Annotated in this window: 57 protein-coding genes (2 of these 57 running past the window's edge); 21 read left to right on the forward strand and 36 right to left on the reverse strand. The window is 57.0% G+C overall.

Annotated features, from left to right (window positions below; translation table 11 throughout):
* The 4 genes from folC to aceE form a co-directional block, all read right to left on the reverse strand.
* Positions 1-52: the beginning of a bifunctional tetrahydrofolate synthase/dihydrofolate synthase gene (folC, locus tag WA928_RS04420; protein ID WP_424300082.1), read on the reverse strand. It extends 1355 nt beyond the left edge of the window; only the first 52 of its 1407 coding nucleotides appear in the window; the start codon lies at positions 50-52; its stop codon lies off the left edge, out of view.
* 97 nt (positions 53-149) lie between these two features.
* Positions 150-1973: a dihydrolipoyl dehydrogenase gene (gene lpdA / locus WA928_RS04425; protein WP_424300085.1), complete on the reverse strand. Its 1824-nt coding sequence runs from the start codon at positions 1971-1973 to the stop codon at positions 150-152.
* A gap of 11 nt (positions 1974-1984) precedes the next feature.
* Positions 1985-3349: a dihydrolipoyllysine-residue acetyltransferase gene (locus tag WA928_RS04430; RefSeq protein ID WP_424300088.1), complete on the reverse strand. Its 1365-nt coding sequence runs from the start codon at positions 3347-3349 to the stop codon at positions 1985-1987.
* A 14-nt stretch (positions 3350-3363) separates the two neighbouring features.
* Positions 3364-6072 (reverse strand): pyruvate dehydrogenase (acetyl-transferring), homodimeric type, encoded by a 2709-nt coding sequence (gene aceE, locus WA928_RS04435; RefSeq protein WP_424300091.1) that lies wholly within the window; start codon positions 6070-6072, stop codon positions 3364-3366.
* Positions 6073-6307: 235 nt separating this feature from the next.
* On the opposite strand from aceE, the gene WA928_RS04440 reads away from it, so the two are divergent.
* Genes WA928_RS04440 through WA928_RS04460 form a run of 5 tightly spaced genes read left to right on the forward strand, consistent with a single transcriptional unit; the run spans position 6308 to position 12254 of the window.
* A complete protein-coding gene (locus tag WA928_RS04440; protein WP_424300094.1) occupies positions 6308-8059 on the forward strand; it encodes a PAS domain-containing sensor histidine kinase in 1752 nt (583 codons plus the stop codon).
* On the forward strand, positions 8056-8685 hold the full coding sequence (locus WA928_RS04445; protein WP_424300097.1) for a response regulator transcription factor: 630 nt from the start codon (positions 8056-8058) through the stop codon (positions 8683-8685). The genes WA928_RS04440 and WA928_RS04445 overlap by 4 nt, the downstream gene beginning before the upstream one ends.
* Positions 8682-9536, forward strand: a complete 855-nt coding sequence (folD, locus tag WA928_RS04450; RefSeq protein ID WP_424300100.1) for a bifunctional methylenetetrahydrofolate dehydrogenase/methenyltetrahydrofolate cyclohydrolase FolD — start codon at positions 8682-8684, stop codon at positions 9534-9536. The genes WA928_RS04445 and folD overlap by 4 nt, the downstream gene beginning before the upstream one ends.
* Positions 9537-9566: 30 nt before the next feature.
* Positions 9567-11648 (forward strand): M3 family metallopeptidase, encoded by a 2082-nt coding sequence (locus WA928_RS04455; protein WP_424300103.1) that lies wholly within the window; start codon positions 9567-9569, stop codon positions 11646-11648.
* 9 nt (positions 11649-11657) lie between these two features.
* A complete protein-coding gene (locus WA928_RS04460) occupies positions 11658-12254 on the forward strand; it encodes an SCO family protein (protein ID WP_424300106.1) in 597 nt (198 codons plus the stop codon).
* Positions 12255-12291: 37 nt separating this feature from the next.
* On the opposite strand, the gene WA928_RS04465 is transcribed toward WA928_RS04460, so the two are convergent.
* Entirely contained in the window at positions 12292-13680 is a 1389-nt protein-coding gene (locus WA928_RS04465) for a dihydrolipoyl dehydrogenase (RefSeq protein WP_424300109.1), read from the reverse strand.
* A gap of 15 nt (positions 13681-13695) precedes the next feature.
* Positions 13696-13899, reverse strand: a complete 204-nt coding sequence (locus WA928_RS04470) for a heavy-metal-associated domain-containing protein (RefSeq protein ID WP_424300112.1) — start codon at positions 13897-13899, stop codon at positions 13696-13698.
* Positions 13900-14041: 142 nt separating this feature from the next.
* Between WA928_RS04470 and WA928_RS04475 the strand changes: the two genes are divergently transcribed.
* Positions 14042-16312 carry a heavy metal translocating P-type ATPase gene (locus WA928_RS04475; RefSeq protein ID WP_424300115.1) on the forward strand — a complete coding sequence of 757 codons (2271 nt, stop codon included), beginning with the start codon at positions 14042-14044 and terminating at the stop codon, positions 16310-16312.
* A gap of 58 nt (positions 16313-16370) precedes the next feature.
* Positions 16371-16778, forward strand: a complete 408-nt coding sequence (gene cueR / locus WA928_RS04480) for a Cu(I)-responsive transcriptional regulator (protein ID WP_424301119.1) — start codon at positions 16371-16373, stop codon at positions 16776-16778.
* Here the strand turns inward: cueR and WA928_RS04485 are convergent.
* The 20 genes from WA928_RS04485 to WA928_RS04580 all read right to left on the reverse strand — a co-directional run bounded on the left by WA928_RS04485 (position 16775) and on the right by WA928_RS04580 (position 39698).
* Entirely contained in the window at positions 16775-17380 is a 606-nt protein-coding gene (locus WA928_RS04485) for a nitroreductase family protein (protein ID WP_424300118.1), read from the reverse strand. The genes cueR and WA928_RS04485 overlap by 4 nt on opposite strands.
* A gap of 49 nt (positions 17381-17429) precedes the next feature.
* On the reverse strand, positions 17430-18167 hold the full coding sequence (gene pdxJ, locus WA928_RS04490; protein WP_424301122.1) for a pyridoxine 5'-phosphate synthase: 738 nt from the start codon (positions 18165-18167) through the stop codon (positions 17430-17432).
* Complete coding sequence (locus tag WA928_RS04495; protein ID WP_424300121.1) at positions 18164-19600, reverse strand: efflux transporter outer membrane subunit; 1437 nt, start codon at positions 19598-19600, stop codon at positions 18164-18166. Before WA928_RS04495 ends, pdxJ begins: the two co-directional genes overlap by 4 nt.
* Positions 19597-22761 (reverse strand): multidrug efflux RND transporter permease subunit, encoded by a 3165-nt coding sequence (locus WA928_RS04500; RefSeq protein WP_424300124.1) that lies wholly within the window; start codon positions 22759-22761, stop codon positions 19597-19599. The genes WA928_RS04495 and WA928_RS04500 overlap by 4 nt, the downstream gene beginning before the upstream one ends.
* Positions 22762-22805: 44 nt before the next feature.
* Positions 22806-24059, reverse strand: coding sequence for an efflux RND transporter periplasmic adaptor subunit (locus tag WA928_RS04505; RefSeq protein ID WP_424300127.1), 1254 nt, complete (start codon positions 24057-24059; stop codon positions 22806-22808).
* A 157-nt stretch (positions 24060-24216) separates the two neighbouring features.
* Entirely contained in the window at positions 24217-25011 is a 795-nt protein-coding gene (locus WA928_RS04510) for an ABC transporter ATP-binding protein (protein ID WP_417250958.1), read from the reverse strand.
* A gap of 3 nt (positions 25012-25014) precedes the next feature.
* A complete protein-coding gene (locus WA928_RS04515) occupies positions 25015-25902 on the reverse strand; it encodes an ABC transporter permease (RefSeq protein ID WP_424300130.1) in 888 nt (295 codons plus the stop codon).
* A 124-nt stretch (positions 25903-26026) separates the two neighbouring features.
* Positions 26027-26995, reverse strand: a complete 969-nt coding sequence (locus tag WA928_RS04520; protein ID WP_424300133.1) for an ABC transporter substrate-binding protein — start codon at positions 26993-26995, stop codon at positions 26027-26029.
* A gap of 54 nt (positions 26996-27049) precedes the next feature.
* Entirely contained in the window at positions 27050-27718 is a 669-nt protein-coding gene (locus WA928_RS04525) for a phosphoribosylanthranilate isomerase (protein ID WP_424300136.1), read from the reverse strand.
* Positions 27715-29379 carry a TRAP transporter large permease gene (locus WA928_RS04530; protein ID WP_424300139.1) on the reverse strand — a complete coding sequence of 555 codons (1665 nt, stop codon included), beginning with the start codon at positions 29377-29379 and terminating at the stop codon, positions 27715-27717. Before WA928_RS04530 ends, WA928_RS04525 begins: the two co-directional genes overlap by 4 nt.
* Before the next feature lie 2 nt (positions 29380-29381).
* Entirely contained in the window at positions 29382-29996 is a 615-nt protein-coding gene (locus WA928_RS04535) for a TRAP transporter small permease subunit (protein ID WP_424300142.1), read from the reverse strand.
* Positions 29997-30111: 115 nt separating this feature from the next.
* Positions 30112-30930, reverse strand: coding sequence for a tRNA pseudouridine(38-40) synthase TruA (gene truA / locus WA928_RS04540; protein ID WP_424300145.1), 819 nt, complete (start codon positions 30928-30930; stop codon positions 30112-30114).
* Positions 30931-30936: 6 nt separating this feature from the next.
* Positions 30937-32715 carry a FimV/HubP family polar landmark protein gene (locus WA928_RS04545; protein ID WP_424300148.1) on the reverse strand — a complete coding sequence of 593 codons (1779 nt, stop codon included), beginning with the start codon at positions 32713-32715 and terminating at the stop codon, positions 30937-30939.
* Positions 32715-33845, reverse strand: coding sequence for an aspartate-semialdehyde dehydrogenase (asd, locus tag WA928_RS04550; protein ID WP_424300151.1), 1131 nt, complete (start codon positions 33843-33845; stop codon positions 32715-32717). Before asd ends, WA928_RS04545 begins: the two co-directional genes overlap by 1 nt.
* Positions 33846-33885: 40 nt before the next feature.
* Positions 33886-34962, reverse strand: a complete 1077-nt coding sequence (gene leuB / locus WA928_RS04555) for a 3-isopropylmalate dehydrogenase (RefSeq protein ID WP_424300154.1) — start codon at positions 34960-34962, stop codon at positions 33886-33888.
* Between the two features lie 111 nt (positions 34963-35073).
* Positions 35074-35727 (reverse strand): 3-isopropylmalate dehydratase small subunit, encoded by a 654-nt coding sequence (gene leuD / locus WA928_RS04560; RefSeq protein WP_424300157.1) that lies wholly within the window; start codon positions 35725-35727, stop codon positions 35074-35076.
* A 9-nt stretch (positions 35728-35736) separates the two neighbouring features.
* Entirely contained in the window at positions 35737-37140 is a 1404-nt protein-coding gene (leuC, locus tag WA928_RS04565) for a 3-isopropylmalate dehydratase large subunit (RefSeq protein WP_424300160.1), read from the reverse strand.
* Between the two features lie 143 nt (positions 37141-37283).
* Entirely contained in the window at positions 37284-38117 is an 834-nt protein-coding gene (locus WA928_RS04570) for a M48 family metallopeptidase (RefSeq protein ID WP_424300163.1), read from the reverse strand.
* A gap of 33 nt (positions 38118-38150) precedes the next feature.
* Entirely contained in the window at positions 38151-39251 is a 1101-nt protein-coding gene (gene aroC, locus WA928_RS04575) for a chorismate synthase (RefSeq protein WP_424300166.1), read from the reverse strand.
* A 78-nt stretch (positions 39252-39329) separates the two neighbouring features.
* The gene (locus tag WA928_RS04580) at positions 39330-39698 is read right to left on the reverse strand and encodes a DUF2069 domain-containing protein (RefSeq protein WP_424300169.1); all 369 of its coding nucleotides are present in this window, start codon (positions 39696-39698) and stop codon (positions 39330-39332) included.
* Between the two features lie 35 nt (positions 39699-39733).
* Here WA928_RS04580 and WA928_RS04585 point away from each other — a divergent pair, with 35 nt between their 5' ends.
* Entirely contained in the window at positions 39734-40990 is a 1257-nt protein-coding gene (locus WA928_RS04585; protein WP_424300172.1) for a YihY family inner membrane protein, read from the forward strand.
* A gap of 28 nt (positions 40991-41018) precedes the next feature.
* The gene (locus WA928_RS04590; protein WP_417250972.1) at positions 41019-41483 is read left to right on the forward strand and encodes a CBS domain-containing protein; all 465 of its coding nucleotides are present in this window, start codon (positions 41019-41021) and stop codon (positions 41481-41483) included.
* Here the strand turns inward: WA928_RS04590 and dusA are convergent.
* Positions 41432-42472, reverse strand: a complete 1041-nt coding sequence (gene dusA / locus WA928_RS04595; protein ID WP_424300175.1) for a tRNA dihydrouridine(20/20a) synthase DusA — start codon at positions 42470-42472, stop codon at positions 41432-41434. The two genes, WA928_RS04590 and dusA, sit on opposite strands and share 52 nt — an antisense overlap.
* An 87-nt stretch (positions 42473-42559) precedes the next feature.
* On the opposite strand from dusA, the gene WA928_RS04600 reads away from it, so the two are divergent.
* On the forward strand, positions 42560-43540 hold the full coding sequence (locus tag WA928_RS04600) for a homoserine kinase (protein WP_424300178.1): 981 nt from the start codon (positions 42560-42562) through the stop codon (positions 43538-43540).
* A complete protein-coding gene (locus tag WA928_RS04605; protein WP_424300181.1) occupies positions 43537-44334 on the forward strand; it encodes a BPSS1780 family membrane protein in 798 nt (265 codons plus the stop codon). Before WA928_RS04600 ends, WA928_RS04605 begins: the two co-directional genes overlap by 4 nt.
* Here the strand turns inward: WA928_RS04605 and WA928_RS04610 are convergent.
* On the reverse strand, positions 44286-44651 hold the full coding sequence (locus WA928_RS04610; protein WP_424300184.1) for a hypothetical protein: 366 nt from the start codon (positions 44649-44651) through the stop codon (positions 44286-44288). The genes WA928_RS04605 and WA928_RS04610 overlap by 49 nt on opposite strands.
* A gap of 20 nt (positions 44652-44671) precedes the next feature.
* Positions 44672-45115 carry a type II secretion system F family protein gene (locus WA928_RS04615; protein ID WP_424300187.1) on the reverse strand — a complete coding sequence of 148 codons (444 nt, stop codon included), beginning with the start codon at positions 45113-45115 and terminating at the stop codon, positions 44672-44674.
* A gap of 551 nt (positions 45116-45666) precedes the next feature.
* Between WA928_RS04615 and WA928_RS04620 the strand changes: the two genes are divergently transcribed.
* From WA928_RS04620 to WA928_RS04630, 3 genes are read left to right on the forward strand one after another with little or no spacing between them, the layout of a single operon-like run.
* Complete coding sequence (locus WA928_RS04620; protein WP_424300190.1) at positions 45667-46587, forward strand: TIR domain-containing protein; 921 nt, start codon at positions 45667-45669, stop codon at positions 46585-46587.
* A 17-nt stretch (positions 46588-46604) separates the two neighbouring features.
* Complete coding sequence (locus WA928_RS04625) at positions 46605-48155, forward strand: transcriptional regulator (protein ID WP_424300193.1); 1551 nt, start codon at positions 46605-46607, stop codon at positions 48153-48155.
* Positions 48155-48931, forward strand: coding sequence for an E2 domain-associated cysteine-rich protein (locus tag WA928_RS04630; RefSeq protein ID WP_424300196.1), 777 nt, complete (start codon positions 48155-48157; stop codon positions 48929-48931). Before WA928_RS04625 ends, WA928_RS04630 begins: the two co-directional genes overlap by 1 nt.
* Positions 48932-49058: 127 nt before the next feature.
* On the opposite strand, the gene WA928_RS04635 is transcribed toward WA928_RS04630, so the two are convergent.
* The 5 genes from WA928_RS04635 to WA928_RS04655 form a co-directional block, all read right to left on the reverse strand.
* A complete protein-coding gene (locus WA928_RS04635) occupies positions 49059-49601 on the reverse strand; it encodes an adenylate/guanylate cyclase domain-containing protein (protein ID WP_424300199.1) in 543 nt (180 codons plus the stop codon).
* Between the two features lie 154 nt (positions 49602-49755).
* Positions 49756-50247 carry a Pycsar system effector family protein gene (locus WA928_RS04640; RefSeq protein WP_424300202.1) on the reverse strand — a complete coding sequence of 164 codons (492 nt, stop codon included), beginning with the start codon at positions 50245-50247 and terminating at the stop codon, positions 49756-49758.
* 981 nt (positions 50248-51228) lie between these two features.
* Positions 51229-51768, reverse strand: a complete 540-nt coding sequence (locus tag WA928_RS04645) for a pilus assembly protein N-terminal domain-containing protein (RefSeq protein WP_424300205.1) — start codon at positions 51766-51768, stop codon at positions 51229-51231.
* Positions 51769-51791: 23 nt separating this feature from the next.
* Positions 51792-51956 carry a hypothetical protein gene (locus WA928_RS04650; protein WP_424300208.1) on the reverse strand — a complete coding sequence of 55 codons (165 nt, stop codon included), beginning with the start codon at positions 51954-51956 and terminating at the stop codon, positions 51792-51794.
* Positions 51956-52330, reverse strand: coding sequence for a phage regulatory CII family protein (locus tag WA928_RS04655; RefSeq protein ID WP_424300211.1), 375 nt, complete (start codon positions 52328-52330; stop codon positions 51956-51958). Before WA928_RS04655 ends, WA928_RS04650 begins: the two co-directional genes overlap by 1 nt.
* Positions 52331-52401: 71 nt before the next feature.
* On the opposite strand from WA928_RS04655, the gene WA928_RS04660 reads away from it, so the two are divergent.
* Genes WA928_RS04660 through WA928_RS04670 form a run of 3 tightly spaced genes read left to right on the forward strand, consistent with a single transcriptional unit; the run spans position 52402 to position 53272 of the window.
* Positions 52402-52566 carry a hypothetical protein gene (locus WA928_RS04660; protein ID WP_424300214.1) on the forward strand — a complete coding sequence of 55 codons (165 nt, stop codon included), beginning with the start codon at positions 52402-52404 and terminating at the stop codon, positions 52564-52566.
* Positions 52567-52725, forward strand: a complete 159-nt coding sequence (locus WA928_RS04665) for a hypothetical protein (protein WP_424300217.1) — start codon at positions 52567-52569, stop codon at positions 52723-52725.
* Positions 52718-53272 (forward strand): hypothetical protein, encoded by a 555-nt coding sequence (locus WA928_RS04670; RefSeq protein WP_424300220.1) that lies wholly within the window; start codon positions 52718-52720, stop codon positions 53270-53272. Before WA928_RS04665 ends, WA928_RS04670 begins: the two co-directional genes overlap by 8 nt.
* A 27-nt stretch (positions 53273-53299) precedes the next feature.
* On the opposite strand, the gene WA928_RS04675 is transcribed toward WA928_RS04670, so the two are convergent.
* On the reverse strand, positions 53300-53551 hold the full coding sequence (locus tag WA928_RS04675; RefSeq protein ID WP_424300223.1) for a transcriptional regulator: 252 nt from the start codon (positions 53549-53551) through the stop codon (positions 53300-53302).
* A 51-nt stretch (positions 53552-53602) separates the two neighbouring features.
* Between WA928_RS04675 and WA928_RS04680 the strand changes: the two genes are divergently transcribed.
* The 4 genes from WA928_RS04680 to WA928_RS04695 all read left to right on the forward strand — a co-directional run bounded on the left by WA928_RS04680 (position 53603) and on the right by WA928_RS04695 (position 56714).
* Positions 53603-54235, forward strand: a complete 633-nt coding sequence (locus WA928_RS04680) for an XRE family transcriptional regulator (protein ID WP_424300226.1) — start codon at positions 53603-53605, stop codon at positions 54233-54235.
* Between the two features lie 339 nt (positions 54236-54574).
* Positions 54575-54964, forward strand: coding sequence for a hypothetical protein (locus WA928_RS04685; protein ID WP_424300229.1), 390 nt, complete (start codon positions 54575-54577; stop codon positions 54962-54964).
* A gap of 113 nt (positions 54965-55077) precedes the next feature.
* Positions 55078-55827, forward strand: a complete 750-nt coding sequence (locus WA928_RS04690; protein ID WP_424301125.1) for a HipA family kinase — start codon at positions 55078-55080, stop codon at positions 55825-55827.
* The gene (locus WA928_RS04695; protein WP_424300232.1) at positions 55824-56714 is read left to right on the forward strand and encodes a DUF3037 domain-containing protein; all 891 of its coding nucleotides are present in this window, start codon (positions 55824-55826) and stop codon (positions 56712-56714) included. Before WA928_RS04690 ends, WA928_RS04695 begins: the two co-directional genes overlap by 4 nt.
* Positions 56715-56958: 244 nt before the next feature.
* On the opposite strand, the gene WA928_RS04700 is transcribed toward WA928_RS04695, so the two are convergent.
* A protein-coding gene (locus tag WA928_RS04700; RefSeq protein WP_424300235.1) for a hypothetical protein crosses the window boundary here: on the reverse strand, positions 56959-57211 show its 3' portion. The gene runs 47 nt beyond the window's last position; the window shows 253 of its 300 coding nt (coding positions 48-300); its start codon lies off the right edge, out of view; its stop codon occupies positions 56959-56961.

Genomic DNA, 57211 nt, shown 5'->3' on the forward strand with positions numbered 1-57211 from the left:
AAGCCAACCAATCGGCTAGCGGGGCACCAGAAGCAGGAGCAATAGAAGACATGAGAATGAAAATCACATAGAAAACGGCAGGTGCCGATATTAGCACCTGCCGTGTACGGGCTGGCTGACATCCCTACTGCCAACCGGGCCCTTATCCCTTATCGGGCTGGCCGCGCGGGAGGTACGTCTGTGCAGTGACCATCGGCGATCTCTGCCGCCATGCCGACGGATTCTCCCAGGGTGGGATGCGGATGGATGGTTTTGCCGATATCCACCGAATCTGCACCCATCTCGATGGCGAGTACAACCTCGCTGATGAGATCGCCCGCGTGGGTACCCACGATGCCACCACCGAGGATCCGGCCGGTTTCGGCATCAAAAAGCAACTTGGAGAAGCCCTCGTCGCGGCCGTTGGCAATGGCACGCCCGGACGCTTGCCAGGGGAACAGACCTTTTTTAAGGGCAATCCCTTGTTTTTTGGCGTCTTCTTCAGTGAGCCCTACCCAGGCAACTTCGGGGTCTGTGTAGGCAACCGAGGGAATCACACGGGCATCGAAGAAGGATTTCTGACCGGCGATGGCTTCGGCGGCAACATGCGCCTCGTGTACTGCCTTGTGGGCCAACATGGGCTGCCCGACGATGTCGCCGATGGCATAGATATGCGGCACATTGGTGCGCATCTGCTTGTCGACACTGATGAAACCACGATCGCCAACAATGACACCCGCTTTGTCGGCACCGATTTTTTTACCATTGGGCGATCGCCCGACTGCTTGCAGGACAAGGTCGTAGCACTGGGGTTCTTTGGGGGCAGCCTCGCCCTCGAAAGTGACCCAGATCCCGTCTTCCTTGGCCTCAGCAGCAACGGTTTTGGTTTTGAGCATGACATGATCAAAGCGCGGCTCGTTGCGCTTTTGCCATACCTTGACCAAATCACGATCGGCGCCTGTCATAAGCGTTGGCAGCATCTCGACCACATCCAGACGGGCGCCCAGGGCGGAGTACACCGTCCCCATCTCGAGGCCAATAATGCCACCACCGATGATCAGCATACGCTTGGGAATGGCCGACAATGCCAACGCACCGGTTGAGTCGACGATGCGGGGATCTTCTGGCAAGAATGGTAGTTTTACCGACTGGCTGCCCGCCGCAATGATGCCTGAGGCAAACTTGATTGTCGTGGTGCCACCGTCGGCTTTCTCTACCGTCAAATGGTGGGGATCGGCAAAAGAACCGACGCCCTGGACAACTGTTACCTTGCGTGCCTTGGCCATCCCGGCAAGACCGCCTGTCAGCTTGCTGACCACGCCATCCTTGTAGCCCCTGACGCCGGCCAGATCGATTTTGGGTTCGCCAAAACTGATGCCATGCGCACCCAGGGACTTTGCTTCTTCGAGTACGCTGACGGTATGCAGCAATGCCTTTGACGGGATACACCCGACATTAAGGCACACGCCGCCCAGTGTGGCATAGCGCTCGACCAGCACCACTTTGAGGCCGAGATCCGCTGCACGGAAGGCAGCCGAGTATCCGCCGGGCCCCGCGCCGAGCACCAAGACATCGCACTCGGTGTCTGCCGTGCCACTGAACTGCCCTGCTGTCGGCGCAGGAGCCGGTGCACTGGCGGGTGCAACGGCAGCAGCCGCAGCAGGTGCCGCCGGCGCATTGCTGCTGGACGGGGCGGGTTTATCAGATTTTGCCGCCGTTTTTTTCTCGGCTGCAGGCGCAGACGATTGGCCGGATTCACTGGCTTCGACACGCAAAATAGTGGTGCCTTGCGTGACCTTGTCGCCGACCTTGACCAACACCTCTTTGACAACCCCGCCTTGATCAGAGGGGATCTCCATGGAGGCTTTGTCCGATTCGACGGTGATCAGGCTTTGCTCTGGGGTGATGGTGTCGCCCACAGCCACCAGCAATTCGATCACATCAACCTGATCAAAATCACCGATATCCGGAACATTGACGTCATTTAGACTCATGTGTGCCCCCTTTACAGGATGATGCGGCGGAAGTCCGCCAGCAAGCCCGCCAGATAGGCGTTGAATCGCGCCGCAGAGGCACCGTCGATCACCCGGTGATCATAAGACAGCGATAACGGCAGCATCAACCGGGGCTGAAATGCCGAGCCATCCCATACCGGCTGCATGGCAGAGCGCGACACGCCAAGAATGGCGACTTCAGGTGCATTGATGATAGGCGTGAAATCGGTGCCACCAATACCGCCCAAAGATGAAATCGAGAAGCATCCGCCTTGCATTTGCGATGGCGAGAGTTTGCCTTCCCGGGCTTGGGCAGCAAGCTCGGAGGTTTCTGCGGCAAGCTCGAGCACGCCCTTTTTATCGGCATCACGGATAACCGGAACGACCAGCCCATTGGGGGTGTCTGCCGCAAAGCCAATGTGGAAGTAATGCTTGAGAACGAGATTGTCGCCATCGAGCGAGGCGTTGAAGTCGGGGAATTTTTTAAGCGCCGCGACGACTGCCTTGATAAGGAACGCCAGCATAGTGACCTTGATGCCGGCTTTTTTGTTCTCGGCATTGAGCTGCTGACGCAATGCTTCAAGATCCGTGATATCTGCCACGTCGTTGTTGGTGACGTGCGGGATCATGACCCAGTTGCGATGCAGGTTTGCACCGGAAATCTTTTTGATGCGCGACAGCGCACGGGTTTCGATTTCGCCAAACTTGGCAAAATCGACTTTGGGCCAGCCTAGTACGCTGAAACCTTCGCCAGCCGCCAGGGTTGAACCCACCGGGCTGGTTCCGCCCGTGGCCAAGGCTTGCTTGACATAGCCGCGCACGTCATCGGCCGTGATGCGGTTTTTCGGGCCCGTTCCGCTGACTTGCGCCAGATTGACGCCGAGCTCACGGGCAAACTGACGCACAGACGGTGAGGCATGTGGCAGATTACGCAAAGGCACATCGGCTTCAGCAAACGCGGCTGTCGGGGAGGTGCGGCCAGAGGCGCTAGGAGCCGCAGCGGGTGCGGCTTCCTGGGGCGCTGATGCTGCCTTTGGAGCCTCGACCTCAGGCGCCTTGGCCTCAGGGGCATCCGCCTTGGCGACAGGCGCAGCAGGCGCCTCTGCGGGCTTGGCATCGCCTGCCTGTTTGCCAGCGGCCTCTGCCTCGACCTCGAGGATGACAGCCCCCTCGGCCACTTTGTCGCCTACCTTGACCTTGATAGACTTGACCACCCCACCCTCTGAGGCTGGGATTTCCATGGAGGCTTTATCGGATTCGACTGTAATCAGGCTTTGTTCGGCTGTGATGGTGTCGCCGACAGCCACCAGCAACTCGATGACGTCGACCTGGTCGAAATCACCGATATCCGGGACTTTGATTTCCACGATACTCATGTTCCTCGTCCTCCTCAGGCGTGATGCGGGTTGGCCTTGCCGGCATCAATCCCGTATTTGGCAATGGCTTCTGCACACTTGGCAATATCAATCGTGCCTTCATCCGCCAGGCTGCGCAGGGCGGCCAACACGATGAAATGACGATCGATCTCGAAGTGCTTGCGCAGCTCGGAACGGAAATCCGACCGGCCAAAGCCGTCGGTACCCAGCACCTTGAAGTGGCGGCCATCGGGGATGAACGGCCGGATCATGTCGCCATACGCCTTGATGTAGTCTGTGGAAACGATGATTGGGCCTTGCGTGTCTTTGAGTTGCCGGGTGACATAAGGCACCTGGGCCGGCTCGGTGGGATGCAGCAGGTTGTGACGCTCGACATCCAGGCCATCCCGGCGTAGTTCGGTGAAGCTGGTAGCGCTCCAAACATCGGAGCTGACACCCCAGTCTTGCTCTAGCAGCTCTTGGGCAGCCAGCACTTCACGCAAAATGGTGCCTGAGCCCATCAGCTGCACGTGTGTTTTGGCGGGCTTCTTGCTGCTGTTGAGTTTGTACATCCCACGCAAGATACCGTCTTCGTCGCCTGCTTTCAGACCCGGTTGTGCGTAGTTTTCGTTCATCACCGTAATGTAGAAAAAGACGTCTTCCTGGTTGTGCATCATGCGCTGCAGGCCACTGCGGATAATCACCGCAACTTCGTGAGCAAAGGCAGGATCGTAGGCGATGCAATTGGGGATGAGCGAAGCCTGGATATGGCTATGGCCGTCTTCGTGCTGCAGGCCTTCGCCATTAAGCGTTGTACGGCCTGCCGTACCGCCCAGGACAAAGCCCCGGGCCAGCATGTCGCCCGCCGCCCAGGCATGATCGCCAAAGCGCTGGAACCCGAACATGGAGTAATAGATAAAGAACGGGATCATGATGGTGTTGCTGACAGAGTACGACGTGGCCGCCGCAATCCAGGAGCTGAAACCACCGGCTTCATTGATGCCTTCTTGAAGCAATTGCCCGTTTTCGGCTTCACGGTAATACATCACCTGGCCTTTATCGACCGGCACGTATTTCTGGCCTTCGGGCGCATAGATACCGATCTGACGGAACAGGCCTTCCATACCAAAAGTGCGTGACTCGTCGACCAGGATGGGTACAACCCGTGGGGCCAGCTCTTTGTCGCGCAAAATTTGGTTGAGCACGCGCACAAACGCTTGCGTCGTGGAGATTTCGCGGCCTTCGGCGGTGGGTTCAAGCACAGCCTTGAAGGCTTCGAGCGGCGGCACCGGTAAAGATTGATCGGCCTTCTGGCGACGATGAGGCAGATACCCGCCCAAGGCCTTGCGATGTTCGTGCAGGTACTTCATTTCGGGCGAGTCTTCGGCCGGCTTGAAGTACGGAATCTGTTCGACTTGGTCATCGGGGATAGGAATATTGAAGCGGTCGCGGAACTCGCGCACGGAATCAATGTCGAGTTTCTTTTGTTGGTGCGTGGGGTTTTTGGCCTGACCCACATGCCCCATGCCATAACCCTTGATGGTTTTGGCCAAAATGACGGACGGTTGTCCTTTGTGGCCGGCAGCCGCTGCAAAAGCAGCATAAACCTTGTGGGGATCATGACCGCCGCGGTTCAGGCGCCAAACATCTTCGTCGCTCATGCGGCTGACCATCTCGAGCAGCTTAGGGTGCTTGCCAAAGAATCTTTCACGGACAAACTTGCCATCATTGGCTTTATAAGCCTGATACTCGCCATCAACGGTTTCTTCCATGATGCGACGCAAAATGCCTTCTTTATCACGCGCAAAAAGAGGATCCCAGTAACCACCCCAGATCAGCTTAAGGACATTCCAGCCATTGCCACGGAACGCGCCTTCGAGCTCTTGAATGATTTTGCCATTGCCGCGCACTGGGCCATCCAGGCGCTGCAGGTTGCAGTTGACCACGAAGATAAGGTTATCGAGTTTCTCGCGCGAAGCCAGGCCAATGGCTGCCAGGGTTTCGGGCTCATCGATCTCGCCATCGCCAACAAACACCCAGACTTTACGCTGGGCCGTGTCGGCGAGACCACGGGCATGCAAATATTTGAGGAACCGTGCCTGATAGATGGCCATCATGGGGCCAAGACCCATGGACACCGTGGAAAACTGCCAGAAGCCAGGCATGAGTTTGGGGTGCGGGTAGGACGAAAGCCCCTTGCCCTTGCCGCCCACTTCCTGACGGAACCAGTCGAGGTTCTCTTCTGTCAGGCGGCCTTCGAGGAAGGCACGCGAGTACATGCCGGGCGAGGAGTGGCCCTGAAAATAGATGAGGTCGCCACCGTGCTCGGGAGACTCTGCATGCCAGAAGTGGTTTTGGCCGCACTCAATCATGGTAGCCAGTGAAGCGAACGACGCAATGTGCCCGCCCAGGCTGCCGCCATCGGCCGGCTCGTGCTTGTTGGCCTTGACGACCATCGCCATCGCGTTCCAGCGGATATACGAGCGGATGCGTTCTTCAAGCACCATATTGCCCGGATGCGGAGGTTCGAGCCCCGGCGGAATCGTATTGACGTATGCCGTATTGGGCGAAAATGGGATGTGGGCTCCTGAGCGGCGCGCCAGATCGATCAAGCTTTCGATCAGGAAATGGGCGCGTTCGGCCCCCTCGCGATCGAGGACGGCTTCGAGTGAATCGAGCCATTCTTGAGTTTCTTGTTGATCAGGATCTGCCACCTGGGCGCTTGCTTGTTCAAGAGAGGACATTGTGCGTGTCTCCTGGGATGATAAGGACGCGACCATATATCGCGTCTGCCTGTTTTGAGCCGGACATGAGGGCCCGAGGATAAAAACATCGAGGTGCCGGCAGCTACACCCATTCTAGGAAAGACCTGGCTTGAGCACAAGTAAAATTTCACCTCGTGGTTTTAATTTTTATTATGTGAAATATTGAATAGTGTTTTCGCGTCTAAAATGGCGCAATCATCCGACCTCCAAGGCCATGGCTCACCCTCACCGCAAGTCACTCATTCCAACCAACTTTTACGAGCATGCGCGCAACAGCCGCCGTCTCTATTGGTTGACCCCAGCGATCGTACTGGTACTTTACCTGTGCGTCATGGGTGCTTTCCTGTGGCTGCAACGGCTCCAGAGCGACAGCGTCATGTTTGTCACCATCGACCAAGAGGCTCGCCAGCAGCGTCTGATGATGGTGGTGTTCGCCCTGTCGCTGGTGATTGTGTTCAGCTTACTGGCCTTGTGGCGCTACACACGCTTTCGCACCCAGGCCGAAGCCGCCTTGATAGCTGAAACCGGCTTTCGACGCGCCATGGAAAACTCCATGTCCACCGGAATGCGGGTCTTCGACATGCAGGGCCGTATTGCTTACGTCAATCCAGCGTTCTGCCGCATGATCGGCTGGAACGAAGCCGATCTCGTCGGCCGGACCGCCCCATTTCCTTATTGGCTACCAGGACGACACGATCACCATCGCGAGACGCTCGCGCAACTGCTTTCGGGGCGCACACCCAGCAGTGGGCTGGAGATCGAAGCCCAGCGACGCGACGGCTCCCGGTTTACCGCCCGCATGTACGTCTCGCCACTGCGCGATCCAAAAGGCGAACAAATCGGCTGGATGACCTCCATGACCGATATCACCGAACCCAAGCGGATTCGTGAGGCACTGACTGCCGCCCACGAGCGGTTCATGACCGTGCTTGAAGGCCTGGACGATGCCATCTCTGTGGTGGCCGACACCCCCGAAGGGCTGGAGCTTCTATTTGCCAACCGCACCTACCGGCGCCTCTTTGGTGCGCAAACTACCGGCCACGCCCAGTTGCTGGGCGGGCGGCTGGGCCGGTTTACCGACGACACCATGGAACTTTTCTCGCCCACGGCCGAGCGCTGGTTTGAAGTGCACCACCGGATGCTGGCCTGGACGGATTCGCGACGGGTGCGGCTGCAGGTGGCCCGGGACATTACCGAACGGCGTAAACACGAAGAAGCCTCTCGGGTGCAACAAGAGAAAGCACAACTCACCAGCCGTCTGACCACCATGGGCGAGATGGCTTCATCGCTGGCGCACGAACTCAATCAACCCCTGACCGCCATCAGCAACTACAACATGGCTGCCGTGGCGATGGTGAAATCCGGCAAGGCCCCCACCGAATCCTTGCTACAGGCTCTCGAAAAAGCCTCGCAGCAAGCCGAGCGCGCAGGCAAGATCATCAGCCGTATCCGCGAGTTTGTGAAGCGTAGCGAACCCCGCCGTCAAGCGGTGGGCTTGTCCAGGATTGTCGAAAATGCAGTCAGCTTCGCCGATATCGACGCTCGTAAACGGCAGATCGATATCATTCAAAGCCTCCCCGACCCCATGCCGGAAGTACTTGCCGATCCAATCCTGATCGAACAGGTACTGCTGAATCTGTTAAAAAATGGGGTTGAAGCTATGGAGCACAGTGAATATCACAGCTTGCATGTCAATATCACCGATCAGGATCCCCAGATCGAGATCGCTGTCATCGACCGCGGCCATGGTCTGCGCAATCCCGACCGCCTGTTCGAGCCCTTTTACAGCACGAAGTCTGAAGGCCTGGGCATGGGATTGAACATCTGCCGTACCATTATCGAGTCGCACCACGGACGTCTGTGGGCCACCCCCAACCCTGAGGGCGGCACCATCTTTCGCTTTACACTACCCAAGGCGCCATCAGGCTTTCAAGCCCGGGAATCCACGGAGGAAACGCAAGCATGACAGATCCCCAGCTCTCCAGCATCATTTACATCGTCGACGACGATGAGGCCGTCAGGGATTCTCTACGCTGGCTGCTCGAAGCCAACGGCTATTCGGTTCGCAGCTACGCTGGGGCAGAAGAATTCCTTGACGCCTACAACCCAGATCAAGTGGCTGTTCTGATTGCTGACGTGCGTATGCCCGGCATGAGCGGCCTTGAGCTGCAAGAAACGCTGATCGCGCGCAAGGCACCGCTGCCAATCGTGTTCATTACCGGCCACGGCGATGTTCCCATGGCTGTTTCCACGATGAAAAAGGGTGCCGTCGATTTCCTCGAAAAACCCTTTAACGAAGCCGACCTGCGCCGTATCGTGGCCGGGATGCTCGAGCAGGCCACCGAAAAAGTCCGCGAGGCTCAGATGCAACGCGATCAGCAGGCCGTGCTGGGTCGTCTTACCGCACGCGAACAGCAGGTACTTGAGCGCATCGTGGCAGGCCGCCTCAACAAACAGATTGCCGGCGACCTGAACATCAGCATAAAAACGGTCGAAGCGCACCGAGCCAACATCATGGAAAAACTTGAGGTCACCACCGTGGCTGATCTCATGAAAATCGCCCTCACCCGCACAGAGGAAACCCACTCATGACCGCTCGCATCATCGACGGCAAAGCACTGGCTGCACACGTTCGCGCAGATGTTGCCACGCGCGTTCAGGCCCTTAGACAGCACAACATAAAGCCCGGGCTGGCCGTTGTCCTGGTGGGCGAAAATCCCGCCTCTCAAGTGTATGTGCGTAATAAGGCCGCTGCTTGCGAAGCAGCCGGCATGCTGTCACGAGTAATCCCCCTGGGAGAAGACACCTCCGAGGGTGAACTTCTCGATGTGATCGACACGCTCAACCAGGATCCAGCCATTCACGGCATTCTGGTGCAGCTGCCTTTGCCCGGCCACATCGACACCGGGCTGGTGATCGAAGCCATCAGCGCTGCCAAGGACGTGGACGGTTTCCACATCAGCAACGCCGGTTTGCTGATGACGGGTCGTCCGCGGTTTCTCCCCTGCACACCTTATGGTGTGATGAAAATGCTCGAGGCCGAAAATGTCCCGCTCAGGGGTGCGGAAGCGGTCATCGTGGGAGCCAGCAATATCGTAGGCAAACCCATGGCCATGCTGCTGCTGGCGGCAGGCGCTACAGTTACCCTATGCAATTCCAAAACCCGGGATCTCAGCGCACAAACCCGCCGGGCGGATATTCTGGTGGTTGCCACAGGCAAGCCCGGTATTGTCCAGGGCGATATGGTCAAACCCGGCGCCATCGTGATCGATGTAGGCATCAATCGCCTGCCTTCCGGCAAGTTGACAGGCGATGTCGATTTCCCGTCTGCCTCTCAAGTGGCCGGCGCCATTACACCGGTTCCCGGCGGAGTCGGCCCCATGACCATCGCAATGTTGCTGGTCAATACAATTGAAGCAGCCGAACGCACTGCACAGTCTTGAAATCGGGGCAACAGCCCCCATGTGCCGCTCATGACAACGCAAACGTTTGCCGAGAATCCCCTCCTCGTTCCGGCCGAGGCTTACGTCGACTATGCTGCAGTCAAGCCTGAGCATATCGAGCCTGCAATCCGCGAGTTGATCTCTACCACTCGCGCGGCAGTTGACACTGCGGCCAGTTGTCCCCAGCCACCCAACTGGGAAAATCTCGTCGAGGCAATCGAAACCCCGTCAGAACGGCTGCACCGTGCCTGGTCGATTGCCGGCCATCTGAACAGCGTGGTCAATACGCCCGAGCTGCGTGCGGCTTACAACAGCTGCCTGCCGCTGGTCAGCGAGTTTTCAACCTGGGTCGGCCTGCATCAGGGGCTTTACCACAGATACCAGACCTTGGCCAACAGCCCCGCTTATGCGCAACTGGGTGCCACGCGACAACGCATCGTAGACCTTGCCTTGCGAGACTTTCGTCTCAGCGGAGTCGAACTCCAGGACGCTGCCCGGGACACCTATGCCCGCAATGCCGACCTCCAGGCTCAGGTATCCCAGAAGTTCTCCGAAAACGTCATGGATGCCACTGACGGCTGGACGCTCCTGATTACGGATGAGTCCCGCCTCAAGGGCCTGCCCGAGCAAGTGATTGCACAGGCACACCAGCAGGCGCAGGCCGCCAACGAAAGCGGCTGGAAACTGACGCTGCACATGCCCTGCTACCTGCCAGTCATGCAATACGCCCAGGATCGCGAGCTGCGCCAGACGATCTATCGGGCATATGGCACCCGCGCATCCGACCAAGGCGACACGGCATTCGATAATTCCGAATCCATCGAATCCCTGTTGGCGCTGCGCGCAGAAGAAGCCAGCTTGTTGGGCTACTCCAACTTCGCAGCCCTGCGTCTTGAAACCCGGATGGCAGACAGTGCGGCGCAGGTGCTCGATTTTCTACACCAGTTGGCTGCCCGGGCACGTCCGAGCGCCCAACATGATCTGCAAGAACTCCGTGAGTTTGCCGCCAATGAGCTCGGGCTGGGCACGCTGGAGCCCTGGGACATCGCTTTCGCATCCGAACGCCTGCGCGAGCAACGATATGCGTACTCTGATGAAGCACTACGCCCATATTTCACTGAATCCCAGGTACTGAAAGGCCTGTTTGAAGTCATCCACACGCTGTTTGGTGTGCACCTGCAAGCCTGCGATGCCCCCACCTGGCATTCTGATGCCCAGATCTTCCGCGTGCTGGATGATCAAGACCAGGAGCTTGGACGCCTGGGCATGGATTTGTACGCCCGGGCAGGCAAACAGGGCGGCGCCTGGGTGGACAGCGAACGCAATCGCAGGCGCCACGGCCAAACCCTGCATCGCCCCCTGGCGTGGCTGACATGCAATTTTTCCGCCCCCCAGGAAGGCCGCGAAGCCTTGCTGACGCATGATGAAGTCATCACGCTGTTCCACGAAAGTGGTCATGCCATGCACACCCTGCTCTCGCGCGTCGATGACCCGGGCGCCTCTGCATTTGTGGCAGTTGAATGGGATGCCATCGAACTCCCCTCGCAGTTCATGGAAAATTTCTGCTGGGAATGGGGAGTCCTCCAATCCCTCACACGACACGTCGACACCGGCGAGTCTCTGCCGCGCGAGCTGTTTGATAAAATGACAGCCGCCCGCAACTTCCAAAGTGGCCTGCAAACGCTGCGTCAAGTCGAATTCGCACTCTTCGACCTCCTAATCCATACGCATGACCACGGCCTTTCCATCAGTGCAGTGCTGGACACACTCGACCAGGTACGCCAGGAAGTTGCCCTGCTGATTCCTCCCGCCTGGCACCGGTTTCCGCACGGATTTTCGCACTTGTTTGCCGGCGGCTACGGGGCCGGTTACTACAGCTACAAATGGGCGGAAGTTCTGTCCTCGGATGCCTTTGGAGCCTTCGAAGAGCACGCGCAAATACTCGAGGATGGGACACGCAATGTCTTTCATCCCGACACCTGCCGGCGCTATCTGGATGAAGTCATTGCCGTGGGCGGATCACGGCCGGCGGCGGAGTCATTTCGGGCGTTTCGCGGCCGTGACCCCTCTATAGAGGCCTTGCTGCGCCACAGCGGGCTGATCGAGGCCTGAAAGATGCCCATGATGCCCCCCCTCCTGAATACGCTGCGCCGCCTGAGCGCTGGGCTGCTATTGTGGCTGGCGGGCACCGGCCTGGTGCTAGCGGCTGTACACCCCGTGAGGGGATTTCTGCCCGATCTCCAATTCAGCTTGCAGGGTGCAGGGGGCGTGACGCTGACGCAAAAGGATTTTGAAGGCAAGGTGGTGCTGATGTTTTTTGGCTATGCCAGCTGTCCTGACATCTGCCCCACAACCATGGCGCAATTGGCCCAGGTAACCGAGGCCTTGGGCCCCGGAGCCGATCAGGTGCGGATCCTATTTGTGAGCGTAGACCCCCATCGGGACACACCCGACATGCTGCAGGCGTATGTCGATCAATTTGACCGCCATGCCATCGGCCTGACCGGCAACGAAAAGGCGATTGCCAGCCTGGCACGGCGATATCGTGTTGCCTACCAGATTGCAGCCCCCGATCCGGCACACCCAGACGCCCCCTACGAGGTGTCCCACAGCCGCGGGATCTACGCCTTTGATCAAACGGGGCACGCAAGCTGGCTGGCCTCAGACAGCGAATCGCAGGAAGACCTTCTGGCTGCGATTCGGCCCATGCTCAAGTAAGGCTGGCCACCCGTTGGCTGGCCAGACAACACTCTGGTTAAGCAGCGCCCTTGATGGCATCCCGCAAGGCTGTACGCACCCCTTCTTCGATGGTGGGGTGATAAAACGGCAGCATCAACATCTGCGGAACAGACAACTGCATCTGCAACGCCCAGGCCAGCAAATGTGCCACATGTTCTGCATCTGGGCCAACCATTTCGGCCCCCATGAAACGTTGGTCGGATCGACGCATATACACGTGCAACAAACCCTGATTGCGCAACATCACGCGTGAACGCCCCTGGCGTGACCAATCGACAGCACCAATCGCCATCGTGTCTGGGTCAAACTGAGAGAAACCGCCCCCTACCTGAATGATCTGGGGATTGCTGAACACCACTGCCATGGGCGCCCGCCGCGAGCCTGCCTGAACATTGGGCCACATGGCAGCATTGCGCCCCGCCAGACGACCATCATCAGACGCCTCGTGCTGGATGGCGTGACGGCCGGTGACGTCACCAGCCAAAAACACCGGCTGACCCGAAGCCTGCAAAGTATCCAGGTTGATCACGGGCGCCCCACGCTCGTTGAGCTTCAGGCCGGTGCGCTCGAGGTGAAGGCCGGCCAGTGCCGGTGCCCGGCCGGCAGTCAGCAGGACATAATCGAAAGACTCTTGAACCTCGGGGCCACCATTGACTGCCCAGCCCACCACGGCCTGCGCGCCTTCTTTGCGAACAGAACTTACCTGGGCCTCCTGAACCAGATTGAGCTCGGGGCCAAGGATATCCAGCGCTGTCTGCCGCACAGCAGCATCCGCCAGATGTGCAAAACTTTTTGAGCGATTAAGGACGCGTACCCGCACCCCCAATCGGGCCAAAGCCAGACCAAGCTCGACCCCAATGACGCCTGAACCCACCAGCAGCACACTGCTTGGCAGGGTTTGCCAGTCGAAGACGTCGTCGTTGACGATGGCAAGCTTGCCCAAGGGCTGATAGATCTTGGGGATCACCGGCTGGGTACCTGTGGCCAGCACGATACGTGTGGCATGAATCTCGTGCCCTTGGTCGCTTTTCAGCACCCCATCCCGCACAAACTCGACCCGGGCGTCCAACCGGTGCTCAGGTGGCATAGCCTGAACATCTTCAACCACAAAGCCCGCAAACCTGTCTCTTTCGCGACGAACCCGTGCCATAACAGCCTCGCCATCAATGACAGGCGGGGCGGCCTGAATGCCAAAACCCGGTGCATGTCTGACTGATGCAGCAGCCTCGGCGGCGGCAATCAGCAGCTTTGACGGCATGCAACCCACCCGGGCACACATGGTGCCGTGCGGGCCTGCTTCAATCAGCAATGGTTTGAGCCCGGCTTTGACAACCTCACGGTAAGCAGGCAAGCCGGCCGAACCGGCACCTACGATAGCAACATCACACTTGATTATCTGGGTCATGAAGCCCCCTTTTCTTTAGGCCAGCCGGGCATCGTAATCGGCATCAAGAACGGCAGCCAACACCGCTTCGCCCTGAGCGTTGGCGGATTCTACCGTGACGCGATGTGCCGGCAAGTCGGCCTGCACCTTGGCATCCGGCGCAATCGCCTGCACTGCCTGGGTAATGGTCTGCACGCAATGATTGCAGGTCATGTCAGAGACGATCAATTCTGTTTTCATGGGGGACTCCTGTGACGAATGCTCTATCTTAAACCTTGACGCTGTGGCAGGCTCAAGCCTGCCAGGCCATAGAATCCCGCGATTGACCTTACCCTTAGGGCAAGCCTGATCCTACAATCATGGTAAATAACTGGAGTTGGTAATGAATGCCCTCTCAAAAACCCTTGATCTCGATGTTGAGGGGATGACCTGTGCATCCTGTGTCCGCCGGGTAGAAACCGCCCTGAGCAAAGTACCCGGGGTAGCCCAAGCCAGTGTCAATCTGGCGACCCGCAGTGCTCACGTCACCCTGACACCCGAGGGGGCAGCCCCCGAGGCGCTGCTGGCTGCCGTCAAAAAACGAGGTTACGGAGCCACTGTCCGGACTCCCGAAACCCGCAACCGTAATGTTCCGGCAGAAGAGGAATACCACGCCGCAGGCCTGCGCTTCTGGATAGCACTGGTGCTGACACTGCCTGTATTTTTGGTTGAAATGGGCGGACACCTGATCCCTGCTGTGCACCACTTTGTGCAAAATGCGGTCTCGGGGCAGACGCTGGCAATTGGCCAGTTTATCTTAGCCACTGCCGTGCTGGCCGGCCCTGGCCGGCAATTTTTCAGCCGAGGCTTCAAGGCATTGTGGCATCTGGGCCCCGACATGAATACGCTGGTGGCGCTGGGCGCCGGCAGCGCCTGGCTATATTCCACGCTGGTTACGTTTGCGCCAGCCATCTTCCCTGAGGCCTCAAGGCACCTGTACTTCGAAGCCGCAGCAGTCGTCACCACACTGATCTTGCTGGGCCGCTGGCTTGAAGCCAGAGCCAGAGGCCGTGCCGGATCGGCGATCCGACAGCTGCTTAATCTTCAGCCCCGAACAGCATGGGTTCTGCGCGACGGGCACTGGTCAGAGCATCCCATCGACCAACTGTCTGTGGGTGATCACATCCGTGTACGACCTGGCGAGAAAATCCCTGTAGATGGCCTGGTCACAGAGGGTGAGTCCTGGGTGGATGAGTCAATGATCACGGGTGAGCCCATGCCCGTGACACGCCGCAGCGGCGATCCGCTGATTGGCGGGACGATCAATACACGCGGCAGCCTGGAGTTTCAGGCCACGCAGGTGGGTGCGAACACTGTCCTGGCACACATCATCCGGATGGTCGAACAGGCGCAAGGCTCGAAATTGCCGATTCAGCGGATGGTGGATCGGGTAACCGGATGGTTTGTGCCAGCAGTGATGCTGCTGGCTGTGCTGGCGTTTTTAGCCTGGCTGACGTGGGGGCCCACACCACAACTGGCGCACGCATTGATCGCGGGAGTGGCTGTGCTGATTATCGCCTGCCCCTGCGCGATGGGGCTGGCCACGCCGATTTCAATCATGGTCGCAACAGGCCGGGCAGCCGGCCAGGGGATTGTGTTTCGTCAAGGTGACGCCCTCCAGCGCTTGCGCAATGCACGGGTAGTGGCTTTTGATAAAACCGGCACACTTACCCAGGGGCGGCCTGCACTGAGCGATATCAAGCCGCTGGGTGCCTGGGACGACACCCGTCTGCTGCAGGCGGTCGCCTCAATACAGAGTGCGTCCGAACACCCCATCGGCAAGGCAATCACGGAAGCTGCCGAGCACGACCACCTGACACTGGACAAGGTCAGCGAGTTCGCTACATTGACGGGCGCCGGTGTACAGGGTCGCCTGAGTTCCGGCACGTGGCTGCTAGGTAATATCGCCTTGATGCAGGGCCGGGATATCGCCGTGTCCGACTCAGTGCAAACACAGGTGGAAGCGCTGGCATCACAAGGAAAAACCGTTTTTCTCGCTGCCTGTGATGGCCATCTGGCGGGGATTTTGGCCGTTGCCGATACGATCCGGCCCAGTGCCGCTGCGGCCATCCGGCAGTTGCACGGGCTGGGTCTGAAAACCGCCTTGATCACTGGCGATCATCGCTCGACGGCACTAGCGGTTGCCAAAACACTGGGGATCGATATCGTGCACGCGCAAACCCTGCCCGAACACAAGGCAGAGATCTTGCGCCACTTGCAACAAGAGACGGGTGCACTGGCCTTTGTGGGTGACGGCATCAACGACGCCCCCGCCCTGGCGACAGCAGATGTCGGGATCGCCATTGGCCAAGGGACAGACGTCGCCATCGAATCCGCCGACGTCGTCCTGATGAACGAAGACCTGGGATCTGTGGCACGTGCAGTGCGCCTGTCGCGCCTTACCTTGCGCAACATCAAGCAAAACCTGTTCTGGGCCTTTGCCTACAACGTGGCACTCATCCCTGTGGCTGCGGGTGCACTATATCCCTGGACAGGCCTGCAGCTCTCGCCCATGCTGGGCGCCGGCGCAATGGCCTTGTCCAGCGTCTTTGTCGTTACTAACGCCCTGCGCCTAAAATGGCAAACCCTGGAGGTTTCAGATGCCCGATCCTGATCACATTACACTTGCTGCGCCCCCAGGCAGACCTCGCCTGAACAAGCCCGCGCATTTGCTGAATATTGGTGAGGCCGCAAAACAGACCGGGCTGACACCCAAGATGATCCGTTATTACGAAGATCAGGGGCTTTTTACGCCACATACCCGGACACTTGCCGGCTATCGCCAATATGCAGAATCCGACCTGCACGCCCTACACTTCATCCGCAGCGCACGGGAGCTGGGGTTTTCGGTAAAGCAAGTGGCAGAACTTACCGAGCTATGGCGCAATCACGATCGCGCGAGCAGCGAGGTAAAAAAGCTGGCCATGGATCATATCCAAGCACTGGAAAACAAAGCGGCCATCTTGCAACGCATGGCAAACAGTCTGAAAACCCTGGCCCAGCACTGTCATGGAGACGAGCGCCCCGACTGCCCCATCTTGGATGGCTTGCAAAGCCAGGACATGCAATCAAGGGCTTAAGTGGCCTCTTGGTTGGCCACCGAGTGCCGGCCTTGCGATGCACTCCATTGCGACACCAGTGAATGCCAGTCGGGTCGCTCGGGTTGCGGCGGCGCATTCACAGGCGTGCCAATCGCCAGGTATCCCATGAAGGTCTCGTCCAGCGCATCAAACCCAAAGGCTTCGCCCATATTATCGAGATAGGTGCCCAGGCCTGTGCTCCAATATCCATGAAAACCAAGCGCGTGCGCTGCGTTCAGGATATTCATCACCGCGCAGGCCACTGACAGCCGGCTTTCTTCTGGCCGGATGCGCCCGTTGGGATCGGGCCGGCAAGCCACCAAAATCAGCAAAGGTACGCTGCCAAGCCATTTTCTGGCCGTGGCCACCTTGGCCTCTGGCAAAGGTTGTCCGTCGGCCTGAGCAGCCTGCTCGGCCACATCCACAATGGCAGCCACATCGGGCCCCTGCACCAGCGAAAAACGCCAGGGCCGGACAGCCCCATGGTCGGGCGCACGCATGGCCGCCTGCATGATCTGATCCAGTTGTGCAGCATCCGGGCCCGGTGCCTGAACAAATTTGATCGATCGGCGGCTCAAAAGCGTGTCGAGCATCAAAGACATGGAATCTCCGGAAAAACAAACAGACAAATAAGGCCGTAAGAGGAAAAAATCAGGCTAGATGACTGCTGGCAGCCTGCACCATCAGGGCTTTCATGCGCCGGATGGCCGGCTCCCAACCATCGAATACCGCTTGCGCCACAATGGCATGGCCAATATTGAGTTCGGTAATGCCCGGGAGCGCAGCAATCATCTGAACATTGCCGTAATGCAGCCCATGCCCCGCATTGACGCGCAAGCCCTCTCCCACACCGATTGCAATCGCCGCTTTAAGGCGTGCGAGTTGCTGTGCTCGCTGCGCATTGTCGACTGCGTCGGCAAAAGCCCCCGTATGCAGCTCGATGATCGACGCACCTGCGCGCACAGCTGCTTCGATTTGACTTGCCTCAGGATCAATAAACAGCGACACCCTGATGCCGACATCCTGCAAACGCGCCACAGCGGCTTGCACTTCGTGAAATTTGCCCGAAACATCAAGCCCGCCCTCGGTGGTGAGCTCGCGGCGGTTCTCCGGCACCAGGCACACATCCTGAGGCTGGATCTGGCAGGCAATCGCCAGCATCTCTGGCGTGATTGCACATTCGAGATTCATGCGTGTACGCAACGCCGGGCGGATCGCCTTGACATCCGCATCCTGAATATGGCGGCGATCTTCGCGCAGATGCAGGGTGATGAGATCAGCCCCCGCGTCTTCTGCCCGCAAAGCCGCCTGCAGGGGGTCTGGGTATTGAGTAAGGCGCTGTTGCCGCAATGTGGCAACATGATCGATATTGACCCCAAGTTCCATCAGCTCTCTCCGGCAGGCACATCAGCGGCAGACCAGCCACCACCAAGTGATTTGTAGAGTTCCACCCGATTGGTCAACGCAGCAGTACCCACCTGAATGAACTGCTGTTGTACCCCATACAGATTAACCTGCGCGGTTTGCACCTGCAGGAAGCTGTCAACCCCGGTTTCGTAGCGCAGCTGGGCCAATTTCAGGGCTTTCAGTGCGGAAGCTTCTGTATCACGCACGGCATCGAGCTGGCGGCTGTAGGTAGCCTCGCCAGCCAGGCCATCTGCAACTTCACGAAACGCGGTTTGTATGGCTTTCTCGTAGGTTGCCACGGCAATATTTTTGCGCGCCTTGGCCAGATCAAGATTGCCCTTCACGCCCCCGGCAAACAGCGGTATCTGGATTTGCGGCGAAAACTGCCAGTAGCGCTGGCTGCCGCCAAACAGACCACCCAACTGGGGGCTGGCAAATCCCAGCAGCCCTGTGAGGGAGATATGTGGGAAGAACGCAGCACGGGCGGCTCCGATTTGTGCGTTAGCTGCTTTCAGGCCGTGTTCGGCCGCCAGAATATCCGGGCGGCGCTCAAGCAACTGAGAAGGCAGGCCAGCAGGAATAGAGGCCAGAAGCTGGTCGCGGCCAAACGCTTGTGGTGCAGGCAAGTCGTCCGGCACCGGCATCCCGAGAATAAGCTGCAAGACATTACCCGACTGCGAAATGGCTCGCTCTGTGGCAACCAGATCGGCGCGTGCGGTATCCAGTTGCGCCTTGGCCTGGGCAAGATCGAGATCGGAAGCTACTCCAGCATCAAAGCGGGCCTGCACCAGATCGAGCGTCCCCCGGCGTGCAGTCAGGGTTTTCTCCGTCAAGGCATGCATGGCCTGGGCCGAGCGCAGATTGAAATAGGCCTCAGCCGTCTGTGCCACCAGCCCCAACTGTACAGTCCGACGTGCTTCTTCGGTAGACAAATACTGCTGATAGGCGGCTTGGCTGAGGTTGCGCACACGGCCAAAGAAATCGAGTTCGAAGGCGGTCATGCCCACGCCGGCGATGAAACTGCGATTAACCGAAGAGCCGTCTGCCTGGCGCATATCGGCCGGCAACCGGGTAGCCTGCTCGGAGCCCATCGCACCGATAGTTGGCAAACGATCACTTTGCACGACCCCGTATTGGGCACGCGCTTCTTCGACGCGCTCAATGGCGATACGCAGGTCTCGATTATTGTGCAAAGCAAGGCCAATCAGTGCCTGCAAGCGCGGATCGTGAAAGACGTCATGCCATTCGGGGAGCGTGCTTGCCTGCCCCGCTGCCTGTGCTTGCCCAACCACGGGAAACTGATCGGGTACGGGGGCACCGGGCCGCTGATAATCAGGTGCCAGAGAGCAAGCACTCAATGCCAGGCTTAAGGTAGTCAGGGTAGCCAGGCGCCCGTAACGCATCTGGATACTCATGCGTGCTCTCCACTATTGTCATCGACCGCGGGAATATGCGGTGCCTGATGCCCCAGCAGTTTGGGTTTGGTTTTGAACAATTTCAGAATCACCACGAAAAAGGTTGGCACGAAAATAACCGCCAGCGGTGTCGCTGCCAGCATGCCGCCCAGCACCCCCAGACCCACTGCATTCTGGCTGGCGGCTCCGGCACCGTCGGCTATTACCAGCGGTACTACCCCAAGGATAAAGGCGAACGAAGTCATCAAGATTGGCCGAAACCGCAGGCGGGCAGCTTCGATAGCCGCGTCGGCCAGACCTGCACCACTGGCGTACAAGTCTTTGGCAAATTCCACAATCAAAATTGCATTCTTGGCTGACAGGCCGATCACGGTGACCATCCCCACCATGAAATACACGTCATTGGACTTGCCCATCAGGCTGCTGAGCAATACGGCGCCCAACATCCCCAGTGGAACTGCCAACATCACCGACAGCGGAATTGCCCAGCTTTCGTAGAGTGCCGCCAGCACCATGAACACCACCAGCACCGCCAAGCCCATCAAAATCGTGGATTGACTGCCTGCTTGAATTTCCTGGTAGGAAAGGCCTGTCCACTCGTAGCCCAGGCCGCCAGGCAGCTCGGCAACCAGCCGCTCCATCTCGGCCATGGCCTGGCCGGTAGAGTATCCGGGCGCCGCGGAACCGCCAATGCGAACGGCCTCGTAACCGTTATACCGTACGACCTGAACAGGCCCTTGCGTCCACTCGAGCGACACAAACGAAGACAAGGGCACCATGTCGCCAGCCGCATTACGGGCATTCAGCTGCAGGATATCGTCGGGGTCCATACGTGAGGATTGATCGCCCTGTACCCAGACATTTTGCACCCAACCCTGGTTGGTAAACTTGCCCACGTAAGAAGAACCGATCGCAGTGGAGATCAGGCTCGCCACCTCGGAGAAATCCACCCCCAGAGCGGCTGCCTTGGCCCGATCAATCTGAACCTTCAGCTGAGGCCCTGCTCCCAGACCCGTGATTCGGGTACCGGTAAGGATCGGGCTCTGGCTGGCAGCCTGCAACAACTGCTGAGCAGCAGCCTGCAAGGCATTATTGCCCACGCCGCTGCGATCCTCGAGGCGTAAATCAAAGCCGGAGGCATTGCCCAGCGACGAGATGGCCGGAGGTGTGATGGAAATCACCATGGAATCAGGCAAACCAAACAGCAGTTTCCCCATGGCAGTACCCGAAATCGCCTGCGCAGAATCTCCCGGACCCTTACGCTCAGAGAAGTCTTTGAGCGGAACAAAGGCAATTGCGGCGTTCAGGCCATTACCGTTGAAGCTGAAGCCCTGGACGGCAATCACGTTGGCCACCTGAGGGAGGTTCATGAAGTACTGCTCAACCTGCTTGATGACGTCAATCGTGCGATTGGAGGTTGATCCCGAGGGGAGCTCGATATTGGCAATCACGTAGCCCTGGTCTTCTTCGGGCAAAAACGACGTGGGCAAGCGCGTATACATCCAGACCAACGCAATCACCAGTACCGCAAACACAATCATCAGACGAGCCGAACGTTTCAGGCTGCGACCCACCCACCGCGCATATCCCTGCGTGCTGCGATCAAAGAATCGGTTGAACCAGCCAAAGAACCCGCCCTTGGTTTCGTGGTGTCCCTTGGCAACGGGTTTGAGAATGGTGGCACACAAGGCCGGTGTGAAGCTGAGGGCGAGAAAGGCCGAAAACAGAATGGACACGGCCATTGCCACCGAAAATTGACGGTAGATGACCCCCACTGACCCAGACATAAATGCCAGAGGCAGGAACACGGTGGTGAGCACCAGTGTGATACCTACGATGGCGCCGCTGATCTGTGGCATGGCCTTTTTGGTGGCTTCTCGTGGAGACAGACCTTCCTCAGCCATGATCCGCTCGACGTTCTCGACGACCACAATGGCATCGTCCACCAATATCCCGATGGCCAGCACCATGGCAAACATCGTCAGCACATTGATGGAGAAGCCCAGCGCCAGCATGACGGCAAACGCGCCGAGAATCGCCACTGGCACCACCAGCGCGGGAATCAGCGTGTAACGGATGTTCTGGAGAAAGATGAACATCACGACAAACACCAGAAGCATGGCTTCAAACAACGTATGCACTACTTGTTCGATGGACAAGTCTACATAGGGCGAGGTGTCGTACGGAATTGCGTAGGTAATGTTATCCGGGAAGAACTTTGCCAGCTCTTCCATTTTCGCCTTGGCCAGCTTGGCTGTCTCGAGCGCATTGGCTGTCGGTGTAAGAGAAAGTGCAAACGCAGCTGTCGGCTTGCCATTGAGACGCGCCCCAAACTGGTAATTGTCCGAGCCAAGCTCGACGCGGGCGACATCACGGATGCGCACACTGGAGCCGTCAGGATTCGCTCGCAGGATAATGTTGCCGAACTCATCGGGGGTCATCAGCTGGCCATTGACGACCAGGGGCGCCGCCACCCGCTGGTTGTCGGGATTGGGAGGCGACCCCAGGGTACCACCAGAAATCAGGACATTTTGGCGCGCGATCGCATCGTTAACCTGCGACATGCTCAGGCCATAGCCCACCAGTTTCTGCGGGTCAACCCAGACACGCATGGCCTTGCCCGAGGCAAACAGCTGGAACTTGCCCACGCCTTTGATGCGGGACATCGGGTTTTGCACATTACGGGTGATGTAATCGGCCAGGGCGGTCTGATCCATGGAACCATCCTTGGAAGACACCGTCACCACCATCAGAAAGCCCGAATTGGACTGATCAACCTTCAAACCTTGCTGTACAACGGCTGCCGGCAGTTTTGCCGTGACATTGGACAGGCGGTTTTGCACGTCGACCTGGGCCATGTCGGGATCAGTACCCGGGGCAAAAGTAACCGTAATTTGTGCCTGGCCATAGGAGTCACTGACGGACTCGTAATACAGCAAGCCCTGGGCACCATTGAGCTCATTTTCGATCACGCTGGCCACAGAACTGGAAACATCGGTGGCTGATGCGCCAGGGTAAGTTGCACTGATATTAATCGTGGGTGGCGCTACCTCTGGGTACTGGGACACCGCCATATTGGGGATGGCCAGTAGCCCCGCCAAGGCGATGGCCAAAGCCACCACCCAGGCAAAAATTGGTCGATCAATGAAAAACTGTGGCATGAGAGCTCGCTAGAAAACCAGGGGCGGGACGAGACAGCAGACGCTTAGCCTGCTTTCGCCTGATCAGAAGCACCAGAAGCGGGCTGCTGCCCTGCTTTAGGCTCTTGTGCTGACGCGGCAGGTTTCCCTGCGCCAGGGGCCCCCTTGGCACCCCCTTGCTTCCAGGGCATGGCTTGCACCGGCGCGCCGGGCCGGATTTTCTGGAAACCCTCTACCACCACTTGATCTCCCGCCTGCACGCCGCCGTAAAGAATATAGCCCTGTTCTACGCGTGGCCCAATATGCACGGGTACAAACGCAGCCTTGCCGTCCTTGACCAGCACAATGGTGCTGTTGCCATCAGCAGTGTGCTGAATGGCTTGCTCGGGAACCACCAGCGCCTCTTTATCCATGCCTTGGGCCACCTGCACCCGGACATACAAGCCAGGCAAAAGAATTTGTTCAGGGTTGGGGAACTGAGCACGCAAATTGACCTGGCCGGTACCGGGGTCGACGGAGACTCCCGAAAACAGCAGTTTGCCGGGATGGCGATACTGAGTACCGTCTTCGAGGAGCACAGTTGCCTGCGCATCGCCCTGCGCATCCGGCTGAATAATGTCATCGGCAATTTGGCGACGCAGCAGGGAGATCTGTGCCACCGGCTGGCTGATATCAACGTAGACCTCGTTAAGCCGCTGCACGGTAGCCAGCTGGGTGGCAGAAGAAGCACTGACCAAGGCGCCGACAGTTACCATGGATTTACCGATTTGGCCACTGATTGGCGAGGTAACCTGGGTGTAACCCAAATTGATTTCTGCAGACTCAAGCGCCGCTTTGGCAGCTGCCACAGAAGCATCTGCCTGACGCGATTGCGCGGTGGCGTTATCGTAATCCTGCTGGCTAACCGCGTGTTGCTTGATCAGGGCGCCAAAGCGCTTGGCCTGAAGCCTGGCAGTAGTGGCGGCCGCTTGTGCATTTTTAAGCTGGGCAGCAGCCTGATCCCGGGCAGCCCGATAAGGAGCCGGATCAATGGTAAACAATAACTGGCCTTCTTTAACCAGCCCCCCCTGTTCAAAATCAATGGATTTGACAATACCGGTAACCCTGGCACGGATTTCGGCATCTTCGATGGCCTGTACACGACCAGGGAGCTCAGTGGTCACCGACACGGCTCGAGGCGCAATCTGTACCACGCTGACCGGTACTTGCATGCCTTTCGCCTGCTCCTGGGGTTTGTCGCCGCAGGCAGCCAGAGACAGCAACAAGACCAGCGTCAAAGGCCGCATGACACGGCTGACGTGCGGTTGCACAAAACCCATAAGAGAACTCCAGGTGAGACAAAATTGAATTGATTGTCTGAGCAGCGAACCACAGCTGCACAGCCAGTTTGTTTTAATCTGAAAATATCTTCCGGACAAATGCCGCAACCGCCAAGTATAAAATGGAAACAACGATGGTGTTGTGACAGCTGGGCGTCTAACCCAGCAACAACGTGTCATCCGCGATTTCTTCACCCCGGACACGCTCGAACATTGCCAGCAGATCGGTAACCTCTAGCCCGCGTCGGGTATCGCCCGAAACATCCAGAACCACGCGTCCCTGATGCAGCATCACAGTGCGATCACCAACATCAAGTGCCTGCCGCATGCTGTGGGTCACCATCATGGTGGTCAGGCCGTGTTCGGCCACGATTCGGGCAGTGAGATCAAGTACAAATTGCGCCGTACGGGGATCCAGTGCAGCCGTGTGCTCATCGAGCAATAGAATTTGAGACGGCCGAAGGGCCGCCATCAGCAGACTGACCGCCTGACGCTGACCACCCGACAACAGGCCGATGCGGTCGGTGAGGCGATTTTCGAGGCCCAGACCGAGCATCACGAGGCGTTCGCGAAACAAGACGCGCATTTCTTCACGCACTGCTCGACGCAAGCTGCGAAACTGCCCACGCCCCAAGGCAAGCGACATATTTTCTTCGATGGTCAGGTTCTCGCAGGTGCCCGCCATGGGATCCTGGAACACCCGGGCCACCTTGCGGGCTCGATCCCAGACTGGCTGGCGCGTAACGTCTTCGTTCTCGATGAGGATGACGCCGCTGTCTACAGTTTGCTCGCCAGAAATTGCATTGAGAAAGGTAGATTTCCCGGCGCCATTGGAACCGATAACCGTGACAAACTGGCCTGCGGGGATTTCCAGGGACATTCCTCGAAGCGCCTGGGTCTCGATGGGCGTGCCCGGGTTAAACGTGAGCTGGAGGTTTTGTGCACTTAACATGGTTCAAGCCCTCTTCTTGGAGAAACGCTGCTTGACCAGAGGAATCACCAAGGCAACCGTTACCAGCACTGCCGTGACCAGATTCAGGTCTTGCGCCTTCAGGCCAACGAAGTCGGCATTCAGGGCCAACGCAATAAAGAAACGGTACAGCACCGCACCAATGACCACCGCCAGCGTCGCCACCATCAGGCGGCGCGTGGGCAAAATGGACTCGCCAATGATGACTGCTGCCAGGCCAATAACGATAGTACCGATGCCCATGGAGATATCCGCCCCGCCCTGGGATTGTGCAAACAAGGCGCCCGCCAGACCACATAGAGCATTGGAGATGGCCATCCCCAGCAAAATCATTCGGCCAGTGTGGATACCTTGGGCGCGAGCCATCCGGGGGTTGGAGCCCGTGGAGCGCATGGCCAAACCGACCTGAGTGGCAAAAAACCAATCAAGTGCCAATTTGACCACCACTACCAGCACCAGCAAGATGAGCGGCCGGGCAACAAAATCATCCAGACCCGCCGGCTGCAACACTGTGAAAACGGTGGGGTCGGTAATCAGTGGCACATTGGGTGCATCCATAACGCGCAGGTTGATGGAATACAAAGCAATCATCATCAGAATGCTGGCCAGCAAATCCATGATCTTGAGGCTGACATTAAGCCAGCCGGTAATCATGCCCGCAAACCCGGCCGCCAAAGTGGCAATCAAGGTAGCCAGGAAGGGATCCATGCCATTGTGAATCAGGATGGCCGCAGTGGCGCCACCCAGCGGAAAGCTACCATCCACAGTGAGATCGGGAAAATTCAGGACGCGGAAGGAAATCAGGACGCCCAAAGCAACCAGGCCAAAAATCAGCCCGATTTCAAATGCACCCCACATGGAATAAATGGACATGGAACTCTCAGGAAAATCCACCCCCCTGAGGCGCTAACGGCCAGGGTGAGTAAGGCAACACCTGTCCTGACAGACGGGTGTTTGGATACGGTACAGAAGACGTACCGCATCCGTGCAGGTAAGGTTATTTAATGACTTCTGCCGCAGATTTTATCAAGGCATCAGACAAGGTTACGCCTTGCTTTTTGGCGGCCTCTGGATTAACAAAAAGCTGCAGTTTTGAGCTGGTTTCAGAGGCAATGCTACCGGGTTTCTCACCCTTGAGAATGCGCACAACCAGGGCGCCCGTCTGGATGCCGAGATCGTGGTAGTTGACCCCCAGCGCGGCAATGGCGCCTCGCTTGACGCTGTCGGTATCCGATGCCACCAGCGGGATCTTGGCAGAATTACCCACCTTGACCAGGGCCTCGTAGGCAGACACCACGTTGTTGTCGGTATTGGTATAAATGACATCGACTTTACCCACCAGACTACGCGCGGCAGCGCCGACATCCACCGTACGGGCTGCCGTAGCTTCGACGAGAGTCATGCCAGCCTTGGGCAGGAGCTCACGAAGCTGCTTGACCACGACCACCGAATTGGCCTCGCCGGGGTTGTAGACCATGCCCACGTTTTTGGCATCAGGCACAACCTTTTTGATGAGCTCGATTTGTTTATCGAGAGACAAGGCATCAGATACCCCGGTAACGTTGGTACCAGATGGGCCCCAGCCAGGAACCAGCTGCGCAGCAACGGGATCGGTGACTGCGGAATACACAACCGGGATTGTTTTAGTAGCCGCAACAACTGCCTGGGCAGACGGCGTGGCAATAGCCACGATGACATCCGGTTTGTCGCCAATATACTTGCGTGCGATCTGGGCGGCAATAGCGGTATTACCTTGGGCCGTTTGAAACTGCCATTTCAGGCCCTTGGCTTCGGTGTAACCGGCATTTTCCAGGGCTTCCTTGACACCATCCTTGACCGAATCCAGGGCAGGATGCTCAACAATCGAGGTGACGGCCACTGATTGCGCCGTTGCCTGCGTAGCAGCCAAGGCGCCCACAACGGCAGCAACACTAGCCAGCTTGCGAACAATGGGTTGCAGTTTCATGTAAGGCTCCTGAATATTGAATTATTGTCTGGAGGCGTGAGCCTCGCGTGGCGCTTATTCTAACCTGCCCGTCTCGTCGGCCAAGCGGACGGCTTCTAAAAATGCCTGTACCTTTTTTTCATCTTTCAGCCCTGGCGCAGTTTCGACCCCGCTACTGATATCGACCGCATGCGGGTGCCAGGTATGGATGCTCGCACCCACGGTATCTGCAGACAGACCACCAGACAGCACCCAGACCGGGTGCGACTGGCCACGAGGTACCTGCGACAACAGGGACTGATCAAATTTGCGGCCACTGCCCCCATAAGCAGGGCTATAGCTGTCAAACAGCCAACCACTGGCATGCGGATATTGCAGACAGTGGGCTACCACGCCTTCAGGCGTATCCAGCCCTGGCGCCCCAATGCGAAACGCCTTGAGATACCGATGATCAAACTGAGCACAGAATGCCGGCGTTTCGTCGCCATGAAACTGGAGAAGGTCGGGCTGCACGCTTTGTATGGTGCGCCGGACATCCGCCGCATCCGGATTGACAAATAACGCCACCACCGACACGAATGCAGGGACAGACGCCCGCAAACGCGCCGCGTCTTTTAGTGAGACCAACCGACGACTGGCCGGATAAAACACCAGCCCAACGGCATCGGCCCCGGCGGCCACCACTGCCTGCACATCCTGGGGGCGCGTCAGACCGCAGATTTTTACACGGGTTCGGGATGTCACTGGAACCCCCCGCCAGCATCTGCCCCATAGCTATCAAGCCCGTAGGCACTATCCTGGCCAAAAGTGACCGAATCGGGATTGACCTGCGGCGCATCACTTTTATAGTGCGTCACCATCCCGGGCATCGTAAGAACAGCCACCACCATCAGCACCTGAATGACAATGAACGGGATGGAACCCCAATAGATTTCGGCAGTCGTTACCTTTTTGATCAGTTGCCCCGTGACGCGGTCGTGGTAATCCTCTTTGGGTGCCACTGAACGCAGATAAAACAGTGCAAAGCCAAAGGGCGGGTGTACAAACGAGGTTTGCATATTGACTGCCAGCAGCACGCCAAACCAGATGAGATCGATGCCCATTTTGTCGGCCACAGGCCCCAGCAAGGGCACAATGATAAATGCCAGTTCGAAGAAGTCGAGGAAAAAGGCCAGAAAGAAAGTAATCAGGCTGACCACAATCAGGAAGCCGAGTTCACCACCGGGCACATGCAGCAGCAGCTGCTCGACCCATAAATCGCCGTTGATGCCCCTGAAGCTGAGGCTGAAGATGGTAGAGCCCACCAGAATAAAAATCACAAAACAGGTAAGCCGAGCCGTGCTCTCCATAGCCTGACGCAGTTGCTGCATCGAAAACCGCCCCCTGGAGACCGCCATGATAAGCGCACCCACCGCGCCCATGGCCCCGCCTTCGGTGGGCGTCGCCAAACCAATGAAAATGGTACCCAGCACCAGGAAAATCAGCGCCAGCGGGGGGATCATGACAAACACGACTTGCTCGGCCAACGAGGACAGCCAGCCCAGATGCAGGAGGCGATTGCCCAGCGCCATGGCCAGCGCCGCACAGCCCCAGAACAGCAAGATGATCACCACCCGCTCATCCACCGGGATATCGGTATGTGAGCGGAAGTAGTAATCAGCCCCGAAATACGCCACTGCGGCGCCGATCGCGGTAAGCACCAAAAGCGAGCGCAAGCCACGGCGACCCTTGGCGTCGACCTCGCCACGGGCTTCTGGTGGCAAGGCCGGCACATAGCTGGGCCTGAACACCGCGACGATGAAGACATACGCCATGTAAGCACTTGCCAACAGCATGCCTGGCACCATCGCACCCCGATACATGTCACCAATCGACCGCCCGAGTTGGTCGGCCAGCACAATAAGCACCAATGACGGTGGGATGATTTGCGACAGCGTGCCCGACGCTGCAATGACACCTGTTGCCAGGCGCCGGTCGTAGCCATAGCGCAGCATGATCGGCAGGGAAATCAGGCCCATCGAAATGACGGACGCAGAAACAACCCCTGTGGTGGCTGCCAGCAAGGCACCCACAAACACCACCGCAATCGCTAGCCCCCCGCGCAGGGGCCCAAACAGGCGCCCAACCGTATCGAGCAGGTCTTCCGCCATGCCTGAGCGCTCGAGAATGAGGCCCATGAACGTGAAAAACGGTACAGCCAGCAGTGTGTCGTTGCCCACAATACCAAAAATGCGTTGCGGCAAGGCCTGAAATAGCAAAGGGCTCATGAGATTGAGATCAATCGCCACCAGGCCGTATACCACCCCCGTTGCTGCCAATGAAAACGCCACCGGAAACCCGAACAGCAAAAACACGATCAGGTTGAAAAACATGACCGGAGCAAGGTTATTGACGATAAATTCCATGATCAGCGGCCGTGGGTATCGGGTTGAACTTGCCCGGCGTGTTGCTGAGCGAGGATGTCTTCGACAAGGGCTTCCTCAGCGCTCTTGCCATTGGATACCTGCATGGGATTGCTGCACTGCCCGCGCAGAAACCCGACGCACTTGATGAGATGCGATATCCCAGCCAATATCAGCAAGAAAAAGCCCACGGGAATAAGCAATTTGGCGGGCCAACGGATCAGGCCATCGGTATTGGAGGAAAGCTCGTGGGTAATATAGGACTCCCAGAAAAAGGGAATCGACAGCCACAGCACCAGACAGGCAGCCGGCATCAGGAAAAAAATCACGCCGAAGATTTCGATACCCACCTGGGCGCGCTCGGGCAGCTTCTGGGCCAGCACATCGACACGGACGTGCTCGTTGCGCAAGAACGTAAACCCCGCCGCCAACAAAAAAATGGCGCCAAACAGATACCATTGCAACTCGAGCCAGGAGTTTGAGCTGAGACTGAAGAGTTTTCGCATGACCGCATTGCCCGCGCTAATGATGGCGACAATGAGCACCAGCCAGGTGACACCCCGGCCAACTGCCGTATTGAGGGCGTCAATCCACCCCGAAAGCTTAAGAAGGATTCTCATTGCCAGCCTGCAGAACAAAGACCGCCGATGCAAAAGACACCGTGCGTAACAAAACGTCCAATTCTATCCGAAGCGCAGCGTATCACACCACGGTACTGTCCCGAATCCCGGCAAGCTAGAAATCGGCCGGGCACAACAGGCCCAAATGATGATGCAAGACATCATAAGCAGGTCGCAACGGCAAATCAGGCGCTGTGGGGTATCCAACATGAGCCAGATACAGGCCGTCAGGCATAAAGGTGGGCGCAGCCAGGCGACGGTCTTTGCTGGCCAACACATCGGCCACCCAGCGCACAGGGCGGCGGCCACGCCCCACCATCAGCAAAGAACCCATCAGGTTACGTACCATATGATGCAGAAATGCGTTGGCGCAGAATTCAAAAAACAGAAATTCTTGCTGCCGCTGGATATTTAACGTGTCGAGTGTCCTGATCGGACTGGCCGCCTGGCATTGGGACGAGCGAAAGGCATTGAAATCATGCTCGCCTTGCAGCAGAACCGCCGCTTCGCGCATCGCTTTTTCATCTAGCGCATCGTGCACCCAACCCACACGCCCGCGAAGCGCCGGCGAGCGTACCGGCGCACTACGCAAAATATATAGGTAGGTACGGCCCCGGGCGTCGAAGCGGGCATGAAACGTGTCTGCCACCGGCCTTGCCCACTGAACCGCCACACTGGCCGGCAACAATGCGTTCAAGCCCCGAACCCAGGACTCATCGCGTCGGATTGCATCCGTATCCAGATGCACAATCTGCTGCAAAGCATGGACACCGGTGTCGGTGCGGCCGGCACAAATCGTGGCAACCCGAGGGGTGTTGAGGAACTGCTGTAAGGCGGCTTCCAGCGTGTCCTGGACGGTTTGCCCGCCTGGCTGGGTTTGCCAACCTTGCCAGGCAGCGCCGTCATAGCTGATGCAAAGGGCAATCCGACCCACAGGGTGTCAGCCCTTAGGTGGCACGTTGGGTTCTTCTTGTGAAAGCTCGAGATCAAGCCCTTGCAATTTTTCACGCACCATGGCTTCGGTAGGCTGGGCGGATTCGATGATGACATCATCACGGCCCGCGCTGGCACGTCGCAGCAACCAGGCAATAATGAAAACAATCAGGGCCAGCAGTGCTGTCATGACCGCCAGCAGGTGATCCTGGATCCAGGAAGCCCGATCTTGCGCTTGTGCCGTGGATGCCAGCTCGGCCGCTTCCGCGGTTGCCCCTTCGGGGGGTTCAGTTGAAGCCAGATTGGCGGCTACAGGCGCATTTGTTGACATACCACCGATTGACGCACCACTGGCGGATGAGCCACCTGCGGCAGAATTGGAGGCAGACGAACCGGAAGCATCAGACCCGGACGCGCCCGAAGCCGATGAAGTATTGGACCCATCTGGTGCGGCAGATTGTGCTTTGCCGGCGTCGGCAGGCGCAGCCTGGCCCGGGGATGTGGATCCCCCCTGCCCTGAATGCTGTGGGTTTGCGCTTTCGGAAGCGGCTGCTGGTGAAGATGTTTGCTGGTCAGACGTGGCAGAGCCATCTGCCCCTGCTTGTGTGCTTGCATTGGCTTGTGCCGCCGCATCCTGGCTGGCCTCGGTAATGGCACTGGCGACCTGCTGGATAGACTGCGTGATGGCCTCGGCACCAGCAGCGGCGGCACTGCGTGCGGCTTCGCCTTGGGCCTGCAAAGCCTGGTTAAGGTTGTGGACGTTGTCTTCAAGCTGCCCCACCCGGGATGCGGCGTCGGCTTGCGCATGACGATCTGCAGTCTGGGCATCAGCTTTCTGATCGGGCGAGCCACCATTGCCTGATGCACCTGCTTTTGCTGCAGAGCCTTGGCTAAGCCTGAGCTGGTCTTGCGCAGCCTGCTGAGACTGGGCAGATTGCGCGTTAGGCGGCGAGACCTTGCCACTGGTGGAATTTGTGGATACGGCCGCCGACAGGCTGGTGGCTGTCTGAGCTGCCACCGTATGGCGCAAACGGCTCAGCGCGGCCGTTTGCGCGACAAACTGGCGACGTGCCTCGATATCTGAGATGGAGAGCATCTCGGCAACATCCGGAACGGCAAGCTGCGCACCGGCACGCACCAGATTGATATTGTGTTGGATAAACGCACTTGGGTTGGCCCGCTGCAAGGCCATCATCAGCTGATACACCGAGACGCCATCCACGGCATGCCGCCGTGCAATCGCAAACATGGTGTCACCCTTATGGACGCGAATGGAACCCTGCGGCACGCGCCGGACGCTGGTGGCCGGGGTGGCTTGTGTTGTACTGGCCGAGGCAGCTGGGGTTACCGGGGCCGATTGGCCCGCCGGGGCCTGTGCGGTGAGTGGTGCAGGTGCCAGTAAAGAGACTTGATAGCGCTGATGACCAGAAGCCGTCTGCACATCCAGAAGGAGATCTGCCAACGAACCTGAAAAAAGCTGTGGCGAGGTGATTTTGAGAACCCGCTGCCCGGCACCGCCTGAACCCGGCGTGACGCCAACTGAAAGCGTATTAAGTGCAACGGGCGGCGTAAGGCCTACGCGAGTCCAGTCGGCTGCCGGCGCCGGTTTGGCAGATAGCACCGGAATATCTGCATCAGACAGCCCCTGGACAGGCACCAGAATAAGCAAAGGCTGCCCCGAAGCAGACGCCAGGCGGGCATGGCCAATGCTGGCGGCGTGAACAGAACCGGCGGCAAATGCCGCCAGCGTGAGGACACCACTTAACAGGCGGGCAGCAGGTTTCATTAAAGTTCACCTAGCGCAATGCGCAACATGCGTCGCAGAGGCTCGGCAGCACCCCACAGTAGTTGATCTCCGACCGTAAAGGCGCTGAGATATTCTGGCCCCATCGACATCTTGCGTAAGCGCCCAACGGGGATATCCAGCGTGCCTGTGACTGCAACCGGGGTAAGCGCCTTGACGGAGGAATCTTTATCGTTGGGAACATACCGGGCCCAATCCGTGCCCGTGCTGATGGCATCGGTGATTTCGTCTAGCGGGATGTCACCACGCAACTTGATGGTGAGCGCCTGGCTATGGCAACGCATGGCGCCAATACGCACACACAAGCCATCAACCGGCACCGGAGGGGCGTCAAAGCCCGGCCCACGCCCCAGGATTTTGTTGGTTTCGGCACCACCTTTCCATTCTTCGCGGGACATGCCATCGCCAAGATCTTTGTCGATCCAGGGAATCAGGCTGCCACCCAGTGGAACGCCGAAGTTTTCTTGCGGCAGATCGGGGCTTTGCTGGGCTTTCAGGACACCGCGATCAATATCCAGGATGGCCGAGGCAGGATCCGCCAATTGAGCGCCCACCGCCTGATTGAGGATGCCAAACTGGGTGAGGAGCTCGCGCATGTGGCGTGCCCCGCCCCCAGAGGCGGCCTGGTATGTCATGGAGGTAAGCCATTGCACCATGTCGGCCTTGAACAAGCCGGCCAGGCCCATCAGCATGCAGCTAACCGTGCAATTGCCACCAATATAGTCGCGCACGCCGCGCTGTAGGGCCGCATCAATGACCGGCCGGTTGACGGGATCGAGCACAATAATGGCGTCGTCTTTCATGCGCAAGGTACTGGCCGCGTCAATCCACATGCCTGTCCAGCCAGCAGCACGCAGCTTGGGGTACACCTGAGAGGTGTAATCCCCGCCTTGCGCCGTGACAATAATGGGCAGCTTCTTGAGGGTATCGATATCGTAAGCGTCTTGCAGCGCACCGGCCCCATTGGCCCACTGAGGTGCCGCGCCCCCGGCATTGCTGGTAGAGAAAAAAACTGGCTCGAAGAAATCGAAATCGTTTTCTTCGCGCATCCGCTGCATCAGCACCGAACCCACCATCCCTCGCCAACCAATCAGACCCACTGCTTGCGCCATAAATCCCTGCCTAAACCAAAAAATGAAAAGAAAGAATGTTTTATTCTAATGCCTTCAGTACTGCATCGCCCATCTCTGAGGTAGAAACCCGGGTAGTCCCGGCCTCGTGAATGTCGGCTGTACGCAACCCCTGGGCCAAAACACGCTGAACAGCTGCTTCAATTTGGTTGGCTGCTTCGCCGGCATCCAGAGAATATCGCAGCAACATTGCAGCAGATAAAATCGTGGCCAAAGGATTCGCCACATTCTGTCCGGCAATATCAGGGGCAGAACCATGGCTGGGCTCGTAGAGCCCCTGCCGACTGGCATTCAATGAAGCTGACGGCAGCATCCCGATGGAGCCGGTCAGCATCGCCGCTTCATCAGACAAGATATCACCGAAAAGATTACCCGTTACCACAACATCAAATGCCTTGGGCTCTCGCACCAACTGCATCGCAGCGTTGTCCACGTACATATGTGTCAGGGTAACCTGAGGATATTCTTTGGCTACGTCCAACATAATGTCACGCCAGAACTGAGAAGTCTCCAGCACATTGGCTTTGTCGACACTGCACAGCTTCTTCTGGCGTTTGGCGGCTGCCTGGAAAGCCACGTGAGCAATACGCCGGATTTCGCTCTCAGCGTAATGCATGGTATCAAACCCCTGACGCTCGCCTGCAAACGGGCCGTCATCGAGGGTACGCACCCCGCGCGGCTGGCCAAAATAAATATCACCCGTCAGCTCACGCACAATCAAAATATCCAGACCAGCCACTACTTCTGGTTTGAGTGACGAAGCGTTGGCCAGTTCTGGGTACAAAATCGCCGGACGCAGGTTGGCAAATAAACTCAGAGCCTTACGCAGCCCCAGTACGGCCTGCTCGGGCCGCAGGGCGCGCTCCAGATTGTCGTATTTCCAGTCGCCTACTGCGCCAAACAGGATGGCATCCGCCTTCAAGGCGATGTCCAGCGTTGATTGCGGCAGCGGGTGGCCTAGGGCGGCATAAGCGGCACCACCCACTGGCGCCTCGGTGAAACTCAGATCCAGATCCAAGGCTCGCAACACTCTGACAGCCTGCTCGACAATTTCAGGGCCAATGCCATCACCTGGCAGTACCGCAATCTTTGAAGTCATGGGAAATCCCGAATAAAAAGTATCCCGCGCCCCACACGAGACGCGAGAATTGTTTGACAAGACACAATCACCCGATGGCCAAAAGCCGGCATCGGGCAAACAGGCACCTTACTACGCAGCAGGGCGATCTTTAACCAGCCAGGGATGAGCAGCCAACCGTTTGGCTTCGAAGTCGCGGATCTGATCGGCATGCAACAGGGTCTGACCGATTTCATCCAGACCCTGAAGCAAAGACTGTTTGCGATAGGCATCGACATCGAAAGACCACTGCGCGCCATCAGGCGCCGTGACACTTTGCTGCTGCAGGTTGACCGTCAGGGAATATCCCGGCTGGGCAGCAACCACCTTGAAAAGCTGATCGACCACGTCCTCGGGCAAAACAATCGGCAACAGGCCATTTTTGAAGCTGTTATTGAAGAAAATATCTGCATAGGACGGCGCGATCAGGGCCCTGAAGCCGTACTGTTGAAGCGCCCAGGGGGCGTGCTCGCGGCTGGAGCCGCAGCCAAAGTTTTTGCGGCACAACAGGATAGACGCGCCCTGATATCGGGCGTGATTCAGCACAAAATCCGGGTTCAGCGGCCGCTGGCTGTTATCCATACCGGGCTCGCCATGATCCAGATACCGTATCTCATCAAAAAGATTAGGCCCGAAACCCGTACGTTTGATAGATTTCAAAAACTGTTTTGGAATGATCAGATCGGTGTCGACGTTGTCGCGATCGAACGGAGCCACCAGCCCCTGATGAGTCGTAAATGCTTGCATGGCGGGATCCTATTTGAAAGTGCGGACGTCAACAAAATGCCCGGTTACTGCAGCAGCGGCAGCCATGGCGGGGCTGACCAGATGCGTACGCCCTCCCTGCCCCTGACGCCCTTCGAAATTGCGGTTTGAAGTGGAGGCGCAGCGTTCGCCTGGCTCGAGCCGGTCGGCGTTCATGGCCAGACACATCGAGCAGCCCGGCTCACGCCATTCAAATCCGGCATCCAGAAAGATGCGATCAAGCCCTTCGCGCTCGGCCTGGGCCTTGACCAGCCCTGAGCCTGGAACCACCATGGCCAAGCTGACATTACCTGCCACCTTGCGCCCCTTGGCCACTTCGGCCGCCGCACGCAGGTCTTCGATGCGCGCATTGGTGCACGAGCCGATAAATACTTTGTCGATGCGGATGTCGGTGATGGGCGTGTCCGCCTGAAGATCCATGTACTGCAGGGCACGCTCCATCCCTTTGCGGCGCACCGCATCGGGCTCTGCTGCCGGATTGGGTACCCTGCCACCAACTGCAGTGACCATTTCGGGCGAAGTACCCCAGCTGACCTGGGGCTGGATCTTGCCAGCATCAATCTCAACCACACGATCAAACACCGCGTCTGGATCCGAGTGCAAGGTTTGCCAATAACGGACGGCCTGATCCCAGAGGTCTCCTTCTGGTGCATATGGCCGGCCCTTGAAATAGTCGATGGTGGTTTGATCGACAGCCACCATGCCGGAGCGGGCACCGGCTTCGATAGCCATGTTGCAGATCGTCATGCGGCCTTCCATCGAGAGGGCCTGTATTGCCGTACCGCCGAATTCGATGGCGTGACCGGTGCCGCCGGCCGTACCAATCTGGCCAATGACGTAGAGAATCAGATCCTTGGCTGTACAACCAAAAGGCAGCTGACCATCCACCTTGACCAGCAGGTTACGGCTTTTTTTCATCAGCAGTGTTTGGGTGGCCAGGACGTGCTCGACTTCGGAGGTGCCGATGCCAAACGCAAGTGCCCCCATCGCTCCATGCGTGCTGGTGTGCGAATCGCCACACACGACCGTCATGCCAGGTAAGGTGGCACCTTGCTCGGGGCCAATAATATGCACAATGCCCTGGCGGCGGTCGTTCATTCGAAATTCGGTGATGCCCCAGGTATCGCAGTTTTTATCCAGGGTATCCACCTGCAGTCGTGAAATGGGATCCTGGATACCTTGGGAGCGATCGGTGGTGGGGACGTTGTGATCGGCCACGGCCAGATTGGCGGCAATGCGCCACGGCTTGCGCCCTGCCAGCTCAAGGCCTTCAAATGCTTGCGGGCTGGTTACTTCGTGAACCAGATGGCGATCGATATACAACAGACAGGTACCGTCTGGGCCCTGGTGCACCACATGGGCGTCCCAGAGCTTGTCATATAGAGTTTGCGGCATGATTGGGGTCTCGAAATCAGGAATGGAACCTGGCATGGCCAAGCGGACAGAAACCATTATGCCAGCGTGAGATCTACCGACAAGGCCAGCATTTATCCTAGTACTAAATATACCCGGTACTGGGTTGAGACAGCACCCAACTATCAGGGGTGATACAGAGGCATCACCTTGGCCGTGGCCCGCTCGAGATCCTGGATACGGCTTGCAGACGAAGGGTGTGTAGAGAGCATCTCGGGCGGCTGTCCGCCACCAAGGCGCTCCATTTTTTGCCAAAGTGTGATGGCTGCGCGTGGGTCGTAACCGGCACGGGCGGCAAGCTCTACCCCCATGCGATCTGCTTCGGTTTCGTTGGCCCGGCTGTTAGGCAAGGTAAACATCACCTGCGACAGATTTGAGCCCAGATCGGCCACCGCCTGGCTACCCGTGACCGCTGCCAAAATGGATATCCCGATACCGGCACCCATCTGGCGCGAGACTTGCTCGCGCGCATGTTCACGCAAGGCGTGAGAGATCTCATGGCCCATCACGGCCGCCAACTCGGCATCAGTGGGCTTGATTTTCTCAAGCATCCCCGTATACACGGCAATTTTGCCACCCGGCATGCACCACGCATTGACTTCATCCGATTTCAGGACATGAACCTCCCAGTTCCATTGTTTGGCATCCGGACGAAATACCCCCACTTGTGCAATCAGCCGCTGAGCGATTGCCTGAACGCGTTTGGTTTGGGCCGCGGAAGGATCCAGCGCGTGCTGCGCACGCGCCTGAGCAAGGATCTGCTGGTACTGCTGCGCAGCTTCCTGGTCAAGCTGGGCCTCAGAGACCAGGCCGGACATGTATTGCGTGCGCTCGATTCCCACTGCACCAGACTGTGTGGTTTGCACAGGCGCGCAGGCAGCCAGCAGCACTGCAGAAACGATGGCCACTGCGGCTATCCAGGAGGTTTTGATGTGGGCAAGGCGTTGAATGGGCTTCATTTGCTTTGATCTCCTCTCTGGGGTTGATGAAATCTAGGCACCTGCTAGCGCCGAACCGCCGGCAAAAGGTGTCACATCCGCGCACTGGGCCCGGTGGCGCAGCGCGTGGTCCATCAGAACAATTGCCAGCAGGCCTTCGACAATCGGAGTAGCCCGGATGGCAACGCAGGGATCGTGTCTGCCCAACGTTTGCACCATCACCGGCGAATTGCTTTTATCCACGGAACGACGCTCAATGCGGATACTGGAGGTGGGCTTGATCGCCAGCGAGACCCGCAGTGCCTGGCCGGAAGAAATCCCGCCCAGCACCCCACCGGCATGGTTGGCCAAAAACCCATCGGGGCTGAGCTCATCACCGTGCTCGGAACCACGCATGCTGATGCAATCGAAGCCAGAGCCAATGGAAACACCCTTGACCGCATTAAGCCCCATCATGGCATGTGCAATATCCGCATCCAGGCGGTCGTACAAGGGCTCGCCCCAGCCCGCCGGCAAACCATCGGCCTGTACTTCGATGCGCGCACCGATGGAATCACCCTCGTGGCGCAGCTGATCCATAAAGGCCTCGAGTTGCGGCACGATAGCTGCGTTGGGCGCATAAAAAGGGTTTTGTGAGACAGCGTCCCAGGATTCGAAAGGAATCGGGATCGGCCCAAGCTGGCTCATGTAGCCACGGATCTGCACGCCAAATTCTTGCATCAACCACTTGCGGGCCACTGCACCGGCAGCCACCGTGGGGGCTGTCAGGCGAGCCGAGGAGCGCCCCCCGCCACGCGGATCGCGGATGCCGTATTTTTTCCAGTAGGTGTAATCCGCGTGCCCAGGCCGGAAGGTTTCGGCGATATTGGTGTAGTCGCGGCTGCGGGCATCGGTATTGCGAATCAGCAGGCCAATGGGTGTCCCCGTGGTTTGGCCCTCAAAAACACCTGACAGGATCTCAACTGTGTCAGGCTCGCGACGCTGTGTGACATGGCGCGAGGTGCCGGGCTTGCGGCGATCCAGTTCTGCCTGAATGTCTGCTTCGCACAGCGCAAGCCCCGGTGGGCAGCCATCAATCACGGCGCCAATCGCCGGGCCGTGGGATTCGCCAAAATTAGTGACACGAAACAAGGTGCCCAAAGAATTGCCAGACATGATCGGTACGCCGTGAAAAATCGTGAAAGAAGATTTTGATTATGGCATAGCGCCCACAGACCAAGGTTTCAAGCGGCGTCAGTGTGACTGCCGGGCCGCCCGCTTGGCCGGGCGAACATAAAAAATTGCGGAAAAATACAAACCCAGAGACAACAGGATCTCAAGGCCGGCTAGCGCAACTGACACGGCTGAGGTATCTGACCACGCTCGCACGGAACCCTCCATCAGATACAGAAGACTGAGCATGGCCACCCACTGCAACGTATACAAACGGGCACGCAAGACACCACGCACGGCAAACAACAACGGCACGGCCTTCAGGGCCATCAGCGACCCACCTGGGCGCAGTGGCGCCCACCAGAGCTCCCAGCCCACGCACAGCACGATAAGGCCAAAGAGACAGGCACACGCCAAGCGGTGCAAACCTTGATTGAGTTGAATTTCCATGTTGCTATTATGGCTCGAAACCTTTGCATGAATGTATGACAGACCTCTCTTCGACGACGCGGCCGATTTCCGAGCGGCGGGCCCACGCACTGGACATTGTGCGATTTACCCTTGAGTTTGCAGGCAATCGCAAGCTCACCCGCGTAGCATCCAGCCTGACGTTCACCACCGTACTGGCGATCGTGCCCTTACTGGCCGTGATTTTGTCGTTATTTACCGCTTTCCCGCTGTTTGCAGAGTTCCGTCAGGCGCTTGAGGGCTTTCTCAGCCAAAGTCTGCTGCCGCCATCCGTATCCGACACCATCATGCTGTATCTCAACCAGTTTGCCGCCCAGGCCTCGGGTCTGACGGCAGTGGGCGGCGTATTTCTGGTGATTACGTCGGTCATGCTCATCATGACGATCGACGAAGCATTTAACGAAATCTGGAATGTCACACGCCAGCGCCCTTTGCGCCAACGCCTGCTGGTGTATTGGGCCATTATTTCTTTAGGCCCGATTCTTACCGGCGCCAGCCTGTGGGCCAGCTCGGTATTGGCCAGAGAGTCCCTGGGTTACATCGGCAGTTTGCCTGAAAGCCTGGGCATTGCACTGAACATCATCCCGTTTGCGCTATCCGTGCTGGGGTTTACCGCTCTGTTTGTGTTTGTGCCCAATTGCCGCGTACGCTGGCGTGACGCGCTGTTTGGCGGTTTGGGAACAGCGGTGATCCTCACCATCATGAAAGCGGGGTTTACCTGGTATCTCACCCGCTTTCCGTCTTACACCGTGATTTACGGCGCCTTTGCCACCTTACCGATTTTTCTGCTGTGGATTTATCTGTCATGGCTGGTGATCTTGCTTGGCGCCACTACAGCCTCTTTGCTGCCTGCATTGCGGCTGCACCGCTGGGTATTGCAACGGCACACAGGCGCCCAGGTAGTGGATGCCATCAGTATTTTGTCGATTTTGTGGCAGGCACGGCAAACGCTGCCTCCTGGGCGCAGCCAGCAGTTTCTCGAAAAACACTTACGGGTGCATCCGGACGCCCTGTATGAGATCCTGGCCAAGCTGCATGATCTTGGTTACGTGGTGCCGGCATCGGACAGCGACCTCTGGGTACTGGCCTGCGACCCCCACCACGCAACCATCGGACCGTTGGTCGACCAACTGTTACTGGATCGCACGCAAACCGGGCTGACCACGCTGCATACCCAAGCGCTGTCTGACACCTTGCTGGGCAAGCCGCCCACCCTGGACACACTATTCAACACATACACGGCTACCGAAAACACGGACGATGATGCACAATGACAATAAAAACTGCCCGAGGAAGAATGCCATGCTGAAAGTCAATGAAATCCTGCGTGTGAAGGGGCACACGCTTTACACCGGCACGCCGGACATGCCCGTACGCGACGCCATCAGCACCATGAGCCAGCTGGACATCGGCTCTTTGGTCATCATGGAGCACGGTCAGCTGGTAGGCATGCTGACATTTCGCGAAATTATCAACCATCTCAACCAGCACGACGGCCAGGCAGGCGACTACACCGTACGCAGCATCATGGATGACGCCCCCATGAGTGTCACACCCAACACCGACGCAGACGAAGTGCAGCGTCTGATGCTGGACAAACACGCACGGTATATCCCGGTGATGGACGGCCCTACCCTGATGGGCGTGATTTCGTTTTACGACATGGCACGCGCCATTGTGGACGCCCAGCAATTCGAAAACGATATGCTCAAGGCTTATATCCGCGACTGGCCATCCGAAGACCCCGCTATTGCCCGGAAATCCTGAGCAGCCGCATCAACCAGCGTATCCCAGGCCTGCAAAAGCAGATCAGGCCCTTGTGCCCGCAAGGCTTTGGAGTCAGACAGCATCTGACGCCAGCGGCGGGCACCGGGCCGGCCGGTGCGCCATCCAAGCAAACCACGCACCATGATATGCAGCGGTACTCCGCGCGCATGATGGTGCTGCACATATTCTAAAAACTGCAGCAGCACTTGCCGGCCTTCGTCATCGTCCAGCGCCGCAGATTGCCTACCCATCAGGCCGTCTGCGCTTAACGCAGACAAAATATCCGGTTGATGCCAGGCCGCACGGCCCAGCATGATGCCGTCCAGCTGGTCTTGCCACGCACGGCAGGTATCCACATCGGATAAGCCACCGTTTAGCACAATGGTGCAATCCGGAAAGTCACGCTTGAGCTGCAAGACCGAGCTATAGCGCAAAGGCGGCTTTTCACGATTATCTTTGGGCGACAAACCCTTTAATACGGCATTGCGGGCATGCACGATAAACACCCGGCACCCAGCCTGATACAGAACACCCACAAAATCGCGCACAAAGGCATATGAGTCATCGTAATCAAGCCCCAGCCGATGCTTGACGGTAACCGGCACCGAGACGGCATCCTGCATGGCGCGGACGCAATCCGCCACCAGTTGGGGCTCAGCCATCAAACACGCCCCAAACGAGCCCTGCTGCACACGCTCGGAGGGGCAGCCACAATTGAGGTTGATTTCGTCGTAGCCCCAGGATTCACCCAGCTTTGCACACTTGGCCAAAGCGTCTGGCTCGCTGCCACCCAACTGCAGGGCCACGGGATGCTCGGACGCGTCGAAATCGAGATGACGCGCCACATCCCCATGCAACAAGGCGCCAGTGGTAACCATCTCGGTATACAGACGGGCCTCGGGGGCCAGCAGGCGATGAAAATAACGGCAGTGGCGATCCGTCACATCGATCATCGGAGCCACACATAAACGCCAATCAGCCATAGTCAAAATTATCCATACAGAAGCGCTATTTTACTTTCGACTAAAATGCCGCGTTGAACTCACCCGCCGCGGCTTTTGCGCCGCCTGCTTGTCATGGCTGTCTTTACTGCTGTTTCCCAGGACGATGTCCACTCGCTGCTGGAACACTACGATCTGGGCACATTGCTTGCCCTGCGTGGGATCACTGCGGGCATCGAGAACACCAATTATTTTCTGGATACCACACAAGGCAGCTATGTACTGACGCTATTCGAGGTGCTGACGGCCGAGCAACTGCCCTTTTACATCGAGCTGATGCACCACCTGGCAGGCCGCGGTGTGCCAGTACCACAACCGCAAACCCGACACGACGGCAGCCGCATCAGCACCTTGCACGGCAAGCCAACTGCCATTGTCACACGCCTGAACGGCGGCTACGAGCCCGAGCCCAGCCCGGCCCATTGCACTTTGACAGGACAAACCCTGGCACATGCCCACCTGGCCGCCCAGGATTTTCCGCTGCACCAGCCCAATCTTCGAAGCCTGCCCTGGTGGCAAGAAACCGCCCCCCGGCTGATGCCGTTTCTGAACGAAGACCAGGCGACGCTGTTGCGCCAAAGCCTGGACGAACAGGCTGCCTTTGTGGCCCAGGGCGGACTCGAAAATCTGCCCAGCGGCCCAGCACATTGTGATTTGTTTCGTGACAACGTGCTCTTTGATGGCACGTTTGAATCTCCTCATATGGGCGGCTTCATCGACTTTTACTTTGCCGGCTGTGACGCCTGGATTTTTGACGTGGCGGTGAGTGTCAACGACTGGTGCATCCAGCGCAGCAGCGGGATATTCATCCGGCGCCGGCTCAGTGCCTGGTTAAGTGCATATCACGCTACCCGCCCGTTTACCCCGGCCGAACGTGCCGCGTGGCCCCTGATGCTACGCGCCGCCGCCCTGCGCTTCTGGATTTCGCGCCTGTTTGATTTCTATCTGCCACGCCCCGCCCAGACCCTTAAACCGCACGATCCACGACACTTCGAACGCATCCTGCGCTTACGCACGACGCAGCCGGCGCCCCTGTTGCCGGGCGACCTCACATGAACAACACACCTACCCTTCAAGCTTCTGTATTGCCTCCCTCCGCCGGCTGGGCATGGATTCTCCAGGGGTACCACCTGTTTCGCGCACAGCCGCTGGCCATGCTCTTCTGGAGTACGGCCACGAGCTTTATCATCCAGGTAGGCTCGGTAATCCCTGTGATTGGCCAGATGGCATTGGTGCTGCTAACCCCTTTGCTGACATTTCTGACCTTGAACGCCTGCCGCACCATCAGCCGGGGACAAAAAATGGTTCCGGGCCTGTGGCTGGCGCCATTGAAGGCTCCAGGCGTCATGCCTGCATTGTTACGCCTGGGTAGCGCCTACCTGGGCTTTACTTTGCTGGCCGCCTTTATTTCTGTCTTGCCATTTTTGTCCTCCTTGGTGCAATCCCTTGGCACTGGCAGCGACCCAGACTATGCAAGCCTTGCCCAGGCCATGTGGGGGCCGATGCTGGTATTTGGCGGCTTTTATGTGCTGCTATCGGCGTTGTTCTGGCATGCGCCAGCCCTGATAGGCTGGCATGCACTGCCCCTGAAGCGTGCCCTGTTTTATTCGATGGTGGCCTGCTGGCGCACCAAATGGGCCATTGTGCTTTACGTGGGCAGCTGGGCCGCCGTGTATTACGGCCTTAGCCTGCTGCTTGGTACTCTGGCAAGCGCAGGGCTGACAACCAACAGCATGACGTGGATATCGCTGATTTTGGACATTGTGCTGACTGCCCTGCTGTACTGCAGCTTTTACCCGGTTTATGCCACCACGTTTCGCGCCAACGACACATCTGCACTCCAGGCCTGAGTGATGACCGCCTGCCATTGAAGTATGGTGTCGTTGTTGGGGGGTAGCTCAAGCGTGGCATAGGCACCCGCACAGCGCGCCCAACGGCCCGGCGCCAGCCACGTGATCCGCCTCAAGATACACCCCTGATCATCCAGAAACAGCACATTGATCGGACACGTCAGGCCCAGCGTATGCACCATCCTGCAATTGGGAAACAACAGGCCACGAGGCAAGGCACCCCAGGTTTTCCAGGCGTGCAGGCCCAACAAACGCTGCCTGAAGCTACGGGCCCGAACCAGGCGTAAAGACGCCCGGGTGAGATCCCAAGCGGGCAAGTCTTGTGGCCCACCCCACATCAGAAATTGGCCTGCATCAACTTGACCGCAATCGGAAAGCCGATCACCAGGAAAGTACAGGGGAAAATGCACAGCACCATGGGAAACAGCATCCTGAGCAGCGCCTGCATGGCCAGCGTCTCTGCCCGGGCAAAGCGCTCGCTGGACTGACGCTCGGCCTGAGCCCGCAGCAGGGGCCCAAGGCTCATCCCCAGGCGCTCTGCCTGTGCCAGGGAAAGCACCAGGCTATAAACACCAGGAACATCCACTGCATCAGCCCATTGTGCGAGCCAGCGGCTGCGCTCTACCCCGGTGCGCTCCAGGGCACAGGCGCTTTGAAGGCTTTGGCGCAAAGGGCCTTCGGGAGCGTGCTCTGCCACACGCAACAACGCAACCGGCAGGCTAAGGCCTGCTTCGACACACAGTGTGAGGAGGTCCAGCAAAAAGGGGAGCTCGCGCATCATGACAAAACGTCTTTGGCTGCCGCGGTCTACTTCGTTCCTCAAACCGAGCGATAAGCGCCTCAGACGCTCTGATATTGAAATTGAGCTCCCAACGTAGCCAAGCAATTAAGCGGCTATGAAGTTAAGAATTGTTGGCTTATTACCGTGTTCATCTTCCTATACTGAAGATGAAAATAGCCGAGCCACGCATTCTTGTCCTTCGTATCCCGCTTAGCTCAGATGGCTGACTGCACCACGACGCAACTATGCTGCGTTGAACTCCGTCATTTAGCCTGGGCCTGAATGCTGAAAGCTTAACAAAAGGGCTTTTTAGCCTGCTTAACACTAATACCTTGTTTGTTTATACAGCCCAATATATAGTTACATAGCAATGAATATGCACTACATGTAGTGTTTTGGTGAATCTTATTGATTTCCTTGAGAAGAGCACATGACAAGTAAGGCTATCGAAAGCAAAGTGAGGCATGCGGCAGAACGAGCATTGGGAAGCTCGGGCAGAGCAAAGGCTACAGAAGTTGAAGAACCACAAGGACTGGAGATGCTATCTACACATGACCACTACAAAAATGATTGAAAGGTTCGCGGGCGCCGCTGGCCGTCCGGCCTTGGAAGAGGTGTTGCTGGAACAAAAACTGATTGTCGGCAATGTAGCGCTGGCAAAACACTTCGCAGATGCCGGCTCCTTGGTAGAGTTGGACCGAAGACAGACGCTCATAGAGCAAGATGCCGAAGATACTGACGTCTACTTCATCATCACCGGGCAATTCCAAATTCGGGTTAATGGCCGAGAAGTCGCTACCCGTGGGCGTGGCGAACACGTTGGAGAAATGGCTGCTCTTGTTGCCACGGCTAAGCGATCGGCGAGTGTGATTGCAATAGAACCGTCAATCGTGCTTAAAGTATCAGCGACGGACTTCAAGGCAGCAGCCGATGCCCACCCCCGCATTTGGCAGCACGTCACTCGGCAACTAGTTGAACGACTAACTCAGCGTAATACGCTGGTTCGTCCGGCCAGCCAGTCTGCCCGAGTATTTATCATCTCATCTGTAGAAAGCCTACCCATAGCACGAGAGGTCGAACAACAACTTGAGCATGACAAGTGTTTTGTGAAAGTATGGACAGAGGGCACGTTCCGAGCTTCAACATACCCCTTGGAAAGCTTGGAGTCGGTCGTTGAGGATAGTGACTTTGCTATCGCGATAGCACAGCCGGACGATCAAGTTGAACGCCGAGGTGAATCGCACCAAGCCCCTCGCAACAATGTGATTTTTGAACTCGGTATGTTCGTCGGAAAACTGGGAAGACATCGTTCGCTTCTTTTGGAGCCAAGGAGCGAGGGAGTTGATCTACCGTCGGATCTGTCAGGTCTGACCACTATTTCATACCGACCCGCCTCGGGCAAGGACCCAGCAAGGCTCGGACCGGCATGCACGCAGTTGCGAAAAATCTTTAACGAACTAGGCCCTCGATAAGCCAAAGGAGTATTGCTGTGAGCAAAAATTGGAATCATGAACGTGCTGTCAAGCATATCGATCAAAAAATGGATGACGTGCAAACCGTCTCGATCAAGGACTACACCCGTGAAATGTTGTTGGAGTCTATCCCGACAAATGTTGCCTATCGGGTCGACGGCGTTCATATGTATGCGGATATCCAAAACCTCCGCGATATGCTCGAGGCCACGAAAGCTGAGGGAACTGATTGCCATAAACGCACACTGAGATTCCTAGACCAGCACTACCGCGCGGTAAAACGCATCCTGGATAAGGTTGACGCCCGACGAGTTGACTTCCATAGCCAGCGGCTACATTCGCTATTCACTAAGCCTTACAATAGCGAACCTGACGCGGAAAAGCGGCGTGTTCAGCGAGCTGTTGCCACCGCACAGCTCATCATCGATGTGCTTGCAGAAACGGGGGATAATGACGAACAAATCCCAGCAGCTAAAGTGCGGATTGGGATTGACTCAGGCCTTGCACTTGCGGTGAACAACGGCCGAAATGGTTACCGTGAACCGCTATTCCTCGGAGATCCAGCCAACCACGCGGCTAAGCTTGCGAGCAACAACAGTACGCGCGGCATCTACCTCAGTAACGCTGCCCGGCTTGTCATAGGACTCGAAGAAAAAGACTCGCCCGAAAAAGCGCCCTTAACCGTCGAAGAGATCAAAGATTGCCAGGAAGCGGCGAACCTGGGGGTAACAACCGACGAGATTGTCGAAGAGTGGCGTGAAGACCTGAAAAACAATCCGATTGGAGGCTATCAGTTCACCCGCCAAACTCCCCCTCTTTGCAATATGGACATTTCTGTGCTGACGCCGGCGAATTCCAAGCGGCAAGAAATGGTAAGTATGTATGCGGATATCGACGGCTTTACATCCTATGTCGCCGAAAATATCGACGATAACGCCGAGGACGTAGTACGCACCCTACATGTATTGCGAGCTGAGTTCGAGCGCGTCGTTACCTCTGACTTCGAAGCGCGACGGGTTCGTTTTATCGGTGACTGCATTCAGGCACTAACATGTGATGGCACGGCTCATAATACTGACGAACAAAAAACGGTTTCGGAAGCCACTCGCCTGGCTGGCGCACTGCGCAGCAGCTTCAACCTAGCGATTGAACGCTTAGGCGAAAAGGGATACGAAACTGGCGACCTCGGACTCGCTATCGGCTTCGACCTGGGCCCGATTTCCATTACCCGCCTAGGCAGGCATGGCGACCGCATTCGGTGTGCAATTGGCCGAAAGGTGCTCGAATCCGAAAACCGCCAATGTGCTTGTAAAGGTACGGAAACGGCGATCGGTCAGGCAGCCTACGATGCCGCAACTGATGCAGTGAAATCGCTGTTCGGCACTGGGCGCAAAGTTGCAGACCTTGATTATGTCGAGGCAACAGAAGCGCTGGCTGACAAAGGTGACGAGTCCGCTAAGCAGGCGCGATCAGCGGCTTACGTCGCTGCCCCAGCAGTGATTCTTGCAGATGAGCGCGATGTTCGCCCATATTCAGCAACCATGGCAAGGAGGCCGAATCGGCTTTGATGTCCGCGGTCAATTTAATTGAACGTGCGGCCTCCGATTTCGGGGGCACTTGCACTCGCATTAATGAGTCCTCTGGCATCTTGGAGTTGCCGGTCTTACTGGTTGATGGCAGAACTATTGAGTACCGGCTTTTGCTTAAAGAAACCGAGAAACAGGTCTCAGTACGCGAGGAGCCTCCGAAGCACTTACCGGCTTTCTGCCCAGAACGCCACATTAATTACGACGGTACTTTTTGTCTTTACTACCCAGCGGCAAGCAGATTAGAGGTCCACGATGACGCCTCGGCAATCGCTTGGGTGGAAACCCTGTATAAGTACCTAAAGCTCCAGGATCGAGCAAAAAGGCTGCGCAAGTGGCCTAATGCGAGTTCTTGGGCACATGGAGATGCAGCGCATCAACAACTCCGAGCTCTAGAGGCCGCATCCGCGCTGAGGCACGATATTTCTAATGCTGTTGAGCAGGGCCAGATTATCCTCAAGCGGAGGAAGTCAAAGGGCCGGTCAATACTAGAGATTTGGATCGGAAACAATCGAATCTTTAGTGTTTGGGAACACCACAAACGGGTCGTTAATCAATCCAGACGATGCTTTTGCCTATCCAGCGGGTCCCGAAGGCCCAAAAGGCTGCGACGATGTAATGATCACGCACAGCAGGCGGCAGAATTAGCTTTGGCCATAAGGGATTGGGAAGATGCAGAGCAACGCTTCTGGGATAGCGTGACAGGTAGGTCCTGTTGTGGATCCTGCGATAACTGCCCGCTGCCTCTAGAATCTTGAGTTTGGCACTATGCGAGGCGCCAGCGCCAAGTCGAGACTACTGCACATACGATCTTCGATCGCTAACTAGCGTCTGAAATAAGCGGTGCTTCGAAGCAATGCCAGCTTGAATCAATTGTTAAACAGCTTATGGCTTCCAAGACCAGTTAGAGCGGTATACGTGAAGGTTGTCGCCGAGAAAACTCCAGGTGCGCCGCTCCCACATGAGCTTCTTCTCAGTGCCGCCATACTTTGACTCGTCATTGAGCATATTGAAAACAGCTGCGGTGATGAACGAACTGTAAGGGTGTTCTCGAAGATCACTCATCTTGGCTGCCAAGTTTGGGGCGCGTCCGATCCAGATCAGGTCGTTAGTTCCCCAGACACCGCCGCGCACAGCAAGCACGGTTCCGGTATCAACGCCAACACCATGCCTGATTTGAAAAGAGGCGTTCCTGACTGACTCATAGTTTGCTTCAAACTTTTCACGAATCTTGTCTACGGCCCACTTAATCTGAAGTGCGCATTTTGCGGCAGATGAGCTTTTTGAGTCGCCGTGGAAAACGCCCATGACGCGATCACCATCAAAGCTTACGACCTTCCCTCCGCGAGCAATGATAAGTTTAGATGCGCAATATAGAAACGACTTGATTATCTTTGCGGCAATGCGCCTATCTAGCTCTTTGGCCATCTTTGATGAATCAGCCAAATCTGCATACAGAAAAGTTGCATCAATTTCTACAGCGCCGCCTGCAAGCGCAATTTCTTCCGTTTGAGGAATCTTACGTCCATCTCGCCTATCCCATGTAGTGGAGATAATCGACTGAACTTCATTTTTCAGGTCGTTAGATAGCGCCGTTTTTCACCCCGTAGAACTGAAACACGGCAAGTGCCCAAGGCAACATTGCCACTAACATCGATGCCATAGCGCGCTTCACCCATGTAAACTTTGTTGAAGCGATTTGTGCGTTGATGTGGCATTGCTCGATTAGATCATCGTGGAAGTCGTCTTTCTGAGCTGCCTTCACCGAGGCTCGAAACCGAGAGATATCTCTAGAAACAATGCCTCCAAAGAATAATAGTGATCCCTTTGTGCCACCTATCCGCGGAAATGCCGCGCATGCGCAGAAAATTATGCTTATACAGAGAAAGAAAATTGCAAATGCAGCCGGAATGCCCGCCATCAATGTCCACACGCTTGGTTTAGTGGCGTATACCGCTAGTGCTCCGAGCATAGCGGTTGAAAGCGGGAGCACCAATGACAGCCGTGAGTCTGCCGCAGAAATCCATCCAAGTTGCTTATCCAAGATGTATTGAAGTTGTTCTATATCGGCCATAGGGGGATTCACACATAAGCGGCTAACGCCTAGCAGCTTCCTGATATGAATTGTAGCAAGCAGTAGCGGACTTGTTGTACGGGTAACCCGTCAGAGAACTCCTACACGCAAGCCGAGAACCACACCAATTGACTGAGCTCTCGCATACATTGCCCCCTCTTCTCAGGGCTAATATTTGATGTTTTTCAAAACGGGCTGATGTGTAGCGTTATGACAGATGCCAGAGAGGGTCAGGCAGTGCCAACCCAACGGTTTCCTGTCTGGCTATGTTTGTCAGGTCAGGGCTAGATTGATAGACATCATTCCAGCAATCCGACGACGCGCCTCATGAACAACTTTGCCGGCTAACCATTCTTTTTACGCGTAGGCCCCGCTTTGCGCTTAAACCAGCAGCCCAGAAATTAGCTGACGCCCCTCAGCCGCGGCCAGAAAATCCGCCGGCAGCCTTCCGCCTAAAGCGCCTAGGGGCATATCGGCCCAGCCTACAAACCACTGCGCAGCATTGAAGCCGTCTGGATCCCCGGACTCATTCACGCTGGGCCTGCCCGATAAGCTTTATCAGGCTCAGCCCCTTGGATTCCGGATCCATCACCGGGTCGGCCGCGCAATTTATTAATCATTATGCGCGCATTTCTCGCCGCGTCGAGCCCAGCATCGAGGGCCACGTCAGCTTTACGCGTGGCATCTAGTAATTGCACCGTTAGGTGCCACAAGTAGTTGCTCATCGTGTTCTTTTTTCAAAGACAACTCCTCCAGTTGCGCTTGATCTAAGCTTTGATTCTTTACCAGATCCACGCGCAACGCAACAGAAACGCGCTTGGGTGCCGAATTTTGCACGAATGGGTGAGCCGCAAAGTAGGATATTCGCCGGTTGTACTACTTTACTGCTCATTACTTTCGACGCATACACCCGTGGCTGGCCATGAGGCCGCCGGCATTGATTAGTAGGGCTCCGACCTCAGAACAGAACTTTAATGGGCTTCACCATTTGGCCGATAGCAAGGCATTGATACCGAAGCAACCTGCTGCTTTTGCCGCGGGAAACATCAGCGGAATCGCCGTCTCGCCAGGGCGATCGGCAAACCGGCGCGACCCCCCATCCCAGCCCAACGCAGATGTCAGGCCTCCGCCTGCATTGGGATCCCAGCGCAAGCCCAGTTCGCGCATCAAGGACTTGGGCACCTCAACCACCTGCACGTCCAGCAGTACCATCTGATCCCAGCCGACAGTCCCCGTAAAATCGAGCAATTGCGGATAGCGCCGGCCAAGCTCGGACAAGCGCTGGCGGTCGGCATCAGAGAGGTCATCGCCCTCAACCAGCAGCTTGTCACCCAGCGGGGTGACAAGCGCCCCCGGAATGCGCTCAAGCACGGTACGTAGTTCGTCCTGGAGCCGCCGTGCACCTTCTGGTGCCACCTGCACGGCATAGCGCACAATCTGGCCATCTGCTGTCCAGGCATGCAAAGTGCTGAAACCCGCCTTGCGTGCAAACAAAATGACTTCACGGTCGTCCGTACTCACGGCCTTGATAATTTCACCGTCTCCTACGGCCACCCGGGCAACGCCCGGAAGCGGTGCTCAAAGCTGATGGTGTCGCCCGGGCGCATGAGGCCCAATTTTTTCTTGAAGCGGGCATATGCCCGATCATCGGCAGGGGTCAGGCCTTCGAGCTTGCCGGCGTCATTGACGCGGAGTGCGACCTTGGCCATCACGCCCCCGCGGCTTGCTTAAACAGCGCCAGAATGTCTAGCATTGCCTTCGTAAGGGCAGCCATGGCATGCTTTTGCTTGGCCTCTGAATCCTGCAAATACCGTTCGATCAACCAGTAAATTGGCGTTGTGTCGCCGGTCGCGTCGATGAATCTCACAAGGTCATCGACTGTAAATTTTCGCGGGTCACCTGGATTATTTGCCAGCTTGCGCGATAACTCAGATGGACTAGTATCCATATCTGTCGCAACCGTCTTGAGTGGGTTGCGGCTGGTGTATGCAGCCTCACAGATGCAATCCAGCAGGCTGCTGTGGCGCTCGGTTAAGCCCGGTGTGAAATCAATCGTCAACTGGCTAGGGTCATGTACTGGCACGATTATTTCCTCTACTTTCCAATGGAAATACAGGCAAAATTTTTTGCATCGAAATTGAATGAGGCAGCGAAATGGACACCCACACCCAAAACGAACTAATGGCCAAGGCCGAGCGCCTGGCGCTTGACACGTTTGGCCACCACGCAGAAATCGAGCACATCGAAGCCGTCTTCGAGCGCTTGGAGTTGCACTGGCGCTGGGGCCTGCCGGCTGATGGTGTGGTGACAATCCACTGAATGGAAATCAGCCTTGATCTGCCCAACGACGATGAAGTCGAGGCCGTGGCTACAGCGGCATGGACGCTTGCGGTTGCGCAGTACGGACCAGATCCCGCCTTCGAGCTGGTACGCGCCATATTCTGGCGTTTGCTGTTCGAGGAGGATCGGAGTGAGTGAATTAACCACGGCCACCCCCGGCATCCCCGCGCGCCGTAGAATCGGAAGCTCTGACACGACTTTCATCTACGACGGGGGGATCTTGGACATCGACTACATAAACATCATCGTGGCTGTTTCGACAGCCGCCACAGCTTGGATTGCGTTTATGGCCACCAGAAATAGCGCAGCGCCTGAATTGATTGCTTCGCTCGCGAGCCAAGGCGATGGACTGCCGGATTACGTGTGCATCCGCATTTATCCGGGAAATCGTCCGTTCTACATACACAGGATCAGCGCCCAGGGCGCCTTCATTGATGAGGGCGAGTGGGGCAACTGGGCGGGTCATATGAAACTGAAAGAATCCGCTCATGGGGTTACCCGATCATCGCTACCGTATTCAATCAATGTGCCCTCATCTCGAGTTTCCGAGAAGCCAGTGGATGTGTATTTGCTGTGCAGATCGAAGAACTCGCGCTGCGCTTTTCGCATCTCTTTACACACGCGCGTAGTCTGCTTCACCGTCAAGTACAACGTCCAAGTGAAACCGAATAACGATGCCGCATAGCCAAGGCAAAGAAGGTACGGTAGCCAGTCAGACATTGGCGGGCTCCTTGGCAAGTTCGGGCCAGATAAGAGCTGCGTCATCAGGACGCAGCTTGAACCGAGATACACCGGAAGCCGCCTCAAGAGCAGCGCAATACTTCGCCGGAACGCGGCCCGTGGCGATCCATTGCTGCACGGTTTGATAGCCGCGCAGACCCAGCGCATCGGCTGTTCTTGCTAATCCGCCAACGCTCTCAACGGCCTGCAATACGAAAGGGTTTTGTCCACGACACGATTCCATACAAGAAATTCCTGTATTGTCGCTAGGTTTTCTAGTACATACAGTTCCGACATGAGCACTATTCACAAACGAATCAAGACAGCGCGGAACGCCAAACAGTTGTCTATGGAGCAGCTTGCCGAGCTTGTCGGCGTGTCTTACCAGACAGTCCAACAGTGGGAGAATGGAAAGACTGCGCCCAAGAGACAGCGGCTGGGAAAACTCGCCGGCGTGCTCGGGGTGACGCCTGAGCATCTATCATTAGGCGTGGGCCCTGGTGAAAACTCGGAGCATGCCCCTATCCCCCTGGTGGACGCCAAAACGTCTGCCGGCGGGGGTGCACTAGTGGTGTCCTACGACACTGACAAGGTTTTGATGTTCCGTCGCGACTGGCTGGCAAAGAACGACGCCAAGCCAGACCAAACAGTGGCGTTCGAGGTCCGCGACGACTCCATGACCGATTTGCACATCATCGACGGCGCCGTGGTGCTGGCGAACCGCCGCAAGGCCGAGCCGCGATCCAAGCGGGTCTATGTCCTATGGATCGACAGCGAGTTGTTCGTCAAGGAACTTGTCAGACACAAGGACGCATGGTGGGCCCGGTCGCACAATGCGGCCAAGGCCAAGGTCTACCCTGACATCCTAATCGATAATCCGGCAGCCAGGATTGTGGGTCGCGCCTTCTGGTGCGGCTTTAGACTGTAGGCCCGGTGGGCACTGAGGGGGGGTACCGCAAATGATGAATGGCTCAGGAATGTTGTTTTCGCTTGTAGGCTATCTCGTACTGATCGGGATCCCGGCAGCGGTCATTTTGGGAAAGGCTGGGTACAGCAAGGCTTGGGTCATCTTGGCATTCATTCCGGTGGTGAACCTGATCGCGCTTTGGGTGTTTGCGTTTGCAAAGTGGCCCGCGCTTCACAGGTAGCTCCTTCTGGTGTGGCTTCGGACGCTGACAAACCCTGATTGATTGCCTGCTGATGAAAAGTTACTTTGAGGTAGCAGTAACAAAAACTTAATAACAATGTGAAAATGTACGGGAGCGGTATGAGAAAGGTGTTGGTTGTATGGCTTGCTGTCCTGTTGGCCGGGTGCGCGACAAAGAACTATGGCCGCCAGGGTGAGCTAACAGATTACGAGAAGAACACCATGACTTGTCGGGAAATAGCCTTGGAGCAGGCGAAGGTTATGGGGTTCCTCGATCACGTCCAGAAGGAAAGTGAGTTCGATGGGAGATCCGTTCTCTCGTTCTTGGGAGACTTCGGTATCGGCAATCTGATGGAAAAGGACAACGCCGTCAAGAGCGCCAACACGAGGCTCAAGCAGTTGCAGGCCGTCTCAGCGGAAAAGGGATGCATCCAAGATGAAACGTCGGGCGCGGACCCGAAAACGCAAACAATGCAGCTGATCGACGGTCGTAGCCCCGGCGTCGAATAGTGCCTTCTGATGTGGGTTTGGGGTGTAGAAAAAGGAAGACATCAAGAAGTTTGATGGAGATTAGGTGGTGAACAATGTTTGATACGGTACATGCAAGCCGGTTCGAGCGGCCCATGAGGTCGGGAAAGAATCGCCCAAACCTCATTGAGTGCGAGCGCGAGGACGGGGATTTTGTGGAGGTCGTGGTTAAAGGCTCAGCTACAACACTTCAAGGATGCAGGGATCTGGCTGTGGAGGCGATTTGCGGCATGCTCGCGAAGGATCTTGGCCTACCTGTTCCTGAGTTTTTTGCGGTGGAACTCGACCCTGATCTGATCTCCAATATCGCGGACGAACAAATCAGGAACGAGTTGTCGGCAAGTGATAGGTTTGCATTCGGCTCGCGTCTCTTGCCGTCTGGGTTCGTGGCCTGGCCCACAAATCAGCCGGTCCCCCCTGATCTGCTCCAAGCTGCTGCAGAAATTTTCACTTTTGACGCGGCGGTCGTGAACGGGGATAGGCGCCCATCTAACCCTAATTGCATGTTCTCCGGATCACAACTGGCGATCATTGACCATGAGCTGTGCTTCGGCCTTGAGCTATTCTGGACGGCTCCGTGGCTAAAGGGCGGCTTCCTGACACGATCTCGACCCGATGACCACATCTTTGCAAAACCTTGGCTAACAAATTGCCCACCAAATTTGGACCGTCTCAGGCGGGCTTGGGATACTATAGACACTAAGCGAGTAGACGGCTACTTCAGCACCCTCCCGCCTTCTTGGGCCTTAGACCAACATGAGCATGCTCGTATACGCTCACTGGCTCTTGAGGCAAGAACCAACATAGACAAGCTCATCGACAATTCGTTGGGAGCTTTAAGATGAAACGGCACCCATACTTCTACACCACGCTTCGCTACATGCATGACATCGCCACACAAGAATTTTTTGTGGTAGGGGTGGCTGTCTTCGCTCCTGGGCAACGATTTCTCAGTCTCAACCTTCGAAAAAGCCTGGGAAAGGCTGGCGAGATCATAGGCAGCGCGCAGTTAGGTGACTTCCGCGCAATCATGCGGATGATGACGACAAGGTGTTCGCAGGTTGCGGAGGAGACGCAAAACGAACTGTTGTTAAATAACGCCGGCGCCAAGCTTGAGGATGTCCTTGCTAAGCTCCTCCAGGCTGACGACAGCGCCCTCCAGTGGGCCCCAGTCCAGAATGGACTATCAGCCAACTTAGAGCAAACATCGAAGCGGCTTTTCGCCAGGTACTGCGAGAAATACGATCGAACAGCCCAGCCTAAACGAGTAACCGACCGTGAGGCTTGGAAGAAGTTCGAGTCAAAACTCAAGGACAGGCGCGTCGATATGTACTTCACCGAGAAAAGCATCAAGGGAAAAATCGATGACGTGAAGTTCCCCTTCGCATGGAAGAACGGCATCTGGCACTGCATCGACCCTGTTTCTTTTGACTATTCGGATAGCGAATCCATACGCAACAAGGTGCATCGCCACATAGGCGAGATCGCTACTATTCGTGATGCAAAAGAAGACTTTAAGGTCTATTACATCACCACGCCTCCAAGCGACTTCCGCCTTCGGGATGCATATGAGAAAGCCCTTGCGCTGCTGAGAGAGGCGCCGCACGACAAGCTTGTGGTTCTAAGCGAAGAACCAGAACAAGATGATTTTCTCGATGCAATCACGAGAAAGATTGCTGACAAGCATGGGCCAGGCATTCAACTGCCTGGGCAGCCTCGCCTTCTCACGTAGAAGAGCTTTCTCTACAAAGTAAGGCCTTGACATCCCCCCCAGCCGCCTAGAGCGGCTTTTTTGCGTCCTGCTGATCTGACAACTATCAATTTACCGAGTTCGATAGAAATTTTTTTGCCACTTTATACTAGTTTTTCTTGTGTTACTATCACTCCATCGATATCACGAACCGCCTAGCCCACAGGGCATGAGGCGTTCAAAAAGATTGCCTCCATGGTCGACGAGCAGGTGCCAGCATGATCGTCTATGACGCACCGCAAGGATCTGCGGAATGGTTGACTTGTAGGGCAGGTGTGATAACCGCCAGCATGTTCTCAACCGTCCGGGCAAAGGTCAGCCGAAGGCCCGCAACAAGGGCAAAAACTGATGTGATCGCCCCGCTTCGAGAGAAGGAGTTTGGCAGATCAGTTCCTCTTGACTGCCACTCCATAGCAAGCGTCAAGATCGGCACAAGAAATGCGGCCAGCAGAATGATGGTGGTAACCATGAGTTTGCAC

It is taken from the genome of Castellaniella sp. (assembly GCF_049651205.1).
Lineage (GTDB): Bacteria > Pseudomonadota > Gammaproteobacteria > Burkholderiales > Burkholderiaceae_B > Castellaniella.

What these genes read in the sequence shown, in the direction of transcription:
- WA928_RS04660 (WP_424300214.1), top strand. Translation starts at nt 52,402, where the DNA reads ATGGACACCCACACCCAAAACGAACTAATGGCCAAGGCCGAGCGCCTG.
- WA928_RS04440 (WP_424300094.1), top strand. Translation starts at nt 6,308, where the DNA reads ATGGCTCACCCTCACCGCAAGTCACTCATTCCAACCAACTTTTACGAG.
- WA928_RS04430 (WP_424300088.1), bottom strand. Translation starts at nt 3,349, where the DNA reads ATGAGTATCGTGGAAATCAAAGTCCCGGATATCGGTGATTTCGACCAG.
- WA928_RS04545 (WP_424300148.1), bottom strand. Translation starts at nt 32,715, where the DNA reads ATGAAACCTGCTGCCCGCCTGTTAAGTGGTGTCCTCACGCTGGCGGCA.
- WA928_RS04570 (WP_424300163.1), bottom strand. Translation starts at nt 38,117, where the DNA reads ATGAAGCCCATTCAACGCCTTGCCCACATCAAAACCTCCTGGATAGCC.
- WA928_RS04510 (WP_417250958.1), bottom strand. Translation starts at nt 25,011, where the DNA reads ATGTTAAGTGCACAAAACCTCCAGCTCACGTTTAACCCGGGCACGCCC.
- WA928_RS04520 (WP_424300133.1), bottom strand. Translation starts at nt 26,995, where the DNA reads ATGAAACTGCAACCCATTGTTCGCAAGCTGGCTAGTGTTGCTGCCGTT.
- WA928_RS04600 (WP_424300178.1), top strand. Translation starts at nt 42,560, where the DNA reads ATGGCTGTCTTTACTGCTGTTTCCCAGGACGATGTCCACTCGCTGCTG.
- WA928_RS04675 (WP_424300223.1), bottom strand. Translation starts at nt 53,551, where the DNA reads ATGGAATCGTGTCGTGGACAAAACCCTTTCGTATTGCAGGCCGTTGAG.
- WA928_RS04605 (WP_424300181.1), top strand. Translation starts at nt 43,537, where the DNA reads ATGAACAACACACCTACCCTTCAAGCTTCTGTATTGCCTCCCTCCGCC.
- WA928_RS04615 (WP_424300187.1), bottom strand. Translation starts at nt 45,115, where the DNA reads ATGATGCGCGAGCTCCCCTTTTTGCTGGACCTCCTCACACTGTGTGTC.
- folD (WP_424300100.1), top strand. Translation starts at nt 8,682, where the DNA reads ATGACCGCTCGCATCATCGACGGCAAAGCACTGGCTGCACACGTTCGC.
- WA928_RS04500 (WP_424300124.1), bottom strand. Translation starts at nt 22,761, where the DNA reads ATGCCACAGTTTTTCATTGATCGACCAATTTTTGCCTGGGTGGTGGCT.
- WA928_RS04695 (WP_424300232.1), top strand. Translation starts at nt 55,824, where the DNA reads ATGAAACGGCACCCATACTTCTACACCACGCTTCGCTACATGCATGAC.
- leuB (WP_424300154.1), bottom strand. Translation starts at nt 34,962, where the DNA reads ATGACTTCAAAGATTGCGGTACTGCCAGGTGATGGCATTGGCCCTGAA.
- aceE (WP_424300091.1), bottom strand. Translation starts at nt 6,072, where the DNA reads ATGTCCTCTCTTGAACAAGCAAGCGCCCAGGTGGCAGATCCTGATCAA.
- WA928_RS04685 (WP_424300229.1), top strand. Translation starts at nt 54,575, where the DNA reads ATGAGAAAGGTGTTGGTTGTATGGCTTGCTGTCCTGTTGGCCGGGTGC.
- WA928_RS04640 (WP_424300202.1), bottom strand. Translation starts at nt 50,247, where the DNA reads ATGGCCGATATAGAACAACTTCAATACATCTTGGATAAGCAACTTGGA.
- WA928_RS04475 (WP_424300115.1), top strand. Translation starts at nt 14,042, where the DNA reads ATGAATGCCCTCTCAAAAACCCTTGATCTCGATGTTGAGGGGATGACC.
- WA928_RS04535 (WP_424300142.1), bottom strand. Translation starts at nt 29,996, where the DNA reads ATGAGAATCCTTCTTAAGCTTTCGGGGTGGATTGACGCCCTCAATACG.
- WA928_RS04590 (WP_417250972.1), top strand. Translation starts at nt 41,019, where the DNA reads ATGCTGAAAGTCAATGAAATCCTGCGTGTGAAGGGGCACACGCTTTAC.
- WA928_RS04470 (WP_424300112.1), bottom strand. Translation starts at nt 13,899, where the DNA reads ATGAAAACAGAATTGATCGTCTCTGACATGACCTGCAATCATTGCGTG.
- WA928_RS04680 (WP_424300226.1), top strand. Translation starts at nt 53,603, where the DNA reads ATGAGCACTATTCACAAACGAATCAAGACAGCGCGGAACGCCAAACAG.
- WA928_RS04445 (WP_424300097.1), top strand. Translation starts at nt 8,056, where the DNA reads ATGACAGATCCCCAGCTCTCCAGCATCATTTACATCGTCGACGACGAT.
- WA928_RS04465 (WP_424300109.1), bottom strand. Translation starts at nt 13,680, where the DNA reads ATGACCCAGATAATCAAGTGTGATGTTGCTATCGTAGGTGCCGGTTCG.
- WA928_RS04635 (WP_424300199.1), bottom strand. Translation starts at nt 49,601, where the DNA reads ATGGCCAAAGAGCTAGATAGGCGCATTGCCGCAAAGATAATCAAGTCG.
- WA928_RS04665 (WP_424300217.1), top strand. Translation starts at nt 52,567, where the DNA reads ATGGAAATCAGCCTTGATCTGCCCAACGACGATGAAGTCGAGGCCGTG.
- WA928_RS04585 (WP_424300172.1), top strand. Translation starts at nt 39,734, where the DNA reads ATGACAGACCTCTCTTCGACGACGCGGCCGATTTCCGAGCGGCGGGCC.
- asd (WP_424300151.1), bottom strand. Translation starts at nt 33,845, where the DNA reads ATGGCGCAAGCAGTGGGTCTGATTGGTTGGCGAGGGATGGTGGGTTCG.
- WA928_RS04580 (WP_424300169.1), bottom strand. Translation starts at nt 39,698, where the DNA reads ATGGAAATTCAACTCAATCAAGGTTTGCACCGCTTGGCGTGTGCCTGT.
- WA928_RS04690 (WP_424301125.1), top strand. Translation starts at nt 55,078, where the DNA reads ATGAGGTCGGGAAAGAATCGCCCAAACCTCATTGAGTGCGAGCGCGAG.
- WA928_RS04485 (WP_424300118.1), bottom strand. Translation starts at nt 17,380, where the DNA reads ATGTCTTTGATGCTCGACACGCTTTTGAGCCGCCGATCGATCAAATTT.
- WA928_RS04650 (WP_424300208.1), bottom strand. Translation starts at nt 51,956, where the DNA reads ATGGCCAAGGTCGCACTCCGCGTCAATGACGCCGGCAAGCTCGAAGGC.
- WA928_RS04455 (WP_424300103.1), top strand. Translation starts at nt 9,567, where the DNA reads ATGACAACGCAAACGTTTGCCGAGAATCCCCTCCTCGTTCCGGCCGAG.
- WA928_RS04505 (WP_424300127.1), bottom strand. Translation starts at nt 24,059, where the DNA reads ATGGGTTTTGTGCAACCGCACGTCAGCCGTGTCATGCGGCCTTTGACG.
- lpdA (WP_424300085.1), bottom strand. Translation starts at nt 1,973, where the DNA reads ATGAGTCTAAATGACGTCAATGTTCCGGATATCGGTGATTTTGATCAG.
- WA928_RS04630 (WP_424300196.1), top strand. Translation starts at nt 48,155, where the DNA reads ATGTCCGCGGTCAATTTAATTGAACGTGCGGCCTCCGATTTCGGGGGC.
- aroC (WP_424300166.1), bottom strand. Translation starts at nt 39,251, where the DNA reads ATGTCTGGCAATTCTTTGGGCACCTTGTTTCGTGTCACTAATTTTGGC.
- WA928_RS04495 (WP_424300121.1), bottom strand. Translation starts at nt 19,600, where the DNA reads ATGAGTATCCAGATGCGTTACGGGCGCCTGGCTACCCTGACTACCTTA.
- WA928_RS04620 (WP_424300190.1), top strand. Translation starts at nt 45,667, where the DNA reads ATGACCACTACAAAAATGATTGAAAGGTTCGCGGGCGCCGCTGGCCGT.
- WA928_RS04460 (WP_424300106.1), top strand. Translation starts at nt 11,658, where the DNA reads ATGATGCCCCCCCTCCTGAATACGCTGCGCCGCCTGAGCGCTGGGCTG.
- leuC (WP_424300160.1), bottom strand. Translation starts at nt 37,140, where the DNA reads ATGCCGCAAACTCTATATGACAAGCTCTGGGACGCCCATGTGGTGCAC.
- WA928_RS04530 (WP_424300139.1), bottom strand. Translation starts at nt 29,379, where the DNA reads ATGGAATTTATCGTCAATAACCTTGCTCCGGTCATGTTTTTCAACCTG.
- leuD (WP_424300157.1), bottom strand. Translation starts at nt 35,727, where the DNA reads ATGCAAGCATTTACGACTCATCAGGGGCTGGTGGCTCCGTTCGATCGC.
- WA928_RS04515 (WP_424300130.1), bottom strand. Translation starts at nt 25,902, where the DNA reads ATGTCCATTTATTCCATGTGGGGTGCATTTGAAATCGGGCTGATTTTT.